This window comes from Bacteroides propionicigenes, from assembly GCF_018390535.1.
Taxonomy (GTDB): Bacteria; Bacteroidota; Bacteroidia; order Bacteroidales; family Bacteroidaceae; genus Bacteroides; species Bacteroides propionicigenes.
Genome location: NZ_JAHBBW010000010.1, coordinates 115,344 through 161,688, shown reverse-complemented (window position 1 = coordinate 161,688; position 46,345 = coordinate 115,344). Strand labels below are relative to the sequence as shown.

Sequence of the window (46,345 nt, the reverse complement as noted above, 5' to 3'; positions counted from 1 at the left end):
GGCAAGGGGATATTGTGGGCAGAAGTGGGTATTTCAGCCTCAATTTATCTGCTAATTCAGTGATGAGAGGACGTTTAGACGCAAGAAGGACGCTGAAGAGCTTAGTTGCGGATTTGAGGCACAATACAATTTATCGTTTTCAGCGGCTACATGAGTGGCATATCCCAAATTGGTCACCTTATTATTGTTTTTTGAATCTATCATTTGCAATACATAGCTTTCAGCACTATAGTCCCAAGAAATAAGGAACGCTTTGTCATCATCTTCCGTTAATTTATTAGGATTTGAAGCTACCGTCAAGGTCTCTTTAAAAGAAAATGAATTCAAGTCAAAGACCAAAACTTCCGTATGATAAATATAGTTTACGCCTTCGTTCTTATAAGCATTGGCTACATAAAGCATATCATTACAGATGGCAACTCCCTCCAGATTATCACCATGTCCGGTCAATTTCTTTTCCACTTTCAATGTATTGGCATTGATTTTGGCAACCACACCGCCATAGAAAGACGCATAAATATAGCCGTCATGAGCCGCAATAGAACGGACACCCGCAGATAAATCGGCATCATCAATAAAAGAAACACGAGCCTGCTCTACACATGCCGCATTCAGTTTTGCCAAATAATTAGAACCATAAACAGAAACATAGATACAATCTTCATACTCTATCATATCCTGACCCGTATCTCCCAATGAAGCCTTATTCTGCGCTTTATAAATATCACCGATAAAATCTTTGTCTTTATTCGGGGCATAAAATGCTATACCGGCATTATTCTGTCCCATAGTTCCTTCATTCAAAAAATAAGCACGGACATAAGGCAATTCAATTTTCGAACCGCTATCATCCCAACTTTGCTCATCATCACTGCAAGATGAAAATGAAACACTTAGTGCCAACATACACAGCACACCCAATAATAAACTTCTTATTTTCATAACACTTTATTAATTAAATTGATTAAATTGATTTTAAAATTTAAAAGTTCCCGTCACTCTCCATGAACGTCCCGGCATAGGATAATATTTTATCACATCATACTGTTCATCGGTCAAATTGATGATTTCTGCCTGAAGCTGTAATTTGCATTTCTTAAAAGCAAACTCTTTAGAGATGCTGGCCGTATGCTCCATATAACCTGCTATCTCATTTTCAGGAATGTTTTGTGACAGGCAATAACGTTTACTTACGCCTACAATGGAGTAACCTATATTGAGCCAAGGCATTTCAAACCTCGCAGCTACATTGCCGCTATGCTTCGGAGTATAAGGCAACTGTTCCTTATAATTCTTGGCATCTGGGTCTGTAAGGTCAATCGCTTTCTGCAAAGTATATCCTCCGGATATAATCAAATCTATATTTTTAACTAACGGTGCCGACATAGCCAAAGTAGCATCTACTCCTGTGGCACGAACGGTTCCATAGTTTGCCATACGCCACGCATAAGTAGTGGGGAAAGCTACAATTTTATCAGTCACATCATTGTAATAAGCATCAAGCGTCGCAGAGATATAGTCCAAGAAAAACAAAGATGAACTGCTCCACGTAACTCCCACATTATATTCATTCGCCTTCTCCGGACGTAAACTCCGGTTGCCCAGTCTATAATAATATAAGTCGTTGAAAGTAGGTGTACGAAAAGTGCTTTTGTACATGAAACGCAGAAAAAAAGATTCTTCCGCCCAAGGCCGTATGCTTACGGAAGCTGAAGGAGCCAAACGGTGGAAATCCTCAGGAGCTTTCCCTACCTCCACTTTTTCAGTGATAAAAGTATGTACTAATGATCCGGAGGCGGTGATTCTTTCAGACTGATAACGAACGTTGAAAGCCGTCAAAGATGTGTACCGGGTAGGAAAAGGACAATCTTTCAGATTACTACGCAATGTATTTACAGCTCCATCTTGAGCCAAAGACAGGGATAGAGCTTTGAATGGACGGTATAAAGCCGTTGCAGACAAATAACATTCATCCTGTCTATGTACAGCACGATAGTATCCGTCAGCATATTCCTTGCCTTTATCTTCATATCTGTTCCAACCATGATTATACTTTGCTTGTGCCTGCAAACTCCATTTCGAAGAGAATCGTTTCTTATAACGTGCCTGCACAAAGGTATTCTCGTCCCAAAGAATTTCGTCGGATATCGGATTATAGAGAGTGACCGCTCCCGGAAGCCCGCGACGAGAGTTGAAATAATAGCCTTTCACATCCAACTCGCCACCGTCTTTAAAGGTATGGTAAAGAGTCGCCTCTCCCTGCCAGGAATAGATAGTTGAATTATTGCGTTTTTCTTCTGTCACATACTTTCCATTGACCAAAGTAAAAGGGTAATTCCCATCAGCACGCATATAATTAGCGTTCACAGCAAAGCGAGTACGGTCGCCTGCCTTCTGCCACCAACGCAGAGATGGAGTAACGTATCCGAATGAACCGCCACTTACCCGTGCCTGAAAAGCCACATTACGTTCCTCATCAAAATGCGGCTTTTCCGTTTCAATACTCAATACGCCTGCCGAAGCATACAAACGTGCTGACTGCAACATATCGTCAGATTGCCCTATCGCCAGTGAAAGGGCAGAAACATTATCAAGTGAGAAACGTCCTATATCAATTTGCCCTGCTTGGGAATTACTTACGACAACACCATCATAACTGACAGCCGTATGCGCCGCTCCGATATTTCGTACGGAAACTGTTTTCAATCCGCCAATGCCTCCGTAGTCTTTTACATTAGCACCCGCAAAACGACGCACGGCATCCGCCATATTCTGTATGCCGAGACTGCTTATATCTTGCTGTGACAATGTTTGTACAGGTACAGCCGAAGTAACTTTATTCGGCATACGTCGTGCTGTAACAGTCACTTTATCAATCTGATGCACTTTTCCTGTAATCGTGTCCTTTCGCGCTACTTCTTGTGCAGAAAGAATTCCTTCCATACAAAAACAAGCGATGCAGAGCAACCGCATCTTCATTCTCCACACCATAAAAGAGTAAAGATTATCTTTAAACCATACACACTGTCCGCTTTCCTCGAACGGGCAATTTTTTGACTTCGTTTTGCAGGTCTTCTGACTTATTTCTAATGTATCGCCTTCCCATCCTCAAACCAAAGACAGTGGCACAAGAATGATACATTCATAATGAAACTTACAGCAGCGGGACTGTTCGGGAGTTTCACCCGATTCCCTTTTCATCCGTTCCCTGAATAAGGAACCGGAACAAAACGCCGACAAAGATAAGAATATAATATAAATATCAACCGACTCTTTACAACAGTTTCTGCAAAAAAACATTTATTAATCTATAAGGAGCAAAATTTAAAGCTTTCTTATAGAAAGGCAACCGATGAAAAGAGAAACAAGCGCACATACAAGAGCATAACGCTCCCATAAAAAATAAGAAACCGGTAGACATCCTGATATCTTCCATACCTACCAGAGGTGATACGATTCCGCCAAATGCAAAACCTATTGCCCCCAAAAGGGCTGAAGCCACCCCGGCATTTCTGCGTTCACAATCCATTGCTAAAGTATTGGAGGCTGTAAAAGACATTCCTACCATTGAAAGCAGGCAGAAAATCAATATCTCATACACCCAGAAACTGCAATTCAGGAAAAATGCGGCGGAGACTAATATGGAGATAAGCAGCATACCGTGATTTCCTACATATAACGCCCGTTCCATTGTGGAAAAACGAACCGACAAAACGGAAGATATAACCATAGCGACCGCATTGACCCCAAAACAAATACTGAATAACATAGGTGAAAGTCCATAATGCTGCTGCATGATGAAAGGAGCTGAAGCTATATTGGTAAACAAAACTCCCATCGTAAACCCATACTGTAAAATATAGCGTACATACTGACGGTTATGCAGAACTACGCCAAAACGACGATACATATCCCCCCACTTGAAGTTTTGCCTTTGCCCGTTCGGCAAGGACTCTTTGAAACGTATACTTCCGATAATCAAAAGAGCGCCCAATATAAATAAGAACCAGAAGATTCCATGCCAACCGCTGAAATCGGCCAGCATCCCTCCCCCTATCGGAGCAACCACCGTAGCTATCCCATTGATGGCGCCGATAGTGGCAAGCATCCCCGCAAGTTCATGGGCAGAATACTTATCAGTAGCAATGGATCGGGATATGACCACTCCCCCTGCCCCGGCAACACCCTGCACAAAACGTAACGCTACAAACTGTGAGATATTCCGGGAAAAGATACAACCGACAGTGGAAATCAAGAATAGAGCCATAGCTACCAACAACGGAGAACGACGGCCATATTTATCGCTTAACGGACCAAAAACCAGCTGTCCTATCGCCAAGCCCACCATACTCGTAGTAAGCCCTAATTGCACCCTTGAAGATGTGGTCCGAAAGAAATCCGACATTGCCGGCAAAGTAGGCAGGTACATATCCATAACAAACGGACCAAAAGCGCTCAACATTCCCAAAAACACCAATATAAAACCTTTTGAATTTTGTCTGCCTGTCATCACTATCCTTCTTTTATAAACCGGCGGCAAAATTACCCTATATTTACAATACCGGCTATGGCTTATCTTGCACAAAACGTTTCATTTTAGGAACAATATACATTATTACCACAAAATATAAGTACATTTGCTGCGCAAAACAGAACTTTATTCATATGTACGAACCGCTATTGCCCGATACATCCTCCATCAAATATGAAGAAACGGATTTGTCATACTTAAACCAACGTCCATACCGCTTCAAATGCGGCATCTACTTGATTTGCACACAAGGCAAGAGCATCATTTCCACAGGAGTACAGCAATATACCGTTGACGAACAAACCGAACTCATATTTCTTACCGGCAGTCTTATTCAGGTAAAACAAGTCTCAACAGACTTCAGAATACGTATGCTGTTATTCCCGAAAGACGTTTTCCTGAAAGCTATATTGCCGATTGACACTCCCTACTTCAACTATGTTCACGAACATCCGCACTATCGCCATACAGCAGATGAAAGAAGTCAGAAAACATGGCGGGAAATCGTATTGTGGATGGATATGGCGCAAATGCTGTTCAGAGACAACACTCTCCAGTTCAGAAAGCAGCAGGAATTCAATTTCCTGCAAAGCATGTTAATGTGGCTATTCAACACTATCCCGGAGAAACTGGCAGCCAACAAGCAGTATAGCAGGAAACAGATGCTTTGCCATCAGTTTATGCAACTGATACGCGAGCACAGTGTATGCGAACATCAAGTTCCGTTTTACACGGAGAAACTTTGCATTACTCCCCGCTATTTATACGAAATCACCACTCAATACATGAATGGAAAAACTCCCAAGCAATTGATAGACGAACAGCTGATAGCAGAAGCCAAAGTTCTCTTAAATGAACCGCACCTTTCCGTTACTGAAATTGCAGAACAGTTGAACTTTACCGACCAGTCTTACCTGAGCCGTTTCTTTAAGAAGAATACCGGGATTTCTCCTAAAGAGTTCCGCCAGCAGAAACTGCTATGATAAGTTTAGCCAAAATAAATTAAATCCGGTCGTTTTAACCGCCATTTTGCTAACTTTGTTAGCATAACCAAAATCGAGTCACCATGAAATATAAATTATTAGTTCTTGACGTAGACGGAACACTCCTCAACGATGCAAAGGAAATCAGCAAACGCACTCTTGCATCTTTGCTCAAGGTGCAGCAAATGGGTGTGCGTATTGTATTGGCTTCCGGCAGACCTACCTATGGGCTCATGCCACTGGCCAAAACGCTTGAACTGGGTAACTATGGGGGCTTTATTGTTTCCTACAACGGTTGCCAGATAATCAATGCGCAAAATGGAGAAATCCTGTTCGAGCGCCGAATCAACCCGGAAATGCTGCCCTATCTGGAAAAGAAGGCACGCAAGAATGGTTTCGCCATATTCACTTATCATGATGACACTATCCTGACAAACAGTCCCGGCAACGAACATATCCATGCCGAAGCCAAACTGAATAATCTGAAGATTATCAAGGAAGAAGAATTCTCCACAGCAGTAGACTTCGCGCCATGTAAATGTATGTTGGTCAGTGACGACGAAGAAGCATTGACCGGACTGGAAGAACATTGGAAAAGACGTCTGGACGGTACTTTAGATGTCTTTCGTTCGGAACCCTATTTTTTGGAAGTCGTACCTTGCGGAATTGATAAAGCCAACACGTTAGGTGCTTTACTCTCACATTTGGACATTACCCGCGAGGAAGTAATTGCCATTGGAGACGGTGTATGTGATGTCAATATGCTACAGATTGCCGGTTTAGGCATAGCCATGGGCCACTCACAAGACTCTGTAAAAGTTTGCGCCGACTACGTAACGGCTTCCAATGAAGAAGACGGTGTCGCCCAAGCCGTAGAGAAAATGATTTTAGCCGAAGTTCACGCCGCAGAAATCCCACTTGACCTGTTGAATGCACGGGCACGCCATGCGCTAATGGGTAATTTGGGCATCCAATACACCTATGCCTCGGAAGACCGTATAGAAGCGACCATGCCCGTAGACCACCGTACCCGCCAGCCTTTTGGCATTCTGCATGGCGGTGCAACCCTTGCGCTTGCCGAAACCGTCGCCGGACTCGGCTCTATGATAACCTGCCAACCCGATGAGATAGTCGTAGGTATGCAAGTCAGCGGAAACCATATATCTTCCGCACACGAAGGAGATACCGTGCGAGCGGTGGCAACTATCGTGCATAAAGGACGTTCATCACACGTATGGAATGTAGATGTATTCACTTCTACCAACAAGCTGGTATCTTCTATCAGGGTGGTGAACAGCGTATTGAAAAAAAGGTAAAACAGGAAACCGACCTTCCCTATCTTAGCAAGGTACAAAAGGTAAAGTCAGCAGAAAACGGCATCCGTCTTTGTACGTCTTGTCCAACGTCAGGCTTCCGCCCAACCCGTTGGCAATGATACGGCAGAGCGGAAGCCCCAGACCCGTACCTTGTGTAAAGCTGTCTACCTTGACAAAACGCTCAAATACGACCTCTTGCTTGTCTTCGGAAATGCCAATACCGGTGTCGGTCACCGAATAGATAATATTCTTATCTTCAATCTTATAATTCAAAGTTATTTTTCCCCGCTTAGTGAATTTAGCGGCGTTATGCAGCAACTTGGTAAGCACCTGCGCCACACGCACAGAGTTGGTTTTAATTATCAACTCGGGACACGTGGGCGTAAACTCCAGCTGCACCCCTTCCGGTATGGAATAAGCAGCTTGTTCCATGCTTTGATAACACGCATTATTAATATTCTCGGAAACATCATAGACAAGGGTATTGTTCTGATCGAGAGCCGAAATCTCCAATACGTCATCCACCAAACGCAACAAGCTGAAAGTGTTCTGCGAAATAATATTGGCAAACTCCCTCGTTTCCTCATCTGCACTGAAATGAGTGTTCAGCACCTGAGAGAAGCCTACAATCGAATTGAGCGGAGTGCGTATCTCATGCGACATATTACGAATAAACTCCGTTTTCATCTTACTGGCCTGCTCGGCACTCTCTTTAGCAACCCGGAGGTCGGATTCCGATTTCTTCAATCGGCTATTCAAACGATAAATACGAAGGCATACAATCCATCCTGTCACTAAAAGCACTACCAGAAAGCCGATAATCAGATAAGTGACGTATAATTGTTTTTTCTGCACCGCCATCTGCAGGATATTTTTTTCTTTTTGCAGCAACTCTACTTCGAGAATCGTATTGAACTCACTGACCGAGTTTTGTAAAGACTTCGTATTCAACGTATCCTTACCTTCTATATATGCGCGATATTCTTGGGCGGCAAGCCGATATTCGCGATTCTCCATATAAATGTCAGCCTTCTGCTTCTTGAGACTGTTAGCCAAATAAGCCGTACAGTTGTAGCAGGCTTCATTTTCCAGAAAATGGAGAAGCGACATTGCCTTATCCCGCTGACCGGTAGCCTTATAGTAAGACAGACGTGTATCATACAAATCACCCGTGAAGTTATCCAGCCTTGTATTTTCCTTAAACAGTTTTTCTATGGCGGCATATTCTTCTTCGGCTTTAGCAAAGTCTTTCCGATAGAGGCAAAGGAGCAGATTAGCTTTTTTAATGACAAAAGTCTGATAGGGGTCATTCTTCCTGATATGCTCACGGCCTTTCTCTATGGCTTCCGCAGCCTTATCGGGCAGATTGAGTTCTATGGCACATTGTGCCAACGTGGAATATTCCACAGGCAGATTGAGGTAATCAATACCCGCTTTCTCATATACGTCAATCTCTTTCTGGTAATACTCCATCGCAAGTCTGAAGGCAGACTGCGACAAGTAAATCACGGCAAAGGAACGGAAACATTCCGCTATTCCCGGTTGATAATTGTCAGCTTGTGCCTCCTGCAACATCTTCTTTATTTCATAGAGGGCAATGTTTATCTTATTCTGTTTGATGTAGAAAGTTATCAAGCGGTTTCCCCAAACAAAGTAATAATAGTAATAGTTCTGATATGCCCTGCACAGCTTTTTCACAACTTCCACCTGATTGATTATCTGCTGCTCATCATTCTTGAAGTAATAGCATTCCAGCTTTATAGCCGCCGCATAGATTTCCACATCATTATTATTCGCTTTCCTTGCCATATCGGCAAGTGTGTCACACATCTGCGGAGCTTGTGGAAGGGAAATACTTTTCCGACAAAGTGCTGAATATTCTTGCAAAGCAACATCTTTATCTTTTTCAGCTAAAACATGGAGGGGAAAGCATCCAATAAAGAATGTGCACAGTATCAGAATGTATTTATTTACAGGCATAATATTTGTTTGCATTTGAGTTGCCTGACAAAGATACTTCTATTTTTTTGTATTTATCAAAAAAGACAAAAAAAGACGTGTAATCTTTTACACGTCTTTTTTGATTATTATTTATCGCGATTAGCAACTATCTTACTTCACTTCCTCAAAGTCAACGTAATATATCTATCAGCGACTTGCGTACACGTGTTGCAAATATAGCGCAAATCCGAAAATAAGCATCCATAAGCAACACACGCTCTTGCTCACAAAAGTACGATTTTTATTCATAAATAACGAGATGTAAACGCATAAAAATCAAAAGAAAGCGATGTTTTTAACAGATTCTTCGGTTTTATCCTTACCTTTGTGTATGATATTAGGGTGTTACACCCAAATAACAATAAGGAAACGATGCAGATACATAACAATACATTGATAGCGGAATGCTCGGCTTACGATTTCAAGGAAATGTTGGAACGTAAGAAAGTAAAATCGTGGCTTAAATCCGTGTCGGCTTTCGCTAATACGGATGGTGGCAGTTTGTTCTATGGAGTGAATGATGACGGCATAATTGTAGGGTTGGAGAATCCACAAGCCGATGCTGATTTTATCAGTGAAATGATAAAGGCAAGACTTGACCCTGTGCCGGAAATTCAACTTATTCCGATAGAACATGAAGGGCATACCCTGCTTGAAGTGAAAGTAAAGGCAGGAACGCTTACACCTTATTACTATTATCAGGATGGGACACGTACCGCATATGTACGAGTTGGCAATGAAAGTGTAGAATGCAACTCCCAACAATTACTTTCGTTGGTATTAAAAGGCACGCACATGACATGGGATTCTCTTCCTACCCAAGTGGATGCCGGCAAACATTCTTTCATCATCCTTGCCAATACTTTCCGTGAGCAAACCCATCAGGAATGGAACGATAAGTATTTGGAATCATTCGGACTGGTAACTCCTGACGGCAAACTGACCAATGCAGGATTGCTGTTTGTGGATAATTGCACAGTATTTCAATCGCGTATTTTCTGCACCCGTTGGACTGGACTCTATAAGGATGATGCCATCAGTTCCATAGAACATCGGACTAATCTTGTGCTACTTTTAAAATACGGCATAGACTTCATCAAGAACTACACCATGAGCGGATGGGTAAAGATGCCGAACTATCGTCTAAACCTCCCTGACTATTCAGACCGTGCCATCTTCGAAGGATTGGTAAACCACCTTATCCATCGGGATTACACCGTGATGGGCGGTGAAGTACATATCGATATTTACGATGACCGTGTAGAACTGGTATCACCTGGTGCAATGCTTGACGGTACGCAGATTCAAGACCGAGATATATACAAAGTGCCATCCATGCGCCGTAACCCCGTCATTGCGGATGTGTTCACACAGTTGGACTATATGGAGAAACGTGGCTCCGGTTTGCGCAAAATGCGGGAGCTTACGGAAAAACTACCCAATTTCCTGCAAGGCAAAGAACCTCAATATCAAACGGAAGCGACTTCTTTCTACACCACCTTCTATAATCTAAACTGGGGCGAAAACGGAAGAATACCTGTGGAAGAAGTAGCCAATAGGGTAAATAGTACCCTCGAAAAGTACCCTGTAAATGAAGAAAGTTCGGTAGAAAAGTTCGGTGTAAACACAAAAGAGTTCGGTGTAAATGAAGAAAGTTCGGTCGAAAAGTTCGGTGTAAATGCGGATAAGTTCGGAGATACATCGGAAACACAGAAGAAAGTCAGTAAAACTGCACAAAAGATAATCGACCTCGTTATTTCAGATCCTTCAATCACAGCTGATAATATGGCCAACAAGATTGGTGTAACTAAACGCGCTATAGAGAAAAATATCAAGAGCCTTAGGGGTATGGGAATTTTGGTTCACGAAGGTTCAGACAAGGCTGGTTATTGGCGCATTATTGTTAAACCATAAACAGAACAACAAACCTATGGAGACCTCTTTCATACCACTCTTTGCAATCATAGCCGTTTTGATTATCGCCTTTTTGTTTGCCTCTTTGCCACAGGTAAACCATAAAACGCGATACCGAGTGCTTTATGCAATAGCCATTATCATGCTATTAGCTGTTATCCCTATTAGTGAATATATGGCTGGTGGCATACAAAACTCAAGTAACAATTATCTGCTTGTCCTAATATTCGATATTGCAGTAGGATATTTCTGTATGTACATTGCTGCTTTGCTAAAATTCAACGTTCTTAAACGAAAGAACCAAGCATTAGAAAACGCCTTGACAGAAAAGCAACAAGAAAATGTAGCAATCCTATTGGAGCATCAAAACGAAAAACAACAAGCACTCCGGCAAAGAGAGCTTGAATGGTTAACTGGGAAAATAAAGATGTTTACCGAAGAAGAACAGGAAGCTATTCTTGCCAGTGCTCTATCATTTGCTGAACATGACTTGATAGTTGCTCCCTCAATAAGCATACAGCCCAAAGAAACATGTAGTCAGCAAGAACTAATGTACTTTGTCTGCTCTGCTTTTTACAATATGGATAAAAGTCGTAGTGAAGTTGTGGGTTTCTTATATAAAGTTTTTCCTCTCTATTTTCCAGCAGGAGAAAGTGCATTGGCTAAAAAGATGCCGGGATTGGAAAAAGTAAAAGAGAGGAGAGAGAAAGAATGTAATTAGCGCATATTTTCAAACCATAGAATAGAATTAAAATGAATAATACACTTATAGATAATTCCATAGAAGCACTTTCAATGACAACAACATTGAGAAAATGCTTAGCCATTGATGGTATTAAAACAGTTAGTATTGCCACAGGCTATTGGGATATTCCCGGTTTAGCTATACTACAAGAAAATTTGAGGTCTTTCATTGAAAAAGAAGGAACAACGCTTCGTTTACTTATAGGAAAAGACCCTTATATATACGTAAATCAATTAAAGTCACCTAAATATAAAGATGCAAATTATCCGCTGGACTTCATAAAAACTGATATCCACGAACTTAATGTTACTGAGGAATATAAAGATGCTATACGTCTGCTTCTTGATTATTGTACGGAAAACAATGATTCAAAGATTCAGATTCGTGTATTTCGAAAAAATGAAAATGACGAAACTCAATTTTTACATTCTAAGTGTTACATCTTTGACGGAAAGTCAAACGGCATTGGTATTGGTATCGTGGGTAGTACAAATTTTACACAAAAAGGATTACAAGGTAACGCTGAATTAAACTATATTGAAACAGCTCCAAATCAAGTGTTATCGCTTGATGAAATACCTGGTAATAAATCTCATTTGATATGGTTTAATGAAAAATGGGAAATATCTGAACCTTGGAACAAACAATTCTTAGAACAAATCCTTAAATCTGCACCTATAACAGATGACGTGGAAAAAGAACGCAAAAGTGAACAACAATCATTCACTCCATACGAACTATATATCAAATTGCTACAAATTAAGTTTGGTGACATTGTAGACAAATCACTCGGACAACAGATAGAAACTTATCTGCCAGCGAACATCCACAAACTGGAATATCAAATAGAAGCTGTTAAGAGGTGTATCGGCATTATGCACGAACATGGTGGTTTTATGTTGGCAGATGTGGTGGGACTTGGCAAGACGATTATTGGTACGCTCATCATCAAGCGTTTCTTGTCCGTACCAGAAGACGATGGACGAGAACGTAAAGTATTGGTCATTACTCCTCCTGCCATTCAATCGGGTTGGAAGAAGACTATAGCCATGTTCGACAAAAATTCTGACGAGAAGATTGCGCCATACATTGACTTCATTACAACTGGACGCATCGGAAATGTTGCCGAAGATGAGAGCTGCGAAGATGACGATGACGACAGCCGCGATTCTGGCGATTTTGGTGGAACACTCCAAGAAAAGAATTATGGCTTTATTGTCATTGACGAAAGCCATAAGTTCCGCAACAGTGCCACATTGATGTACCAGTCTCTTGATGAACTGATACAGAAGATTTGTTCTAATACAGGGGTATATCCATACGTGGGTCTTCTTTCTGCCACACCGCAGAACAACCGACCAAATGACTTGAAGAATCAGATTTACCTTTTTGAGAGAAACCACAATGACAGTACATTGAAGAAGGCTGAAAGTGGTAATATCGAAAGGTTCTTTGCAGATGTCAACCGAGAATATGAATCACTGATAGATAGAAGCAACGACATACCAGCAGATGAGCGCCACCAACGCTTGGATGCCGTGTCAAAGAGACTACGTGATTGCGTGTTAAGTGATATTCTAGAACGCCGAACAAGAACTGACGTTGAGAAATATTACAAGGATGATATGGAATCACAAGGCTTGATATTTCCCAAAATTGTTGGACCTAACAATCTTGAATACATCATGGATGACGAGTTGGCTCAACTGTTCTCTGATACTATGACAATCATTGCTCCAACGGAGGCAGAAAAGTTGCAGACTGACGAGTGGTTAAAATATTTCCGCTATCGTGCCATTGAATATTTTACTGACCCTGCCAACGAAAGAAAACATACTGGTCGAGGCAATCGTGGTGTCAACGACGTTGCCAAGCAGCTTGCAATCATCATGCAGATTCTTCTTGTGAAGCGTCTTGAAAGTTCGTTCACTGCTTTCACCCAATCCCTGTTGAACCTGCGACGTTACACAGAGAACATGATTAAGATGTGGGAGAACGACACAATTTTCGTTTGTCCGCAAATTGACGTGAACAAAGAACTTGACTATGAAACCAAAACATTGAAACGTGGTAGACGTGTTTCGTTTAATGATTGTGTAGAAGAAATCAGAGCCAAGATAACAAAATTGACGGAACAAGGGCGTAACGAGAAGGGACAGAATGCAGAATATAACCGCAAAGACTTCAAGGAGGAATACTATATCCAACTGAAAGAAGACTTCCGACTCATTTCTAATCTCTATGATCGATGGGCGAAAAACCCACAAGACCCGAAATTTGATGCATTCAAAGAGAATATCAAGCCAGAATTGTTTAATCCACAAAAGAATACCTCTGGAAAATTGGTTATCTTCTCGGAAGCTATAGACACAGTACAATCGCTTGCGAGAGCGGTAAAGGCAAAGGGTTATAAGGCACTTGTCATTACTGCTGCCAATCGTGATGAGATGGAACACACGATTGAGGAAAATTTCGATGCCAATTACGAAGGTGTTTGGAAGGATGACTACAATGTTATCATTACAACAGAGGTCTTGGCAGAAGGTGTGAACCTCCACCGTGCCAATGTTATTCTGAACTATGATACTCCTTGGAACTCCACTCGCCTGATGCAGCGCATAGGTCGTGTAAACCGTATCGGCAGTAAAGAGCCTTTTGTCTATGTTTATAACTTCATGCCAAGTGCAGAAGGCGATGCGCAGATTCAATTGGTTCGCAAGGCACATACCAAGTTACAATCCTTCCATGTCCTGTTTGGTGAAGACAGTAAGATTTTCTCGGAAGAGGAAAGTGTGGTACATTACGATATTGCCAAAGCTGTTGAAGGTGAGGAATCACCTTTGCAGAAGTATGTATATGAACTGAAACAATACAAGGATACTCACCCTGAACGTTATCTGCAAATAGAACAAGCTGATAAAGACTGGCAGATAGCACAGGCTGCAAGTGGAACGGCATATTTCATAGTAAAAGCACCACACTCTGCAAGGCTTGCAATTAGAATACGTACAGAAGCCGAGGGTCTGTATAACGCCAAAATAATTTCTTTGCTTGAACTGCTTGAAGATATGCGTGTGAAAGAAAATGCCAAACGTGTTCCATTACCAGATAACTGGCGACAGCTTTCGGCAGAAGCCATAAAGACTTATAACCAATACTTTGTCCGCATCAACAAGTCAAGGGCTGGTGACAAGGCTACGGCTGCAAAAGAAATGTTGGTGAAAATTAACAACACACCTAGTTTATCACTACAATCCAAGATTTTGCTGAAAAATGCTCGTAAGTTTATTGACCGAGGAAGTTTTGATATTATCAAAAAAGTATTGGCTATTGGTCAGGAATTAGAAGAGCGGGGTTTACATCTCTTTGCCATAGAGCAACAAGATATAGACGAGATTCTGGAGCGAGAAATCGGCAAACTCGTAGCCCATGTGGAAAGTAAACAAGGCGAAGCATCTATTGTATTAGGAACCATCAAGTAAACAAATACCCCCATGAATAAGGAGTCATTAAAAGAATATTTAAGCAGCCGATATCAAGGCTGGAGTTCGTTCCTCAACAATGTTATTTTTCCCATTTTCGGTGAAGATGACTTTGAGGATGGTTTTGAAACAGAGCTTTTGGAGAGTCAGCCCGAACGAAGACAACTGGCAGAAGCGACGGGAATACGCAGCATCAAGCAAGTTGGAATGATGTATGTTGGCGTTGAACCTTTACAGATTTTCGATGTGACAGTCAGCGACCGGGTTATGATGGAGCATAACCGTGTGAACATCCAGCGGCTCATCCGTGCTGTCATGGATCAATTCTCTTGTGCCTTCATGCTGTTCCATTACGAGGATGATACTCGTTGGGATTGGCGTTTCACCTATTGCCGAAAGAGTGGCAACAAAGAAGAATCCACCAACAGTAAACGCTATACGTTCCTGCTGGGGCCTGGTCAGTCATGCCGCACGGCAACTGACAACTTCATAGCTCTATACGACAAAAGGAATTCTCTTGAAATTAAAGACATCGAAAATGCATTCAACGTTGAAGCTCTTTCTAAAGAGTTCTTTGGGAAGTACAAGGCTCAATACGAAGCTTTTGTCAATTACATGGTTGACCCTACAAACGGAATGCGTCAACACTTCATTGATACAGGCTTTGACCATACGGGTATGGCTGCTGACAAAATTCGTGACCGTGAGGAAAAACCCATTCGTGACTATGTGAAGAAACTTCTTGGACGCATTGTGTTCCTGCACTTCCTCCAAAAGAAAGGCTGGCTTGGCGTTCCTGCAAGCAAGGAATGGGGCGAAGGCGATCGTGATTTCATGCTGAATATTTTCAAGAATGCAAATGAACGTCAAAAGGAAAACTTTCTTGATGACATATTAGAAGACTTGTTTACAGAAGGTTTAGACCGTAACCGTTCAGATCAGGGCGACCTTTACGACACAAAAGTAGAAGGCTTCCGCAACTGTCGTATTCCATATTTGAACGGCGGTCTGTTTGAACGTGACATTCTTGACAAGAAGCCCAGTCATTTTCCTGCCAGCTATTTTAATGGCCTGCTGACAATGCTCTCGCAGTACAACTTTACCATCGATGAAAATGACCCAAACGATGCAGAAGTGGGCGTTGACCCAGAAATGCTTGGACGCATCTTTGAAAACCTGCTGGAGGACAACAAGGATAAGGGTGCATTCTATACGCCGAAAGAGATTGTGCAGTACATGTGCCGAGAAAGCTTGATAGCATATCTGCAAACAGACATGAGGGAAGAAGACAAGGAGTGTATACGTCAATTTGTGACAACTCACGATGCATCCCAGCTGGGCGAATTAAAGGAATACATTGATCAGAAACTGTACGATGTGAAGATATGCGACCCTGCAATTGGCTCTGGTGCTTTTCCAATGGGATTGCTGCGCGAACTGTTCTTCTGCCGTTCTGCTATTGAGCCAAACATTGTAGAGAATGCAGCTAACATTAAACGTCACATTATCCAAAACAACATTTATGGTGTTGACATTGAACGTGGAGCAGTGGATATAGCCCGACTTCGTTTCTGGCTCTCACTGATTGTTGACGAAAAGTCACCAGAGGCTCTGCCTAACCTTGATTTCAAGATTATGCAGGGGAATTCCCTTCTGGAGCAATATAAGGGTGTTGACCTTTCAACGATGACAGAAAAGAAAATAGGAGCTGGTGAAAGTCTAACTTTCTTTGATAGCATGTTAGATGTTTATCGCAAAAATCTACGCGACAAACTTACTGAATATTACGCTTGCCCTGAACATGACAAGAAAATGCAGCTGAGAAAGGACATTGCAGATATTGTAAAGCAGGAACTCGTTGAACAAGGTATTCATATTGATTTTGAAGATATGGACTTGTCTGCAAACAGTCAGTTCTTCCTCTGGCATACCTGGTTCCATGATGTTTTCTCACGACCCTCAAAAGAGGGCTTCGATATTGTCATCGGCAATCCACCGTATGGTGCTAAAATTTCATCTATAGACAAAGCATGCTTCAAACATATATTTACATCTGCTCAAACTATACCTAATATACAAAAAGGATCTTTAGATACTTTTTCGCTTTTCATTGATTTAGGTTACCAAATATTACACACTAAAGGAAATGCAATCTTTATTGTTCCACTAAGTGTTACTGCTTCCGATGCAATGTCAGGACTTCATAGACTACTAATAAATCACTGTGACGAAATCTATGTCAGTTCATATGGAGACAGACCACGCCGTATATTTGAAAGTGCAGAACAACAAGTATCCATTATTAGTTTTAAAAAATCCAGCAACAAGGCCACAAGAATTATGACTACGTATATCAACAAACGCTATTCTGATGAATCTCTGTGGTTACTCTTAGATGACCTAAAGTTTGTAAATGCCCTTCATCATATTCGCAATGGGAGAATTCCAAAGATAGGCAATGAAATAGAATTAGGAATATTATGCAAATTAGAGCGTTGTGTCACAACAATAAAAGATGTGTATAAACGAGAAGGTTTACCTATTTATTACCGGAAGGCAGGTGGTAGGTACTATAAAATAATAACTAAGATTCCTACTCATTCTTCTGCAGAAGGGGAATTGAAAGTCAGAGAAAAATATCAAAGTCTTGTAGGAGCAGCCTTGTCAAGTAACCTTTTCTATTGGTTTTGGCTGATACACTCAGATTGGCATAACCTACGATCATCCGAATTAGAAATGTTTCCTATCCCATTCGAATCATTTTCAGATGAAGAACTTGATAAAATAAATACTTTATATGATACTTATCTTAATGATTTATATTCAAAGAGCCAGACAACTAAAACGGGACTGAAATGTTTTTTTGCAAGACAATCTAAAATGCATATTGATGCAATTGATAAATTTATTGGAGAAAAATATGGTTTATCTGAGATTGAAATAAATTTTTTAATCAATTATGACTATCAATATCGAAATGCTGAATAAGCGTTAATTCTGAAAGGAAAGATTATGATAATTGGAGGGATTATCCTCCAATTATCATTCATTCTCCAGCCAACCTAAATTCTAATTCGTAATTTTTGATAAAATCGGTTTCCTCCTGCGTCAATCCGTATAGTGGACAGATGTAGTCATCTATCTCATCAATGATGGCTTTGGAGCGTACAATTTTGTATTCCTTGAATGAATCAACATTATAAGTGGACTCTCCAGAAGTTATTCTGATATTAGCTTTTGCCTCTATGTCAGAAAGATAACGAGAATACAACTTGTCAAGATAGTCAATATCCTCAGCTGAGAGCTGTGGAACTGTGAAATTCTCTATCTCGTATGTCTTCCAATTTAAATTATCAGAAAAAATCTGATAGAACCAAAATGACAAACTGCTACTGAGTATGCAGCCAACAGCATCTGCGATTTTGGAATTAGCGAAATAGATAGTTCTCTCTGCTGATGAACCGGTACTATAATTTGTTACGACTTTGAAATATCGCCCTCCTGCAAACCTATATATGATTGGACTCCCTGAAGTTTTGATAAGAGCTCCCAACTTTGTATAGTTGAAGAGTTTGTTTAAGATGGTTTTCTCTATTTCAGAACCTATCTTTGGAATACGACCATAAAGTGTTTGCCCTTTCACATCAACAAATTGCAAATTATCAATGAGCCTTTGTAATTCAAACTCATTCCCTCTTCTGTGCATCTTGGTTGAGAAAAGATACTGACATGGCGTTTCAGTCTTCTTAAAAAGAAGTATCGAAGTGTTTACTACAGCGTTCTCAAAAACAGGCTTAGGACGTACTGCATACGATGATATGTATATGGTATCACAGTTTCCCATCAAAAGACGGTGTACGCCTGTTAGGGAATCACTTGATGTCAAGGATATTGGAACGATATAGGCAAAACTCCCATTCTTCCTAAGCAGATTGTATCCCAATTCTATGAATAGTGTATATGTATCAAGAGACCCCTTCTGTAATCCTCGGATGCTATTTGCCGTCACATAGGTATTCTTATAATACCTCTTTGTTTGGTTGTCGTATTTAGCACCGTATGGTGGATTGCCGATGACAATATCGAAGCCCTCTTTTGAGGGTCAACAATATGTCATTGATACAATGCGGTCACAAGTCCATTGAGTTGTTCTTCCAATTCGGAGTAATCAATATTTTCTTCTCGACGATGTAGAATCTCTTTTACAATTACGCCGATCGCGTTTTGTGCTTCTCTTTGCGGAGCAGGGATTGGAAGATTGCGAATGTGTTCAGGATATATGTGATAGTCGCCACCTCGTTGGTCTGCCAACAACTGGTCTGCCATAGAAGAATTAAGAATGCCCAGCAAATAATATAGGTCAACCTTCTCAGACAGAGATTCCATAACTGCACGGTTATGTTTGCAGAACTTTTTGATGCTTGAAGATAAGCTCTTATTATAGACACCTTTCAGGTCTTTCCATAAGACAGCACAGAACATTGAATCACTATGCAAGAAATGAGTATCCATATCAAGATATACCTTTAGAACACCCAAGCGATTTATTAATAACTTGGGACAATCGTACAGTTCACGGAACGTCGGACGACGTAGTTTATCTGGGCACCGTTCCGTGTTCCATTCAAGATAGCGCACCCGTTTGACTTGAAATTTGTCTATATCCTTTGCCTCAATATACTTCCTACAATGGATGGCATCGTATGAGTCACTTATCAAATCCTCTTTTTTAAATGCTCCTTGAGCATTCTTCTCATTGGCATTAACGACCATTCCTACACTTATATAGCAAAAGTCACCCAATATATTCATATTGGCGAAGCGATTTCCTGTTCTTTCCTCTTCTGTCAAGTTCCAAACATAATTTTTCTCGTCCTGCTTTAATGCCTCTGGAGATTTGCTTAACACTTCACGGATGGTCTTGTCCTCAAAGATTTTTGTGATGCGAAGTTCACCCTCTGGTTGAGTGTTCTTAATAAATGGAATGCAGTTACTCACTGTGGCATTCTCAAAAATCTTTGTGCCGTTTAGGTCGGCTATCTCCAACAAATGATATTCTTCTGCAATCATCTTACGAAGTTTCTTTCCATACTTTTGATTTGTCAAAGGATATGGAACAATCATAGAAAATATTCCATTGGGACATAGGAGTTGCATACCAAGTTCCATGAAAGGAACATACAAATCCCACTTTTCATTAAGCGATTTGTACTTCTTGCTTGCCACTATACGCGACCGCTGTTCGTTCAATTCTGGTGATGCTATCTGTGTCGGTGCACTGATGTATGGTGGGTTGCCAATAGTGATGTCGAAGCCGCCCCCATTTGAGGGTCGCTTCTGTAGTACATAGAAATCAATGATAGATACCATACTCTTCCCACCCTTCTTGTTGACAATTTATAGGCAAATGAAGCCCCGTATAAACGAGATAACGATATAATGTTGTTTTTGAAACTTTCAACCTTTTAGATATAACAGTTTTTTCTGTTCCTTTAGCCAACTCTTTTACAATATAATCATGTTTGTTGGCACATTTGGGATTAAGTCTACAGCGAAAGCCACGACAATGTCCGAGCATAGCCCCTTCTGATTTTTTTCTCGCTAATGCCTCTTTTGTACGTTGACTGATAAGATTGCGTTCAATCTCAGCTGACAATCCAAAAGCAAAGGCAAGGACTTTACTTTGTATATCTTCCCCTAGTCGATAGTTATCTTTAATTGTCCATACCTTACATTCCTTTGTCATACAGATATTCAAGATTTCCATAATCATAAAAAGATTACGTCCAAGACGTGAAAGTTCACTACAGATGATAATATCATCTTTGCATACTTTACGCAGTAAACGTCCAAGCTGTCGTTTTGTGTAATTTTTCGTTCCACTGATAGTTTCTTCTATCCAATCGTCAATTGTTAACTCATTAATTTTACAGAAATTACTTATCTCAAAACGTTGGTTTTCTACAGTTTGTTTATCACTGCTTACTCTAATGTATCCGTAAATCATAACGCTAAAATTTATATTAACATACACCAATATAAAAAAATCCCTTCACAATTAATTGAAATGTAAAGGGATAAATTGGAATAAACAGTATATACGTAAAATGTAAAAGCATATACTAATTTCCCCTTTTTATTGTTTCTATCAAGTACTGATGCTGTTCCTTCACTGCCCTATACATAGAATAATGTGCAAAGGATTCTTCCTTAAATTTCATACTACTAGCAGAAGCAGCAACAGCCCATATAATAATAATGGCAATAATGGGCACTATATACTGGAGTTTTATATGATAGCCACATATAAACAACCCACTGATATTAGGAGGAATAACGGTTACAGGGCTTTTCAATTCATTGATTTTTACTAATATCTCATCCTGCCGTTTCAATATACATCGGGTATTAGTTTCGATAGTCATACGATTTTGATTGTAATCGCAGACATGCCTATAAAGATATTCAAGAAGTTTAGACTTTTGCTTGAATAAATCAATGAGTTTTGGAAACCATAGCGAAAACGGCAATGTGTTGGGCTGCTGTTGCCAGATATGTTTCTTGACCACAGACAAGGCTTCATTCCAGCAAGTACAGAAACTTTTGGCAATTCCAGTATAAATGGTCTTTTCATTGAAATCCGCTTTTACAGATTGTTCTGGTTTAGGAACTGTGGTGTTCTGTTTTTCAATACACACTTTCAGTTCGTTGATACTTTGACGCAAATTCGCAAGATTTGCAGCTACTACATCTTCTTTCATTATCTTCTACGTTTTGTGGTTTTATGAAAAGGTTCGTTTCTTTCGTTGTCTCTGTTTTTATCGTTTCGCCATCCTTGTTCATTGTTGGTTCCTCCACCTCCACTGGGAGTTATGGCTTGATGGGGTTGAATAATCAGTTCTGCTGCCATATTACCCAATGTAGCACAAAGGCTGTTAAAACTCAAATCACGGTCAAGTTTAGAACCAGCCATGCTATACTCATCCTGACTGAATGATATACCACGAATTTTATCAGAATTCTCAGCATGATAAAAACGCATATCTATACCCAAGCCTTTGAGAATGCTAAAAAAGTCATTCCACGAATGAGAATTTGCTCGCGCATCAAGCACAGAAGAACGAAGATTATACTTCCGTAGTTGATGAGGACGCAAACGGCTTTTATTTCTGGCTTTACTATTTTTAGGGGCAAAGTAAAGTCCATACTCTTTAGTCAAAGTCCGACAGACTTTTGCATTGCGTATTCTTTCATTGCTGTCGGAAATGAGATTGCCTTTATTGTCTATCCGATTAAATACCAAATGACAATGAGGATGTTTCGTATCGTGATGCCGGGCTATGATATATTGAGTATTACGAATCCCCATTTGTTCCATCCATTTCTTGGCAATCTCCACCATCAGCGCATCCCCTTCTTCATTATCGGGAAAACGGCTAATATCTTGCGAAGAGAAAGCAAGTGATACGTGCTTCACAGGACTCTTTACTTTCGGGCGCATGGATGCTTGAAGGCAAAAAGAATCGGCAATCAACTTATTGCTAATGGCACATACTCCTTCGTGCGCTAAAAGTGTAGCGCATTTCTTCTTGTTCTTTTGGTCGTTGGCGTAGTTTACAATACCTCCGAAATCAACTCTTGTTTTAATCTTCGCTATCATGACAGGTATTCTTTACTTGGGTGATAATTCTACTAACTTCCGAGACAATCAAAAAACACTGTTGTTTGACTGTTTCCAATCCATAGATGTGCATCTGATGGGCAATCTGATTGACGTTATTGGCGATACCGGAAAGGTCACGAATTGCCGATACCATTTCCGGACTGATACGTTGACAGACTTGACAATCCATTGCAGCCTGATGGCAAAATTCATTGACAGATAATCCTGCCTGTTCCGCTTTGGATTGGATATAAATGTAGTCGTTCTCGGTAAACATTACCCGAAAACATTTGGTACGTTTCTGATAGCTCGCCAACTTTGGGCGGCCACCAAGTTTCTTTTCCTTTATACTCATATTCATTCTCAATATTGATAAATTGTTTTTTTGAGAGTGGCAGGTCTGTCGCTTGCCCCACAGGTTTTAGTGGCACTAAAACACAAACTTGCCACTCAAAAAATCTTCCTATATTTCCCCTGCTCTATCCGGCATAGCTTGCTATCTTTAATAAAGGCTTCTATCCACTTGTTTGCCGTACTCCCATTCTCACCTAAAGCTAAAACTGTCGCATCATAATCCTTTTTAGTGAATGTTTCGGGCAACATATTATAAAGGGTATTCCTTCGTGCATAAACGCCAATTTCTTGTGAAGCGGGTTGTAATCGCTTAGACTGGTTTCCTGACAAATTCTGATAAATGAATACGGCATGATAAAGCAGGGTGTCGCAAATACTCATGGCTATGGAATAGTCAAACTCATGGCAAACCAATTGTACAGTCTCGTCAGAAGAAGATTTGTGAATCACATTATCCAAATGTCGGATAGCAGTCAACACCATCATTATACGATAAGCAATCAGTCCCATCCGTCTGACTACTCCTTGCATCTTATTATCCACTTCGTCACAACACTCTTCATTCACACGGCTGAGATATTCAATAAAGTGTTCCTGTAAATCGGAGGGAAGGGAGAATGAATAATTTCCCTGTCGTACAAATTCCTCATGCAGATGGCAGAATTTATCTCCCAATAGTTTGAACATTCCATTTTTGGATTGAGAAATGTCGCTTGTGGCAAACACATTTCTTATGCCTCGCTTGAAGCGGATGATATAGAAACAAAAGCGACTCATCAATCCGTTCTCCGCATCAGGTATCAATCTTCTTACCTGTTCGGGAGTTCCAGCTAAAGCTACAGAAACTCTCGGATTAGCTACTTCACAATACTCCCTATCTTTGCGACGGCTCAAACTGACCAACTCATGATGGAATGCCTTCCGCAACACATCGGAATAATTACCATAGTCCGACTTCAAAGTCTGGCTTAACGTGTCGCCCTCCGATTCAAACAACAGCCCAATTCCGTCATTATCTCCCAATATCTTCAAGAAAGAGCTTGCGCTGCTATTGGCTGGAATGACAAGCATACGCATGGGCGGTTCGACCAGCATAGTCATTCCACTATCTTTCTTACCTTTGATATAAGCATTCATCGCTTCCTTGTATTCCTGTTCCAATCGTTTTGAAAGTTCATGCAAATGGCGGTTGATAGGAGCTACAAGTTCTCGGCATAAAGTCAATGCTCCTTTTCCCATACCGGCATCTGCCACAACGAACAGGTATAGATTCGGATAAACAATACGCTCATCGTACACACCACAAACATTATGAAAGCAGACTGACAAACACACAATAGCCCCAATCAGTATCGTATCACGGTCATCTACTGAAATGGAATTATTGACAACCTCATTTAGAAAAGGAGGAAGATGCTCAAACACACATTCAGGAAATACAGGAAGTTCTTCTTCTGATTTTATCCATTTACCCGTTTTACCATTTTGGATATTTGGTAAAATGGATAAATGCTCTTTACTGAACGGAGCCAATGAGATTACGGCTTGATTTGCCAAATGGAAGAAAGAACGGATAGTAATGCCTTGCCCTTTGGAGTGCAGACAATGCGTGTATTGTTTATCCGTTTCTTCCCTTTGATAGGTAGGGTAAAACCTGCTGATGCGGTGATAATACTCCCGTCCGTTCTCTCCTAATCCATCCACAAGTGCAAAGCCCAACTCTACCCAATCTTTATAATTAGGGGCTATATCAATGGCACGCCGTTCTATCTCCCGAACAACACTTTCCACATCTTCCTCCACCTTATTATATATAGGGGCAATACTTGGCGTATGTATTTGCTGTATTTCAGAAGGGACATTCTCCCAATCTTGGGCGGAAAATATTTTCTTCGACATCATCTTTGTATTTATGGTTAATATATGCTTGTGGGTCGTATGGCAGGAAGCAAGAACGAGCTACATCACTGCCAGATATATCCGCTGATGGCAAACCTGTTGCTTTAATACAATTAGCAACAGCCTTGAAATATCGGGAATGTTCCCAGCCTTTCAAGTCTACAGGTATTATCCACTTCAATCCATTACCGGATGGACTGACAAATAATAGTTCCGTATCAAAATATTCATGATTGAGTAATTGCTGTTTTAGCTCCACGATATTCTCCACATGGTCAAAATCCAGACACATCAATCCTGAGTGCATAATCAGTTCCTTTTCATTCCGTTTACGGAATAATCCCGAAAAAGTACAATAGTCGAAATGGGTGGCTTTGTATCTTTTGGATTCGGGAGAAGATAGCATCGAACGCAGAGACTCGGTTTGTGGTTGCGCATAATGCCCGATGATATAACGATACACATCCACAATACCTACCGCCCTTATCGGTTCGATGTTTTGAATGGGCTTGCGAAAGAACGAAAAGCAATAGTCTGTCGTTTCCATCATCTGATAATCTTTTTAGATTCGACAAATCGTCTGGCTTCTTCCATTAAGTCATCCTGTGTCTTATGCGATTTATTCTTCAACCAATCATCAATTTCCGATTGCAAGAAAGCTAATGCCTTATTTATTTTATGTACGGGAATCTGTTTGGTTGATACCCATCCATAAACCGTTTGCTTGGCTGGATGTGATGGCAGATAAGCGCAAAGCTCGTCTATATCCATCCACTTAGGTGAGCTACTTGCCTGCTTATGTTGCAAGGCATTTACTTTGGATTGCAGTACTTCTACGGACTCAATTAGGTAGGACAACGCATTCGGCATTTCCTCCAATGAATTTACTTTATAAGCCATTTTTTCTTCGTATTAAAGTTTATGCCGCAAAAGTATAGGGATGCTTATAGGTGCTAAATAGGTGCTTGACCGCCACCAATCAACCGCTCATTTACCACTGACAGATTTAAGTTTCATTAATACGAGAATTTATTGGAAGACATAATGAAAGGGGAATAAACCACTATTGGGACTAACACATTCCTTGTCGAAAGCCTCAATGCTACAAAATACCCCTCAAAAAGCCGATGCTTCATGAGGGGTAAACGGTGGTAAATACATGATAGGTATCACATAAGTTGTTGGTGCTCAGAGGTGGGAGCCTCCACCACAACCTATAAATCCAAATTGTCTATATGCAGCGTATTGGCGGCTTTCTCTTTTTGTTCGTTTACGATGTGCGTATAAATCTGCGTGGTTTTGACGTTAGTATGTCCCATCAAAGACTTGATGGTATATATGTCAACGCCATTTTCCAGCAACAGCGAAGCGTAGCTATGGCGGCCACAATGGAAGGTGATGTGCTTCTTGATACCGGATGCTTCTATCCAGACTTTCAACGGGCGAGAAATCCAAGAGGCATCAGTCAATCCTTCAAAAACAAGTGCTTCATCATCGTCTGGACGTATGCCGCATAGTTGAAGTGCCTGTTGAATGACTGGCTTGTAATCGGGCCTTTTTGTCTTTTGCTGAATTACGACAGCTTGCCATGTACCCTTGCTTGTTTGCTGAATTTGTTTCCATTTCAAAGTTTGAATATCACTATGCCGCAATCCAGTGAGAATAGAGAACAAGAACGCACGTTTCAAAACATCATCTTTGCAAGGAGTACCAACCAACATTTGCACTTCATTCATAGTAAGCGCAACACGAGGTTTCTCAATGTTTGTTATTCCCTTTACTTTCGCACTAATATCAACGGTCAGATATTCATCAATGAATGCCTGTTTCAATCCGGCTTTGAGTATAGAGAAATAAGTCGATGCTGTGTTTTGTGAGATAGTACCTTTCTTATTCCCTCCCATTGGAGCACGGAGAAGGAACATCTTAATATCTTCAAGCAGTTTAACGGAAATCGCCTTGAATGGAATTGGCTGCCCCTGCGAATACATTTTCAATAATTCACCTACACGCCTCCAGTTGACTATAATCGAATCGGAACTGTTGGGATGACGTGTGCTTATAATACGATTGAAATACTTGATAAAATCCTGTTCGCTCCGCTCATTCTGTGCTGCGATTTCGTTTTCCTTATCAGTGTAAAGGATGGCACTATCGTATTCGTGTTGGCGTAACTTACGAACATTGTCGGCATAGATGCAAGCCTCTTGGTCTATCGTTGAACGGCATTGGATAATCCCATTCAAATCACGCTTAGGCTTATAGTTGAATGTTCCATCCGGCAGGATACGTGCAATGGACGACTTGTCCCAAATGGGTGTGGATATAGTCCGGTTAATGGATTCTACCACACGGCTTGCCCGAGTTGAACCTCGCTTATAAACTGGGTATGATTCTATAATCAAATACCACTCTTCTTTGTAGTTCGACCTTCTGAGCTTGACGGTCACTTTGGTATTAGGTAATGCTTTCTTCATAACAACTTATATAAATTATCAATTTCAGATTTGGGAACATAAACATAGTTACCGATTTGGCGTATAGGAATAGAATGACGGCGTATGTGCTTAAATACACTGCTGTCATTGATATGGAACTTCTTTGCAATCTCTCCGATGGTGTAACAATCTTTGGGTTCAAAAGACAATGCTTCTTTTTTTCTCTTTCTACTCCCTGCCTTTGTTTTGAAGTGTTCGTCCATATATTGCCGACTAAGGCGTGTTAGACGTTGACCAAAATTGTATGACGGTATCAAGCCTTGCCGTATCATACGATAAAGAACGTCTTTACTAATGCCGTAAATCAACATAGCCTCTTTTACGGTTAGATACCCCTTGCAGGATGGTATTCGTCTAATCAGTGCTTGGCGTATCGCTTCTTTCTCTTTTGCGATTTGTCTTTTCTTATATGCTCTCTTGGAACAAGCAGGGCAACAATACTTCGACACTAATGTGGAAGGAGTAAAGATTTTACCACACTCCTCGCAACTTCTTTGAATGGTGTAATTTCCTCTTGGCATATTCTTCTCGTTTTAAATGGTTTATATCAATCTAAGTTGTACCTTATCGCCAAATAAGACGTGTCGCAAACATGTCGCAAATAAGAGATAAAAAAGCCCATAGAAAACACATAGCAACCATGAACCCCCATAAACGCAAAAAGCGTGCAACTCATTGAGCTGCACGCTTTTGCTTGTTGTTTATTATCTGTATCCTTATCGGAATCATTTGACCTCCTCAAAGTCAGCATCCTGTACATTATCACCATGCTTGCCATTATCCTGAGCACCACCCTGTTGTCCGGCATTCATATCAGGACCGGCCTGTGCGCCGCCTTGAGCACCGCTCTGAGCATACATTTCAGCACTTGCAGCTTGGAAAGCAGTATTCAGTTCAGCCATTGCAGAGTCAACAGCAGCCAAATCCTGTGCCTTGTGGGCATCTTTCAGTTTCTGCAGAGCAGCTTCAATCGGAGCTTTCTTGTCGGCTGGCAACTTATCCCCCAGTTCCTTCAGTTGATTTTCAGTAGTGAAAATCATTGAGTCGGCTTGATTCAGCTTGTCAACTTTCTCACGTTCTTTCTTGTCAGCTTCGGCATTTGCTTCGGCTTCTGCTTTCATCTTTTCAATTTCTTCCTTGCTCAAGCCGCTGGAAGCCTCGATACGGATGGCTTGTTCCTTACCGGTAGCCTTATCTTTGGCAGATACTTTCAAGATACCGTTGGCATCGATATCGAATGTTACCTCGATCTGAGGAATACCGCGACGTGCCGGAGCGATACCTGTCAGGTTAAACTGACCGATTGACTTGTTCTGTGCAGCCATCGGACGTTCACCCTGCAATACGTGGATAGTAACTTCCGTCTGGTTGTCGGCGGCGGTAGAGAATGTTTCGCTCTTCTTGCAAGGAATGGTCGTATTAGCGTCAATCAGCTTGGTCATTACACCACCCATAGTTTCGATACCCATAGACAGCGGAGTAACATCCAGCAATACAACACCCTTGATTTCGTCCGTCAAAACAGCACCCTGTACGGCAGCACCTACGGCTACTACCTCATCCGGATTCACGCCTTTGGAAGGAACTTTACCGAAGAAGTCCTCAACCAATTTCTGTACAGCCGGTATACGTGAAGAACCACCTACAAGGATAACTTCATCTATATCAGAGTTGCCCAGACCGGCATCGCTCATAGCCTTCTTGCAAGGTTCAAGACAAGCCTGAATCAAAGTGTGAGCCAAAGCTTCGAATTTGGCACGGGTCAAAGTCTTAACCAAGTGCTTGGGTACACCACCTACCGGCATAATGTACGGCAAGTTGATTTCCGTGCTTGTAGAAGAAGACAATTCAATCTTGGCTTTTTCGGCAGCCTCCTTCAAACGCTGCATAGCCATCGGATCCTGAGTCAGGTCGGCGCCTTCGTCGTTCTTGAACTCTTGAACCAGCCAGTCGATGATAACTTGGTCGAAGTCATCACCACCCAGGTGAGTATCACCGTTGGTTGACAATACTTCGAACACACCGCCACCGAATTCAAGGATAGAGATATCGAATGTACCGCCACCGAGGTCGAATACGGCAACCTTCATATCCTTATGTGCCTTGTCGATACCGTAAGCCAAAGCTGCGGCAGTCGGCTCGTTCACAATACGCTTTACTTCCAGACCGGCAATCTGACCGGCTTCTTTAGTGGCCTGACGCTGAGAGTCGGAGAAGTAAGCCGGAACGGTAATAACAGCTTCCGTCACTTCCTGTCCCAGATAATCCTCAGCGGTCTTTTTCATTTTCTGCAGAATCATTGCAGAGATTTCCTGCGGAGTATAGAGACGTCCGTCAATATCCACACGCGGAGTATTGTTGTCACCCTTCACTACTTTATAAGGTACGCGGGCTATTTCTTTCTGTACCTGATCCCAGTTCTCACCCATGAAACGCTTGATTGAGAACACTGTTCTCGTCGGGTTTGTGATAGCCTGGCGTTTTGCAGGGTCACCTACCTTGCGCTCGCCACCGTCAACAAATGCCACTACCGAGGGAGTGGTGCGTTTGCCTTCGCTGTTTGCAATTACTACAGGTTCGTTTCCTTCGAATACGGAAACACAAGAGTTTGTTGTTCCTAAGTCAATACCAATAATTTTTCCCATGATCGTTATTATTTTATTTGTTATTATTCTGTTTTGGTGTCCGCCTCGTTGGCAGGCGCCAATAAAAAGACAAACGCCGTGCCAAATTGTTCAAGGAGGAGACAGATTTATGAATGTGACAGTTTGTCTGTCAGTTTGGCAGAGTGAAATATATTTTTTCTGTCGGAAATTACCATTTGTTAATTCCTATCCCGCTCAAAAGTCCTACTTTTGCCCCCCGAAAAAGAAAAGACAAGAAATTGTTTGGGACATTTAGGAGGGCGCATCGCTAACATTCTTTCGTTCCACCGTGGTGGAACGAAAAGTACCCCATGGTGGAACAAAAGGTTCTCCACGGTGGAACGAAAAGTTCTCCATGATGGAACGAATAAGCATTTGCCATCAAACTTCTTAAAGAAAGAGACAGGCAACAATAAAACATACATAGAAGACTGAAGATTATGGAAAAGATGAGAGACAGCATTGACTTTAAGAACATGGACATTGCGGCATTGTTCCGCAAATTATTGCTTCCTACCGTACTGGGAATGATATTTTCCGCATTATTCGTCATTACCGACGGTATCTTTGTGGGAAAAGGTATAGGCAGCGACGCCCTTGCTGCCGTCAATATCGTGGCGCCGTTATGGCTGTTTTCCACCGGCATCGGCCTGATGTTCGGTGTAGGGGCATCTGTGGTGGCTTCCATCCACTTGTCACACAATAAACCCAAAGTGGCACGTATCAACATTACACAGTCTGTGGTGGTATCTTCCTTATTGCTGGCATGTACCTCTACCCTGTTCTGCTTGTTTGCGCCCCAAATAGTGCATTTGTTAGGCGGTTCGGAACGTCTCGAACCTCTGGCAGTGGAGTACATGCTCTGGTTTGTACCTTTCTCCGCTTTTACAGCTTTGCTGAATTCGGGAATGTTTTTCTTGCGGCTGGACGGTTCGCCCAACTTTGCCATGCTATGCAACATAGTTGCCGCCGTTCTGAATATCATACTCGATTACCTGTTTATCTTCCCTTTCGGATGGGGTATGTTCGGCGCGGCTTTTGCAAGCGCCATAGGGACAACGGTAGGAGCGTTGATGATTATCGTCTACCTTTCACGGCGCAACTGTGCGCTGCGTTTCTATCCGGTGAAGCTCAGCCGCAACAGTATGAAGCTGATGAAACGCAACATCGGCTATATGTGCCGGTTAGGATCGTCTGCTTTTCTGTGTGAAGTGGCGATTGCCTGCATGATGTTTGTAGGCAACCTTGTGTTCATTCATTATCTGAAAGAAGACGGTGTGGCGGCATTCAGTATTGCCTGTTATTTCTTCCCGATTATATTTATGGTATACAATGCCATTGCACAGTCGGCACAGCCCATTATCAGTTTCAACTACGGGCTCAACGAGACACTCCGTGTACGCCGTGCCTACCTCCTTGCCTTAAAAACAGCCATCGGTTGCGGCATATGCTTCGCCCTGGTTACGATATTCTGCAGCAAAGACATCGTAGCCATGTTCATCGACCGGAGTTATCCTGCCTATGACATAGCGGTGGAAGGCTTGCCACTATACGCATGCGGTTTCGTATTTTTCGCTATCAACATCGTCTCCATCGGCTATTTCCAAAGTGTGGAGCGTGCCAAATATGCCACCTTCATCACCTTGTTGCGCGGTTTTATTCTGCTGGCCCTTTGCTTCTACGGGCTTCCCTTACTATTGGGCAAGCCGGGAATATGGCTCGCTACGCCACTGGCAGAGTTATTAACCACTCTTTTCATACTCATTATTTATATAAACAGGAAAAGGAAGGAGAAAGAAAAAAACATATCTTTGCAGCATGGAAATCATGGTGAAGAAATTCTGCAAAAAGTATAAACTGCCTGAGAAAAGTTTATTTGACATACTGTCCCATATGGAAGAAGTTTCTTTTTCCAAAGGAGAGCTCATAATCAAGAAAGGAGAACGGAATTCTAATTTCTACCTTATAAGGAAAGGCATATGGCGGGCATATTATCTGGCAGACGGCACGGAAAATTCCTTGTGGTTTGTCGGTCCTGGCGAGGTTGCATCTTCTTCATGGGGCTATGTGGACGGAGAACCGTCACAAATCAACATTGAGTCCGTAAACGGCAGTACGGCTTATTGTATAAGCAAAGCCGAATTGGAAAACCTGTTTTCGCACTCTATTGAAATGGCAAACTTCGGCAGAAAGATTTTTGAGCGTGAAATACTGTCGGTGGATTCCTCGACATTAGCTTATGGAGCGCCGCCTACCGCTAAGGAGCGTTACCTTACATTGATGGAAGAAGATCCGGAGCTATTACAGGATGTACCGCTGAAATATCTGGCTTCATACCTGTATATCACTCCGCAATCATTAAGCCGGATACGCGCCGGGCTGAGAAAGAAGGAATAAAGAAGGCGGTAAACGCCCGTTATTTCTTTACCAGCACCATTACCAAGTTGTTGTCCGTATCATAGAAGCCCATACCGCCGCCTGCCAGCTTACCGAAAGACTGGACAGCGTTCAACGCCTTCAATACCCGGCCTTCCACTTCCATATCCGGGCACGCCATCATGGTGCTGATACCCCTTGGAAACGAGATAGCAGTAGGATTGGCATCATCCACATCAAAAGAACCGTTGATGATGTTGCATCCCGCATTGCCATGCAGGCGTTTCCCGGCAATGTCAAACTCAATGGCTGGCTGTTTTTCCATTCCCGACGGAATAGCTTGTCCGTCAGCCTCGCTAATTATCCATTTGCCGTTCAAATCAGACAACTTGGAAGCGGCTTCCTTCTTCTGCAATACGATAAGAGGACGGTTGGAAGAACCGCACAAAGCCATATTCTCCTTGCCCAGTTGCTTATACTTCTTTACTTGTCCCAAAGCAGCCAGAACATTTTTCTCGACTGTCATGTCAGGACACATCATGCGGGTACTTCCCAGCGCGCCAAGGTCTATCTGTCCGGGCTTGGCATTCACGTCAAAAGAGCCCATCAGACGGTTGCAACCGCTATTTCCATATACTTTTCCGGTCTTTGTGTCAAAACCGATAAACGGGAATTCCTGATTCGGAGCAGGTACAACCGCACTGCCGTTTATTTCAATAATATTCCACTCGCCACTCAAAGAAGAGAGAGTCGCGGCATTTTTAGTCGAAGCGCACGATGACAGCCCCATCAGAGTAGCCGCCATACAAAGGGAAACAAATACTTTCTTCATTGCTATTTTTTTGTTTAAGTTAATTTTTACGGAACAAAGATATGTAAAATAACCCAAAAGCAAACCCTTTGTTTAGAAATAGCAATATTTTCCCCAAAGTATTTAGCAGGATTTTAATGTTTATCTGAGAATTAAGCCTTATATTTGCTCTTCGAAAAAATGATAATCATATTTAAAACTTTTGCAAGTAGAAGAAATGGGTAAAGTTCTTATTATCGGTGCAGGCGGTGTAGGTACCGTTGTTGCGCACAAAGTGGCTCAAAATCCGGATGTGTTCACAGAAATCATGATTGCCAGCCGCACCAAATCCAAATGTGACGCCGTTGTGAAAGCAATCGGTAACCCTAACATCAAAACCGCCCAGGTAGATGCAGACAGCGTGGACGAGCTGGTGGCGCTCTTCAATAGTTTCAAACCTGAAATCGTCATAAATGTGGCTCTCCCTTATCAGGACCTCACCATCATGGAAGCCTGCCTGAAAAGCGGAGTGAATTATCTGGATACCGCCAATTACGAGCCGAAAGATGTCGCTCACTTTGAATACAGCTGGCAATGGGCATACAAAAAACGTTTTGAAGATGCCGGACTGACTGCCATCCTCGGTTGCGGTTTCGACCCGGGTGTAAGCGGCATATATACCGCCTACGCAGCCAAGCATCATTTTGATGAGATTCAATACTTGGATATAGTGGACTGCAATGCGGGAAATCATCATAAAGCATTTGCAACCAACTTCAATCCGGAAATCAATATTCGTGAAATCACCCAAAACGGACGTTATTACGAAAACGGCAAGTGGGTAACCACCCAACCGCTGGAAATCCATAAAGATCTCACCTACCCGAACATCGGTCCGCGTGACTCTTACCTTCTTTATCACGAGGAATTGGAGTCTCTGGTAAAGAACTTCCCCACCATCAAGCGCGCACGTTTCTGGATGACATTCGGACAAGAATACCTGACTCACCTGCGTGTTATCCAAAATATCGGTATGGCACGCATTGACGAAGTGGAATACAACGGTATGAAAATCGTTCCGCTGCAATTCCTGAAAGCCGTACTCCCCAACCCGCAGGATTTGGGCGAGAACTACGAAGGCGAAACCTCTATCGGTTGCCGCATCCGCGGTTTGAAGGACGGCAAGGAACACACCTATTATATATATAACAATTGCAGTCACCAAGAAGCCTACAAGGAAACAGGCATGCAGGGCGTGAGCTACACGACCGGCGTTCCTGCCATGATTGGCGCCATGATGTTCCTTAAAGGCCTGTGGAAGAAACCGGGTGTGTGGAACGTAGAAGAATTCAATCCGGATCCGTTCATGGAACAGCTTAACAAGCAAGGATTGCCTTGGCATGAGGTTATCGGCGGAGATTTGGAACTTTAGTTTAATGAGGAATTAAGAATGAAGAATTAAGAATTTAGTTGCACAATATACGCCGTATGGTAATTCTTCATTCTTAATTCTTCATTCTTAATTCCTCATTCTTAATTCCTCATTCTTAATTTTTAATTTATATGAACGTAGGAGATAAAGCGCCCGAAGTACTGGGTATCAATGAAAAGGGCGAAGAAATTCGCCTGAGCGATTATAAAGGGAAAAAGGTAGTACTTTACTTTTATCCCAAAGACTCCACCTCAGGTTGTACGGCGCAAGCCTGCAATCTGCGCGACAACTATGCCGACTTGCGCAAAGCCGGCTATGAAGTCATCGGAGTCAGCGTAGACAACGAAAAGTCTCACCAAAAATTCATCGAAAAGAACAATTTGCCTTTCACCCTGATTGCAGACACAGACAAGAAACTGGTGGAGCAATTCGGCGTATGGGGCGAAAAGAGTATGTACGGACGTAAATATATGGGCACTTTCCGCACCACCTTTATCATTAATGAAGAAGGGGTGATTGAGCGCATCATCACACCTAAGGAGGTAAAAACTAAAGACCACGCCGCACAAATCCTGTAACAGTGATTGATTATCAATCACCGGGCATCAATCATTCATCATGCAAATCGGTCGTTAAAGAAGTTGAGGACTGATTTGCATTAACCACTAAAATAATGGCAAAGAAAGACGAACTAAATTTTGAAAACGGAAATAATATGGCAGCAAGCGAAAAATTAAAGGCACTACAGGCTGCCATGGACAAGATAGAAAAAAGTTTCGGCAAGGGTTCCATCATGAAGATGGGCGACGAAAGCGTCGAACAAGTAGAAGTAATCCCTACCGGTTCTATCGGACTGAACGTAGCATTAGGCGTAGGCGGTTATCCCCGCGGCCGTATCATTGAAATCTACGGTCCGGAATCTTCCGGTAAAACCACACTGGCAATCCACGCCATCGCCGAAGCGCAAAAGGCAGGCGGCATCGCAGCATTCATCGATGCAGAGCACGCTTTCGACCGCTTCTACGCGGCCAAACTCGGTGTAGATGTAGACAACCTCCTGATTTCGCAACCGGACAACGGTGAGCAGGCATTGGAAATTGCAGAACAGCTGATTCGTTCTTCTGCCATCGACATCATCGTAGTGGACTCCGTAGCTGCTTTGACGCCGAAAGCTGAAATCGAAGGCGATATGGGCGACAACAAGGTAGGCTTGCAGGCACGTCTCATGTCGCAAGCCCTGCGCAAGCTGACATCTGCCGTAAGCAAGACCCGTACAACTTGCATCTTCATCAACCAGCTCCGCGAAAAAATCGGTGTAATGTTCGGCAATCCCGAAACAACCACCGGCGGTAACGCATTGAAGTTCTATGCTTCCGTACGTCTCGACATCCGTGGAGGCCAAGCTATCAAAAACGGAGAAGAAGTCATCGGCAAACAGACCAAAGTGAAAGTTGTAAAGAACAAGGTAGCTCCTCCTTTCCGCCGTGCCGAATTCGATATCATGTTCGGTGAAGGCATCTCACGTGCGGGAGAAATCATAGATTTGGGTGCAGAACTGGGTATCGTTAAGAAAAGCGGCTCTTGGTTCAGCTATAACGACACCAAAATCGCACAAGGACGTGACGCTGCCAAACAAGTTATCTTGGACAATCCGGAACTGGCAGAAGAACTGGAAGGACTTATCTTTGCCGAACTGAGAAAAGACAAGTAAAATAAAACGACAAGATGATAGGATGATAAAGTGATAGAATATTATCACTTTATCATCCTATCATCTTTTTATTACCTTTATACAGAGGTTGACTGAATGAGAACTAAAATTTCTTTTCGGACAACCTCTTCTTTTCTGTACAAAATCATTTTTGTACGAAAATGTACTCCGTCTGTACTATTATAGAAGAAGCATTTTACATATATTCATAACTTTGCCCCGAAGAAATTAAAAACAGCTAAGATAATCTTACTTTTGATAATATGAAAAGAATCCATTTCGTGAGCCTTAGAAGAGCAAGTTCTCTTTTACTCTTTTTGCTGCTTTCGCTGACTACGCTGCAAGCACAAATCAAAATTACAGGTACGGTTACCGACGAAACCAAAGAAACGGTTATCGGAGCCAACGTTACTGTAAAAGGAACAACGATCGGTACTATTACAGATGTAAACGGTAAATATTCAATCGAAGTTCCCGACCAAAAATCCATTCTTGTATTCTCTTTCATCGGATATACCACCCGTGAAATTCCGGTAGGAAAGAATAAGGTGATTGACGTCATAATGAAAGAAGACGGCGTAATGCTGAACGAAGTTGTAGCCGTGGGGTATGCCACCGTAAAGAAAGGCGACCTGACAGGTTCGGTCAGCAAGGTGGATATGGACGACCTTACCAAAGCCCCTGTCAATTCGTTCGACCAAGCGCTGGGCGGACGCGTGGCGGGTGTACAAGTAGTGAGCGGTTCGGGACAGCCCGGTTCGGAAGCCAACATCGTTATCCGCGGCAGTAACACCATTTCAAACAATGCCGACGGTGCACCACTCTACGTCATTGATGGTTTTGCCACCGATGATCCCAACGCCGCAGCCTACAATCCTAATGACATCGAATCCATCGACGTGCTGAAAGATGCTTCCGCCACCGCCATTTACGGTGCCCGCGGAGCCAACGGTGTCATCATCATTACCACCAAACGCGGTAAGGAAAGCGCTCCTCGCGTCACGTACGACGGCTACGTCAGTATGCAGATGCGCCCGCAGTACCTCGACATTATGGACGGCAGCCAGTTCGTGGCACTGCAACAGGACATACTCTCGGCTTCGGATATGGAAAAAACTTACTTCGGATATAGCGAGAACCTGGGACGCAACCGTACGTTGGAGGACTACAAAACACTGCCCTACTACAACTGGCAGAAGGAAGTGTTCCGTGTAGCCCCCATGACAAGCCACCACGTATCTTTGTCCGGAGGTAGCAAGAACACACGTTACAGTTCCAGCATATCCTACTACAACCAACAGGGTGTCATCATCAACTCTTCCTACGAGAGCCTGAAAGCCCGTCTGACGTTAGACCAGAATATCACCAAAAGCTTGAAATTCGGTGCTACAATGAACTTCGCCAACAACGTTTCCGTAGGTTCGGCACCCTCACAGAGCGGCGGCGGAACAGCACAATACTTCCTGTATCAGGTACTTGCCTACCGCCCTATCGGATATAGCGAAACGGACGACCTCATGAACAGTGACACTGTGAACGATGACGGTACATATCCCTACAACCCGCTAAAGACCATCGAAAATCAGGTAGACCGCACCAAGAGCCGTCAGCTCAACCTGAACACCTACCTGAACTGGGAAATCATCAAAAACCTGACATTCAGAGCGACCTTTTCATATAGCTGGCGTACAGACAAACGCCAACAATTCAACAACTCCGATACATACCTTGGCGACCCCCAATATTCCGCCAACGGTGTGAACGGGCAATTCTCCGTCAAGGAGTGGGACAGCTGGTCTAACGAGTACACGCTGACCTATAAGAAACGTATGGGCAAACACAACCTCACCGGAATGGTGGGTGCGTCACTTTCCAGCCAAAGCATCAGCGTACTGGGTGCGCAAGCCGTGCAAGTGCCTTGGGAAGAAAACGGTTTCTGGGGCATCCAGAGCGGTACTCCCCGCACCATTACCACCACTTGCGTGGAGAACAGGCTGATGTCCTACTTTGCGCGTGCCAACTACGACTGGCAGTCACGCTATCTGCTCACCGCCACTATCCGTGCCGACGGTTCATCACGCTTCCCCTACAACAAATGGGGATACTTCCCGTCAGCATCTTTCGCATGGCGTCTGTCCGACGAACCGTTCATGCACTTGGAGAACACGCCGATTTCCAACCTGAAACTGCGTGTGGGCTGGGGTGCAACCGGTAACAACAACACCAACAGCAACTATCCGTCGTCACGCCTGTACGCCACCAGCGACAAGTACGCCTTCAACAACGCACTGAACCCCGCCCTGTACATCACGCAAATAGCCAATAAGGACTTGAAGTGGGAAACGACTTACCAGACCAACATTGGTCTTGACTTCGGACTCTTCAAGAACCGTATCAACGGTGAAATCGATGTCTACAACAAAGAGACAAAAGACTTGCTGCTCTATGCCGAAGTGCCCGCCTCACTGGGTTTCTCCTCCGTACAGCAGAACATCGGCAGCGTACGCAACCGCGGTCTTGAAATCTCCATCAATACCGTAAACTTCCCCGGCGGACGCGGCAAGTTCAAGTGGACCACCAACTTCAACATCGCATTCAACAAGAATGAGATTACCGCCCTTTCCGACGGGCAGGAAAGCCGTTTGGTAGGTTTCAGCAGTCCCAACGTGACTAATGCCTATATTTGTAAAGTGGGACATCCGCTTTCCGAAATGTACGGTTACGTTTACGACGGCGTGTACCAGTACGAAGACTTCAACGAAATCTCCCCCAACGTATTCGTACTGAAAGACAACGTCCCTAACAATACACAAAAACGTTCCACCATACAGCCGGGAGACGTCAAGCTGAAAGACATCAACGGTGACGGCCAAGTGACCAGCGAAGACCAGACCATCATCGGTCACGGCCTGCCCATCCACACCGGCGGTTTCACCAACAACTTCGAATGGAAGAACTTCGACTTGAGCGTATTCTTCCAGTGGTCTTACGGCAACGACGTTATCAACTACAACCGTGTGAAGCTGGAATCTCTGCGCGGCAAGCACATCAACCAGCTGGCTTCGGCAGCCAACCACTGGACACCCCGCACGGACAACGGAGACGGTACGTACACAGACGGTAACTATACCAACTACCTCTGCGCACCCAACCGCAGCCTTACCAACATCAACACCAGCCGCGAAGTGGAAGACGCTTCTTTCCTGCGACTGAAAACCGTACAGCTGGGTTACAACTTCCCCGCCAAACTCTTGAAGAAAGCACGCCTCAGCTCGCTGCGCCTCTACGTAACCGGACAGAATCTCTGGACTTGGACCGGATATACCGGATACGACCCCGAAGTCTCCACCCGCAACTCTGCCATGACGCGCGGATTCGACTACTCGTCTTATCCCAAGACCATGTCTTTCACTTTCGGCGTAAAACTGGGATTATAATCATTGACTATTGAACTTTAAAGATACAGTAATATGAAAAAACTGATATACATACTCCTGCTCGCGGTAAGTTTCACTTCTTGCAACTTCCTCGACACCACGATATACAACAATCCGGAAGGAGACCAAGTAATAGACGATGAAAACGGCTGCATGGCAGGACTGACAGGTATCTACGACATACTGGGCAACAGCGCCCTTTACGGACAAAACCTCTGGGCTGACCTTGATGCAGGTACTGACATCATGTACTACAACCGCGACTACGGCAAAGATTACCTCTACGTATGTATGTACAATTACAACAATACCGAAGAACGCCTCAACGAAACATGGAAGGCCCTTTATACCGGTATCGACCGTGCCAACGACTTCCTCGCACAACTGGCAAACCTCACCGACAGCCAATGCGGCGGAGCCGCCAAGAAAACCATGTACGAAGCCGAAGCACGTGCACTGCGCGCACTTCTCTACATGAATCTTGTGGCATACTGGGGCGAAGTACCCTTGCGCACCACTCCTACCAAAGACCTCACCACCCAACTGCTGAAGAAGTCGCCGCAAGCGGACATCTACGCACAAATATTTGAAGACCTCCAATACGGTGCGGGTATAGTAGACGAAAACGGTAAAGTCATTGAAGAAGGCCACTGCCTGCCCGCCAATGAACTGAACGCTCCGGGACGTATCTCACGCACCACCGCCCAAGGCTTGCTGGCACGCGCCTACCTGTGGTATTCCGGTTACCCCGTAGAGGGCAACACGTGGAAAGAAGCCCGCGGCTATGCCAAAGCGGTCATGAACAGCGGACTTCACGACCTCAACAGAACAAGTTCCGACTCCAAGTATGCCAACGGTTACCCAGGACTCTTTATCAAGATGTGCTCCAACCAGTACGACCTCACCGCACGCGAAAGTATGTTTGAAGTGGAGTTCTACGGCAATGGTCTGGACGCTTCCAACGAAGCCGGAAAAGTAGGCCTGTACAACGGCGTAACGCAAAGCGCCACTTACGACCCCGACGTACCTTTCGCTTACGGCTGGTACAATGCCACCCATATCCTGCTCCGCCTCTACGACAAGAAGTACGGCGTTGTAAGCAAGAAAGATAAGGAAACAGGCGACCAGCGCAAATGGTGGAACCTTGCCGACTTCACTTGGAAGAAAGATGAGGCTAACAAGAAAGTCTACAAAGAAATGCTGACCGAAGCCCAAATGAATACCGACAACCGCAAAGCCTGTCCCGGCAAGTGGCGTGCCGAATACGACCCCATACGTCCGTGGGCACGCAACAACTCATCTATCAACTTCCCCATTCTGCGTTACAGTGACATCCTGCTGATGTTTGCCGAAGCGGACAATGAAATAAACGGCCCTACCCCGGATGCCATCGCCGCTATCAACGAAGTGCGTACACGTGCCGGAGCAAGCGCCATTGCATCGGGTGAAGTTCCGCCGAAGAACAGCGAAGAAACAGTAGACATCAATACACCGGAAGGTATGCGCCAATTCATCTTCGAAGAACGCACCCGCGAACTCTGTTTCGAGACACCGCGCCACATGGAGTTGCGCCGTATGGGTAAGGATTTCTTCTACAACCGCATCAAGCTGCTGGTCAGTACAGACGTCTACGCCAATGGCGACAAGCACATCATCGGCTATCCTTTGGACGATGTGGCTTCCGTACCCGCCCGCAACATTGATACAAGCAAGCATATCTACCTGCCCATTCCGCAATGCGAGCTGAACACCAACACCATCTGCGGACAAAACGAAGGCTGGTAAGTGCCGAGAAACCAAGAAATATGAACAGTAAGAATACCATAAGACTTAAAGAATATGAAAATAAATAACCTTATACTGAAATATGTCTGGATGCCCCTGATAGCAGGTACGTTTGCATCTTGCCAGACTGACAACGTAGATGACATTGAGTTTGGTGTAAGCGCTGACAAAACCACTGTTACCGTCGGTGAAGCTGTACGTTTCCGGTTCGACGGCAATCCGGACTACATCTCATTCTACCCCGGAACCAAGACCTGCAACTACGCCAACCGCGAACGTACCCGCATTGAGGGAGTGGACAGCGTAGGCATGTCCTGCAAGATAGAGCAGGTATATACCGAACTCAAAGCCTATAAAGACCAGCAGTTGCTCACTGCCTGTGTCTCTACGGACTTCACAGGAGTATATACTCCGGAAAACATAGCGGCAGCTACATGGAAAGCGGTAGAGGGGCTGAAGATGCCTGTTTCTGCCACCGCCAATGTAACCATAGAATATACCGAGGCCGACCTCAGAGAGTATCTGGATAAAGATTTCTACGTAGCGTTCCAATATAAGGCAGGTCCCAACACCATCAAGGAGAGTAACTACGGCAAACCCCGTATCCAAATCAAGCTTCTGACATTGGCTAAGCGCGACCCGGACAAATACGTCTACAAAGACGAGGATGTGGCCTACGGTTGGGGATTCCAAACCGTACTTGTACAGACCCAGCCTAAAGGTGAGAAGTACGACATCACAGAGAGTATGCTCTCCTTCTTCCCCGACAAGGATACGGAGAAGGACAAGGATGTAGAGGTTTGGATGATAAGCAAGAAGCTCAATGCCGCAACTATCGAACCGGACCGCGGCACACCCATCAAGAGCACTAATGCCCGCCTGCCCTACTACGAGTTCAGGTACGACCGTCCCGGCACTTACAAAGCCACATTCATTGCCACCAACGCCAATATGTGGAACTCAAAGCAAGCTGTGCGCGAAGTGACCATCACCGTGAACGAGACAACCGCTGAATAATAAAGATATAAAATTAAAACCTTAAGTTTATGGCTAATAATAAATTTATCCATCTACTCCTTGCCTGCGCCCTGTTTGCTGCGTGCGACGACAACGACACTCCCGTTGACGAAAGCAAATCCTACCCTGCCGTTATCATGGCAGAAGCATTCGACTACGGCAGCGAAACCGGGACTACTTGGTTTAAAGGAGAAACCATTGGCGTATATATGCTGAAAGGCGGTACGGACGACATTGTTGCTCCTTACAGCAACCTGCGCTACTATGCCAACAGCTTCGACAATCAGGACTACTTCCTGCCGGGCAACAACGACTCTATCCCCTACTTCCCCGCTACGGGCGATAAAATGGACATTGCCGCCTACTACCCGCAAACTACCGTATTGGCAGACAGTCTCGTTGCCATCCACTTGATTAATAACTACGAGTATGCGTCGCAACTGCTCTTTGCCCGTGTAGCGGATTTGAACAAGGACAGCCGCAAGGCAGAACTCCCGCTAACTCCTGTGCTGACAAAGCTGACTTTCCAGTTCAAAGTGGGCTATGGCATGACGGAAGCCGATTTGAAAGGCCTTTTAGTCACCCTGCAAGGACTGCCCGTTTCCGGCAACTTCAATGCCACCACCGGCAAAATAAACTTCCGTGATGTGACAATCGGCGAGGACATCAAGCTGACTACCACAGAGCCCAAGAAAGAGAAAGCCTCCACCCGTGCCGAAGATGACAAAGAAGATAATGAAATCCTCATTACCGCACAAGGTATGGTATTGCCTGCCAGTACCACAGAAGGCTATAAAGTAATAATAGAACTCCCCGCTGCCAACGAAGGAACCGGAAAAACATACGAATATGAAATTCCAAAAGCTACAGACCAGTTCGAAGGCTCACAAGAGTACACGTTTGATACCACCATCAATAATGAGAACCTGATTATTGTTGTTGATAAATCACCCATCATCAACTGGGGACAAGGTGGAATCATCAATGGCGACGGAGAAGAAATAAAATAATATAAACCTCAAATTATAAGAATTATGAAAAAGAACATTAAGTATTTCATGATGGCTGCCGTAGCGTTATTGTCTATGAGCGCATGTAACAATGAAATGGACGAACAAGACCCTGCAAACAATGGGAAATTACAGCCTGTACAGTTCCAAATGTCATTTGCAAGCACACGTACCACTACAGGTGATGAAACTGCCGGACGTGCAACAACTTGGAAAGCAGGAGATGCCATAGGTATTTTTGCTTATCCTGCCGGTAGCACAACAAATGCAGTAGCTACTAATTTTAAATATATATTGGGAAACGACGGCAACTGGACTGCAACAGGTAGTGAAATCTATCCTGACCAAGCACTCGATTATTATGCCTATTATCCCTATCAGGATGGTATAACAGACCCTGCGGCTATCAATGTTGCTGCATTGACAGACCAAAGCAAAACAGATGAAAGCAGTTATGCCGCAAGTGATATATTGGCAAGTAAAACCTCAAATGTAGCTGCTGGAAATGGAAAGGTTACATTAGCTTTCTCTCATATGTTTGCAATGGTAGAAGTGAAAGTGCAAGGTGACCTGATTACTCAAAAACCTACCAAAGTAGAATTGTTAGGCGTTAAACTAAACGCAGAATTGAACTTAACGGCAACTACCCCTGTTGCTACACAGAAAGCCGATGCTACTGCCCAAGACGTAACAATGTTCTGCTTGGAAAATCCAAATGCAGATTCCAAAGTTTATAGTTTCCGTGCCGCAGTTCCTGCACAGGAAATCGCAGCATCAACTCCGCTCGTTAGAATCTATGCTCCGGATGCCGCAAGCAAAACGTATACTATGCAACATACAGCTGCCGTTTCTTATAATGCAGGTCAGTTCCGCCAAATGATTGTGAACATTGGTAGTAAGAGAGTTGCTTTGATTATTCCGGCAAGTGATACGAGCATTAATCCATGGACGCCTTCGGATGCGATTAATGGGGATGGAAGTGAAGTAGTACCACAGTTAATAACACCTTTAAGCGGAAATTTGACTGAGATTATAATAGGAAAAGATGCTATGGCTAACGCAACTGAAGGCTGGTACAAAGCATTAAGAAAAACAGATGAATCGAACGTTATATTCTCTGTAACGGATGATGCCAGCACTACATGGGGGAAAGTGGCAAATTTAACATACACTTCAACATGGGATGAAACTACTAAAAAAGCTATCAATAACAGTTACTATATAGCTGCCATTAACTACCTGCACAAGACACCATTAGATATTAGTAAAAGCACAATATACAAACTGACCGCTAAGATTAAATCCAGTGCAAACGAGCTTAGTAAAAATGGAGCACTTGTATTTATGGTAAGATGTGCTACATTCGATGCTTCATTCCTTGTAACAGCAAATGTTGACAACTTCAATGAGGCTAATTTTAATAATGTTAATCAAGGAACTACAGTAGGTAAAACGCCCAAAACTGCTGATACTTGGGAAGAAGCTGTTATATATGTAAATTTAAACAAAAAGAGCTCCACTAATGGTAGCATAAATTCTGCTGATATAGCAACAAAAGTAACCGATACCACTGCAGATGACTATGCAGGATTTGACCTTAGAATATATACAAACAGTCCTGCAACGACAGACATCCAAAGTGTTATTGCCGCTATCAGTGTTAGTGATATAACAATAGAGCCTTATATTGCTTCCGCACAATAACTGTTACCCCATGTCTGGCGGATTATAAATCCGCCAGACATGAGTATAAAGATTTTAAAGTCCTATTAAGTAAATGTACATAATTAGTTTATACTATCTGTCATTCAGAGCGTAGCGAAGAATCTACTCTCTTGATGTATACATAGAGAAGAGATTCTTCGCTTCGCTCTGAATGACAGATACTCTTGATATAAATTAAATTTCAACACTTACTTATCTTATAATAACCTAACCTAAATCTATCTCTAAAAAACGTGAATTAATGGGTTTGAATCCCCCGTCTCCTTCTTTGGAGCGGGGGATTTTGATATACTTCCTATTCTGTTCTGATGTACATCAAACAGAATTATCGCCATAGTCAAAAAGGTCTTTTACGCTACTAAGAAAGAGACATTATCTGTTTTCACTCATACCCCTTCCACCCTCCACACCCGCCTATTCATGCAGGATAGCGGGTGGAAGGGACACTGTATCCGAAACCACGCATCTTAGCGTCCGAAACCACGCACGTTTACCCCCCAAATGCCACAGCTTAGATCTATAAAGCCCTGAGGTTTGGGGAGCAAACGTGCGTGGTTTCGGACGCTAAGATGCGTCAGTTTGGAAAGTATAGTGCAAAAAAGAGCCCCTTCCGCATCCTGTTCCTCGTGAGCGAAGAAACAAGAACCGCGAAAGGGGCAAGGAATACCTAAAGAAAACCAGTTATTTCTTCAACCGGAACTCTACCGGCTGTCCGTGTTGGCAGGTGACGGTAACTTCCGTAACATCTCCCGTAAAGCGGACTTTTACTTTTTCGTTGGGCACTGCCAAACTCCAATTGCCTTTCAAGTGCAAAGTCTTGAGAGACGGGGCGCTGGGTTCGGGCGTAGTGTAGGTCTTTTCCTTGATATGCAGGTCGGGGTCGCAGACGCTGACTATCAGCATCCCGTCCTCTGCCGTACGGCGCATCACCATCGTTTCGGGAGCGATATCCGCCACCACTTCATCCTCCGGCAAGCTGACCGCCTCGAAAGCCGCATAGCCCGTCACACCCGAAGCGCGGTCGAAAACAA

At 43.3% G+C, this 46,345-nt stretch carries 32 protein-coding genes, 2 pseudogenes and 1 riboswitch (1 of these 35 running past the window's edge); of the genes and pseudogenes, 16 read left to right on the top strand and 18 right to left on the bottom strand.

Features of this window, described 5'->3' with window-relative positions; translation table 11 throughout:
- Positions 1-429: 429 nt before the first annotated feature.
- The 3 genes and pseudogenes from KG118_RS17665 to KG118_RS13025 form a co-directional block, all read right to left on the bottom strand.
- A pseudogene (locus tag KG118_RS17665) lies at positions 430-789 on the bottom strand (hypothetical protein); the annotation flags it as partial.
- A gap of 186 nt (positions 790-975) precedes the next feature.
- The gene (locus KG118_RS13030) at positions 976-2,991 is read right to left on the bottom strand and encodes a TonB-dependent receptor plug domain-containing protein (protein ID WP_117713314.1); all 2,016 of its coding nucleotides are present in this window, start codon (positions 2,989-2,991) and stop codon (positions 976-978) included.
- A gap of 57 nt (positions 2,992-3,048) precedes the next feature.
- A riboswitch (cobalamin riboswitch) is annotated at positions 3,049-3,246 on the bottom strand.
- Between the two features lie 28 nt (positions 3,247-3,274).
- Positions 3,275-4,510 (bottom strand): multidrug effflux MFS transporter, encoded by a 1,236-nt coding sequence (locus KG118_RS13025; RefSeq protein ID WP_117713315.1) that lies wholly within the window; start codon positions 4,508-4,510, stop codon positions 3,275-3,277.
- Positions 4,511-4,665: 155 nt separating this feature from the next.
- Here KG118_RS13025 and KG118_RS13020 point away from each other — a divergent pair, with 155 nt between their 5' ends.
- Positions 4,666-5,514 (top strand): helix-turn-helix domain-containing protein, encoded by an 849-nt coding sequence (locus KG118_RS13020; protein ID WP_117713316.1) that lies wholly within the window; start codon positions 4,666-4,668, stop codon positions 5,512-5,514.
- An 83-nt stretch (positions 5,515-5,597) separates the two neighbouring features.
- Positions 5,598-6,830 carry a Cof-type HAD-IIB family hydrolase gene (locus tag KG118_RS13015; RefSeq protein ID WP_117713317.1) on the top strand — a complete coding sequence of 411 codons (1,233 nt, stop codon included), beginning with the start codon at positions 5,598-5,600 and terminating at the stop codon, positions 6,828-6,830.
- A 24-nt stretch (positions 6,831-6,854) separates the two neighbouring features.
- Here the strand turns inward: KG118_RS13015 and KG118_RS13010 are convergent, their stop codons facing one another.
- Positions 6,855-8,810, bottom strand: coding sequence for a tetratricopeptide repeat-containing sensor histidine kinase (locus KG118_RS13010; RefSeq protein ID WP_158561018.1), 1,956 nt, complete (start codon positions 8,808-8,810; stop codon positions 6,855-6,857).
- 393 nt (positions 8,811-9,203) lie between these two features.
- Between KG118_RS13010 and KG118_RS13005 the strand changes: the two genes are divergently transcribed.
- Genes KG118_RS13005 through KG118_RS12990 form a run of 4 tightly spaced genes read left to right on the top strand, consistent with a single transcriptional unit; the run spans position 9,204 to position 17,960 of the window.
- Positions 9,204-10,745 carry an ATP-binding protein gene (locus tag KG118_RS13005; RefSeq protein ID WP_117713319.1) on the top strand — a complete coding sequence of 514 codons (1,542 nt, stop codon included), beginning with the start codon at positions 9,204-9,206 and terminating at the stop codon, positions 10,743-10,745.
- Positions 10,746-10,761: 16 nt separating this feature from the next.
- Positions 10,762-11,466, top strand: a complete 705-nt coding sequence (locus KG118_RS13000; RefSeq protein WP_008659006.1) for a hypothetical protein — start codon at positions 10,762-10,764, stop codon at positions 11,464-11,466.
- 32 nt (positions 11,467-11,498) lie between these two features.
- A complete protein-coding gene (locus KG118_RS12995) occupies positions 11,499-14,972 on the top strand; it encodes a helicase-related protein (RefSeq protein ID WP_117713320.1) in 3,474 nt (1,157 codons plus the stop codon).
- A 12-nt stretch (positions 14,973-14,984) separates the two neighbouring features.
- Positions 14,985-17,960, top strand: coding sequence for an Eco57I restriction-modification methylase domain-containing protein (locus KG118_RS12990; RefSeq protein WP_149970601.1), 2,976 nt, complete (start codon positions 14,985-14,987; stop codon positions 17,958-17,960).
- Between the two features lie 58 nt (positions 17,961-18,018).
- On the opposite strand, the pseudogene KG118_RS12985 reads toward KG118_RS12990, so the two are convergent.
- The 12 genes and pseudogenes from KG118_RS12985 to dnaK all read right to left on the bottom strand — a co-directional run.
- Positions 18,019-19,056: pseudogene (locus KG118_RS12985) on the bottom strand (Eco57I restriction-modification methylase domain-containing protein); the annotation flags it as partial.
- Positions 19,057-19,085: 29 nt separating this feature from the next.
- Entirely contained in the window at positions 19,086-20,342 is a 1,257-nt protein-coding gene (locus KG118_RS12980) for an Eco57I restriction-modification methylase domain-containing protein (RefSeq protein WP_008659000.1), read from the bottom strand.
- Positions 20,326-20,979: a master DNA invertase Mpi family serine-type recombinase gene (locus tag KG118_RS12975; RefSeq protein ID WP_008658999.1), complete on the bottom strand. Its 654-nt coding sequence runs from the start codon at positions 20,977-20,979 to the stop codon at positions 20,326-20,328. Before KG118_RS12975 ends, KG118_RS12980 begins: the two co-directional genes overlap by 17 nt.
- 115 nt (positions 20,980-21,094) lie before the next feature.
- Positions 21,095-21,733 (bottom strand): hypothetical protein, encoded by a 639-nt coding sequence (locus tag KG118_RS12970; RefSeq protein WP_008658997.1) that lies wholly within the window; start codon positions 21,731-21,733, stop codon positions 21,095-21,097.
- Positions 21,733-22,632, bottom strand: a complete 900-nt coding sequence (locus KG118_RS12965) for a relaxase/mobilization nuclease domain-containing protein (RefSeq protein WP_008658996.1) — start codon at positions 22,630-22,632, stop codon at positions 21,733-21,735. Before KG118_RS12965 ends, KG118_RS12970 begins: the two co-directional genes overlap by 1 nt.
- A complete protein-coding gene (locus KG118_RS12960; RefSeq protein WP_008658995.1) occupies positions 22,616-22,990 on the bottom strand; it encodes a MobC family plasmid mobilization relaxosome protein in 375 nt (124 codons plus the stop codon). Before KG118_RS12960 ends, KG118_RS12965 begins: the two co-directional genes overlap by 17 nt.
- Positions 22,991-23,085: 95 nt before the next feature.
- The gene (locus tag KG118_RS12955) at positions 23,086-24,888 is read right to left on the bottom strand and encodes a DUF3987 domain-containing protein (RefSeq protein ID WP_008658994.1); all 1,803 of its coding nucleotides are present in this window, start codon (positions 24,886-24,888) and stop codon (positions 23,086-23,088) included.
- Complete coding sequence (locus tag KG118_RS12950) at positions 24,839-25,438, bottom strand: BT4734/BF3469 family protein (RefSeq protein ID WP_032497372.1); 600 nt, start codon at positions 25,436-25,438, stop codon at positions 24,839-24,841. The genes KG118_RS12955 and KG118_RS12950 overlap by 50 nt, the downstream gene beginning before the upstream one ends.
- A complete protein-coding gene (gene mads1 / locus KG118_RS12945; RefSeq protein ID WP_008658991.1) occupies positions 25,435-25,788 on the bottom strand; it encodes a methylation-associated defense system helix-turn-helix domain-containing protein MAD1 in 354 nt (117 codons plus the stop codon). The genes KG118_RS12950 and mads1 overlap by 4 nt, the downstream gene beginning before the upstream one ends.
- Before the next feature lie 314 nt (positions 25,789-26,102).
- A complete protein-coding gene (locus KG118_RS12940; protein ID WP_008658989.1) occupies positions 26,103-27,365 on the bottom strand; it encodes a site-specific integrase in 1,263 nt (420 codons plus the stop codon).
- Positions 27,362-27,907, bottom strand: a complete 546-nt coding sequence (locus tag KG118_RS12935) for a helix-turn-helix domain-containing protein (protein ID WP_117713283.1) — start codon at positions 27,905-27,907, stop codon at positions 27,362-27,364. Before KG118_RS12935 ends, KG118_RS12940 begins: the two co-directional genes overlap by 4 nt.
- Positions 27,908-28,111: 204 nt before the next feature.
- Positions 28,112-30,031: a molecular chaperone DnaK gene (gene dnaK / locus KG118_RS12930; RefSeq protein WP_117710611.1), complete on the bottom strand. Its 1,920-nt coding sequence runs from the start codon at positions 30,029-30,031 to the stop codon at positions 28,112-28,114.
- Positions 30,032-30,471: 440 nt separating this feature from the next.
- On the opposite strand from dnaK, the gene KG118_RS12925 reads away from it, so the two are divergent.
- Entirely contained in the window at positions 30,472-31,887 is a 1,416-nt protein-coding gene (locus KG118_RS12925) for an MATE family efflux transporter (RefSeq protein ID WP_117710612.1), read from the top strand.
- Complete coding sequence (locus KG118_RS12920) at positions 31,850-32,428, top strand: Crp/Fnr family transcriptional regulator (RefSeq protein WP_213388542.1); 579 nt, start codon at positions 31,850-31,852, stop codon at positions 32,426-32,428. Before KG118_RS12925 ends, KG118_RS12920 begins: the two co-directional genes overlap by 38 nt.
- A gap of 19 nt (positions 32,429-32,447) precedes the next feature.
- Here the strand turns inward: KG118_RS12920 and KG118_RS12915 are convergent, their stop codons facing one another.
- Positions 32,448-33,239, bottom strand: a complete 792-nt coding sequence (locus KG118_RS12915; protein WP_213388540.1) for an META domain-containing protein — start codon at positions 33,237-33,239, stop codon at positions 32,448-32,450.
- A 196-nt stretch (positions 33,240-33,435) separates the two neighbouring features.
- Here KG118_RS12915 and KG118_RS12910 point away from each other — a divergent pair, with 196 nt between their 5' ends.
- From KG118_RS12910 to KG118_RS12875, 8 genes are all read left to right on the top strand, one after another.
- A complete protein-coding gene (locus KG118_RS12910) occupies positions 33,436-34,629 on the top strand; it encodes a saccharopine dehydrogenase family protein (protein ID WP_117710946.1) in 1,194 nt (397 codons plus the stop codon).
- A gap of 131 nt (positions 34,630-34,760) precedes the next feature.
- A complete protein-coding gene (gene bcp, locus KG118_RS12905; protein ID WP_117710614.1) occupies positions 34,761-35,207 on the top strand; it encodes a thioredoxin-dependent thiol peroxidase in 447 nt (148 codons plus the stop codon).
- A 95-nt stretch (positions 35,208-35,302) separates the two neighbouring features.
- Entirely contained in the window at positions 35,303-36,340 is a 1,038-nt protein-coding gene (gene recA / locus KG118_RS12900; protein WP_004290460.1) for a recombinase RecA, read from the top strand.
- Between the two features lie 263 nt (positions 36,341-36,603).
- Positions 36,604-39,777 carry a SusC/RagA family TonB-linked outer membrane protein gene (locus tag KG118_RS12895; protein WP_117710615.1) on the top strand — a complete coding sequence of 1,058 codons (3,174 nt, stop codon included), beginning with the start codon at positions 36,604-36,606 and terminating at the stop codon, positions 39,775-39,777.
- Positions 39,778-39,810: 33 nt separating this feature from the next.
- The gene (locus tag KG118_RS12890; protein ID WP_117710616.1) at positions 39,811-41,562 is read left to right on the top strand and encodes a RagB/SusD family nutrient uptake outer membrane protein; all 1,752 of its coding nucleotides are present in this window, start codon (positions 39,811-39,813) and stop codon (positions 41,560-41,562) included.
- A gap of 54 nt (positions 41,563-41,616) precedes the next feature.
- Positions 41,617-42,579, top strand: a complete 963-nt coding sequence (locus KG118_RS12885) for a DUF5017 domain-containing protein (protein ID WP_117710617.1) — start codon at positions 41,617-41,619, stop codon at positions 42,577-42,579.
- Between the two features lie 29 nt (positions 42,580-42,608).
- Positions 42,609-43,589, top strand: a complete 981-nt coding sequence (locus KG118_RS12880) for a fimbrillin family protein (protein WP_117710618.1) — start codon at positions 42,609-42,611, stop codon at positions 43,587-43,589.
- A 24-nt stretch (positions 43,590-43,613) separates the two neighbouring features.
- Entirely contained in the window at positions 43,614-45,293 is a 1,680-nt protein-coding gene (locus tag KG118_RS12875) for a fimbrillin family protein (RefSeq protein WP_117710619.1), read from the top strand.
- A gap of 702 nt (positions 45,294-45,995) precedes the next feature.
- On the opposite strand, the gene KG118_RS12870 is transcribed toward KG118_RS12875, so the two are convergent.
- Positions 45,996-46,345, bottom strand: partial view of a chondroitinase family polysaccharide lyase gene (locus tag KG118_RS12870; protein WP_117710620.1) — the end only. 2,551 nt of this gene lie beyond the right edge of the window; only the last 350 of its 2,901 coding nucleotides appear in the window; its start codon lies off the right edge, out of view; it ends in the stop codon at positions 45,996-45,998.

Bases quoted from the DNA above. Each gene is read 5' to 3' on its own strand.
- KG118_RS13030 (WP_117713314.1), bottom strand. From the start codon at position 2,991: ATGGTGTGGAGAATGAAGATGCGGTTGCTCTGCATCGCTTGTTTTTGT.
- KG118_RS13025 (WP_117713315.1), bottom strand. From the start codon at position 4,510: ATGACAGGCAGACAAAATTCAAAAGGTTTTATATTGGTGTTTTTGGGA.
- KG118_RS13020 (WP_117713316.1), top strand. From the start codon at position 4,666: ATGTACGAACCGCTATTGCCCGATACATCCTCCATCAAATATGAAGAA.
- KG118_RS13015 (WP_117713317.1), top strand. From the start codon at position 5,598: ATGAAATATAAATTATTAGTTCTTGACGTAGACGGAACACTCCTCAAC.
- KG118_RS13010 (WP_158561018.1), bottom strand. From the start codon at position 8,810: ATGCCTGTAAATAAATACATTCTGATACTGTGCACATTCTTTATTGGA.
- KG118_RS13005 (WP_117713319.1), top strand. From the start codon at position 9,204: ATGCAGATACATAACAATACATTGATAGCGGAATGCTCGGCTTACGAT.
- KG118_RS13000 (WP_008659006.1), top strand. From the start codon at position 10,762: ATGGAGACCTCTTTCATACCACTCTTTGCAATCATAGCCGTTTTGATT.
- KG118_RS12995 (WP_117713320.1), top strand. From the start codon at position 11,499: ATGAATAATACACTTATAGATAATTCCATAGAAGCACTTTCAATGACA.
- KG118_RS12990 (WP_149970601.1), top strand. From the start codon at position 14,985: ATGAATAAGGAGTCATTAAAAGAATATTTAAGCAGCCGATATCAAGGC.
- KG118_RS12980 (WP_008659000.1), bottom strand. From the start codon at position 20,342: ATGGTATCTATCATTGATTTCTATGTACTACAGAAGCGACCCTCAAAT.
- KG118_RS12975 (WP_008658999.1), bottom strand. From the start codon at position 20,979: ATGATTTACGGATACATTAGAGTAAGCAGTGATAAACAAACTGTAGAA.
- KG118_RS12970 (WP_008658997.1), bottom strand. From the start codon at position 21,733: ATGAAAGAAGATGTAGTAGCTGCAAATCTTGCGAATTTGCGTCAAAGT.
- KG118_RS12965 (WP_008658996.1), bottom strand. From the start codon at position 22,632: ATGATAGCGAAGATTAAAACAAGAGTTGATTTCGGAGGTATTGTAAAC.
- KG118_RS12960 (WP_008658995.1), bottom strand. From the start codon at position 22,990: ATGAGTATAAAGGAAAAGAAACTTGGTGGCCGCCCAAAGTTGGCGAGC.
- KG118_RS12955 (WP_008658994.1), bottom strand. From the start codon at position 24,888: ATGTCGAAGAAAATATTTTCCGCCCAAGATTGGGAGAATGTCCCTTCT.
- KG118_RS12950 (WP_032497372.1), bottom strand. From the start codon at position 25,438: ATGATGGAAACGACAGACTATTGCTTTTCGTTCTTTCGCAAGCCCATT.
- mads1 (WP_008658991.1), bottom strand. From the start codon at position 25,788: ATGGCTTATAAAGTAAATTCATTGGAGGAAATGCCGAATGCGTTGTCC.
- KG118_RS12940 (WP_008658989.1), bottom strand. From the start codon at position 27,365: ATGAAGAAAGCATTACCTAATACCAAAGTGACCGTCAAGCTCAGAAGG.
- KG118_RS12935 (WP_117713283.1), bottom strand. From the start codon at position 27,907: ATGCCAAGAGGAAATTACACCATTCAAAGAAGTTGCGAGGAGTGTGGT.
- dnaK (WP_117710611.1), bottom strand. From the start codon at position 30,031: ATGGGAAAAATTATTGGTATTGACTTAGGAACAACAAACTCTTGTGTT.
- KG118_RS12925 (WP_117710612.1), top strand. From the start codon at position 30,472: ATGGAAAAGATGAGAGACAGCATTGACTTTAAGAACATGGACATTGCG.
- KG118_RS12920 (WP_213388542.1), top strand. From the start codon at position 31,850: ATGGAAATCATGGTGAAGAAATTCTGCAAAAAGTATAAACTGCCTGAG.
- KG118_RS12915 (WP_213388540.1), bottom strand. From the start codon at position 33,239: ATGAAGAAAGTATTTGTTTCCCTTTGTATGGCGGCTACTCTGATGGGG.
- KG118_RS12910 (WP_117710946.1), top strand. From the start codon at position 33,436: ATGGGTAAAGTTCTTATTATCGGTGCAGGCGGTGTAGGTACCGTTGTT.
- bcp (WP_117710614.1), top strand. From the start codon at position 34,761: ATGAACGTAGGAGATAAAGCGCCCGAAGTACTGGGTATCAATGAAAAG.
- recA (WP_004290460.1), top strand. From the start codon at position 35,303: ATGGCAAAGAAAGACGAACTAAATTTTGAAAACGGAAATAATATGGCA.
- KG118_RS12895 (WP_117710615.1), top strand. From the start codon at position 36,604: ATGAAAAGAATCCATTTCGTGAGCCTTAGAAGAGCAAGTTCTCTTTTA.
- KG118_RS12890 (WP_117710616.1), top strand. From the start codon at position 39,811: ATGAAAAAACTGATATACATACTCCTGCTCGCGGTAAGTTTCACTTCT.
- KG118_RS12885 (WP_117710617.1), top strand. From the start codon at position 41,617: ATGAAAATAAATAACCTTATACTGAAATATGTCTGGATGCCCCTGATA.
- KG118_RS12880 (WP_117710618.1), top strand. From the start codon at position 42,609: ATGGCTAATAATAAATTTATCCATCTACTCCTTGCCTGCGCCCTGTTT.
- KG118_RS12875 (WP_117710619.1), top strand. From the start codon at position 43,614: ATGAAAAAGAACATTAAGTATTTCATGATGGCTGCCGTAGCGTTATTG.